We start from the raw sequence: 57,671 nt of genomic DNA, 5'->3' as shown, positions 1-57,671 counted from the left end.
GAAAGCGCGACATACCTGGGAAATCACTCCTTTCATACAGGAGGAAACCATTGGCGAAGAATACAACGGCGTCAGTGAAGGCCGTCACATCCAATCGATTCGCATCGCCCACAATTTTTCCGATAAATGGACGGGGAACGCTATGTTCACCTACAATGATTTCGATGGCTATCACGACGGATTGCAGGGCCGCAACCATTATCTAAACGATTCGTTACGCGGGTACAGATGGCTTCCGAAACAACAACTGCACGCCAAGGCTTTTGTAGGTTATAATCCGAACGAAAAGCACCGGTTCTTCTACCGTTTCGAATATTTCAACGAACTCACGCATTGGTATAATCCGATAGTCGATCCGCGTTACGATGCGCCGACAGATACGTACGATGAACTGGCCCAGGATCGTGATTTCGAAACCAACCGCATGGTGCACCTGATCAACGCAAGCGGGACTTTTTCTTCAGGCCTGACCTATGATTTCTATGCGTCTTACCAACAACAGGAACGCAACGCACGTATTTATAACTATTACTTCCGGCGCGATACAGAGGAAGATTTGTCCGACGACGTCTACGAATCACGCAAAGTCTATTATTCCAAAGCGACCGTAAGCAATTTCCTCGATTCGGAATGGATCGATTTCCAGCTGGGGTATGAAGTCAATACCATAAGAGGTTATGCGTCGATGTTCGCTTATGAATTCATTGGCGAGCCGATAGAACGCAACCTCGGAACGTATGATTTCTTCGGGTCGACCGAAATGAAATTCGGTAAAAAGTTCACCGTTCGTCCCGGAGTACGCGGCTTGTTTTCTTCCCAATTCAATACGCAGGTCGCCGTTTCTCTCAGCGGATTGTATGATGTAGGAAACGGATATGAACTGCGCGCCATAATCGGAACCTGTCCACGATTGCCGGATTATGAAGAATTGTACTCTTATTTTGTCGATGTCAACCACAACGTCCAGGGAAATCCGGATTTGAAGCCAGAACAAGGCGTATCGGCTTTCCTCCACCTCAATAAAGTCTTCAAAAAAGAAAAAGGCTTCGAGCTTGAAACCAAATTATCTGCGTGGTATATCGATGTACAGGATCGTATCGAATTGATCCAGACGCAGTTTTCACCGCCCACATTCCGTTTTGCGAACATCGATTTGTACCGGACCATCGGTTCCAGCCTGACCGGATCTGCCAAAACCGGCAACTGGCTGCTAAACGCCGGAGTGACTTACGGCGGGATTGCCAAAGTGCTCAATTCATCTGAAATCAAGAACGACGATTTCCTGTATTCGGTCAATGTCAACGGAAACCTTTCGTACACTATTCCAAAATGGAAAACCACTTTCTCCGCATTTGGGAAGTACAATGGGCCGCAGTATCAGTTTGTCCAGCAATACGACGAAAACCAGCAAGTAATCCTTGTCCGTGGAAAACTCAGCGATTATACCATGATCGACGCTACCGTACGCAAGACGTTCGCAAAAGACAAACTCGAAGTGACTCTGGGTGCGCGGAACCTTGCAGATGTCACAACCCTGAACACAACGGCAGTCAACGGCAGTGCACATACGGCGGCTCCATCAAGCCAGTTGCTTGGATACGGCCGGTCTTATTTTCTAAAGATTCTTTACAGATTCAATTTCGGGTAAGCTATGAAACAGAAATTACATCTACTTTTTACGACGGTTGTTTTTGCACTGGTTATTCTGGGCTGTGCAAGCGAAGATCCGGTTCCGGCCCAGCCTTTTGTCGCCGCGTTTGAAAAGACATCGTACAAATACAGCGACATTCCCGATTCTCAGGAAATGTTCGTTGTTTTTTCTGAGACGGCAACGGCAAACGGAACGGTGACCATTGGAATCACATCCGAAGAAGCCAGCTACGGAGTCGATTTTAAAACCACGCCGGAAGCACCGTCATTGACATTTACCTTACCCATAATCGCCGGACAGGATAAAACATCGTTCCTGTTCCAAAACCTTATTTTCCCGTTCGATTCAGACCAGAAAGTCGTCACATTCCAGATTCTTTCCATCGATTATGCCCGTGAAACGAATATCCAGGGTTATACGACCTCTGTCGTTTCATTCGAGGAATCTCTTGGTGGCGTATCCGAACCACATATCGGCGGGCCCAATCAGGGCAACCAGATTTATGTGGATTTAAGTTCAGAAACCACTACCGAAGTGTTCCGCGAATCGTGGGATTTAGGATTCTATTGCGGAGATGATTTCCGTGTCGGGCTCAACGGTTCGCTCTACATGGCAGCCAAAAAACTGGATGCGACAAATATCGATGCGGTCACTCAGGCCAGCGTTTCACAATATTTCAATCAGGTTGCCATCGGGACTTTCGATCCGGCGAATATGGATTATGTAGACGATCCGACGGGTGCTATTTCCGGAACTGCGATCGATGCGATATCGGTCAACGATGCAGACAACCATGTATACCTCGTCAATCTCGGATACACCGTAGGGACAACGACGCCCGTTCCCGGATCGGTCGCTATTGCAGGAAATCCAAGAGGGTGGAAAAAAATACGCGTGCTGCGCCAGGGCGACCAATACATTTTGCAATATGCCAACCTGAACAGCACGTCGCATCAGGAAGTGGTCATTGAAAAGGATGCCGCTTACAATTTCAGGTTCTTCAGCTTCAATACCAACAATACGGTCAGCGTCGAGCCGATGAAAGACCAATGGGATTTGAACTTTACTGTTTTCACGAATGAGATTGCGGGTTCGGGATCTTACGGGTATTCAGATTTCGTGCTCAACAACCTCAAAGGCGGTGCAAAAGCCTATGAAGTCAGTACGTCGTTCAGTTCATATGCCGATTTCAGTGTCGCCAACATCGATGAAAGCCTGTTCCAAAACGACCAGCGCGTCATTGGTGCCGACTGGCGCGACGTTTTCTCCGGAACCGTGTACACCAACAGATTCTACGTCCTCAAAGACCCTAACGGAATCTATTACAAAATCAGGATGCTCGGCTTTTTGAATACCGACGGCGTGCGCGGCTATCCGAAGTTTGAGTATGCGTTGTTGCAGTGAGATCGGGAGTTCAAGAGATCGGGAGAGTCGGGAGAGTCGGGAAAGACGGGAAAGTCGGGAAAGACGGAAGATCGGGGGTTCAAAAGATCGGGAGATCGAGAGAGTCAGGAAAGTCAGGAAAGTCGGGAAAGACGGAAGATCGGGAGTTCAAGAGATCGGGAGAGTCGGAAAAGTCGGGAAAGTCGGGAAAGACGGAAGATTGGGGGTTCAAAAGATCGGGGGTTCAAAAGATCGGGAGATCGGGAGAGTCGGGAAAGTCGGAAGATCGGGAGTTCAAGAGATCGGGAGATCGGGAGAGTCAGGAAAGTCGGGAAAGTCGGGAAAGTCGGGAAAGACCGAAAGAATGAAGATCGGGAGTCTGGCTGGAATACTAAATAATTAAAATAATAATAAGCAATAACTACAAATACCTCTAATCATGAAAAAAAGAATACTTCTTTCCGCAATGGGTCTTTTGGGCCTTACAATGAGTGCACAGTCCGTTCCCGGATCTGTAGCCATGGGCGCTGGATATGCCAATCAGGTGTATTACAAGCTGTCTAACCAGGCGACCAATTCGTATCCGTCATCTTCCTGGGATATCGCTTTCAACCGCCAGAGTGCCTTTGATATCGGCATCCGTTCAAACGACCACAAAGGAATTTCCGTGTTCGAAGCGTCGGCAGACCTTAACGACTGGGCAACCATCGATGTAACCCAGGAAGCCACATGGACGCATTTGTACAACAGCGAAACGGCTTGGGAAACAGGCTCATTCGATTCAGGTTCTGCAACATACGGTTGGGGCGAGTACAATTCCGTGACCCACCATGTTTATGGAACCGTGATTTTCGTTTTGAAATATGCCGATGCCACGTATAAAAAACTTAGAATCGATGATTTCTGGGGCGGATACACGTTCACGTATTCAAGCTGGGACGGAACTGCGTGGAGTGCCGATACGACTACAACCGTAGCGAATTCAACCAACACCACCCAATTGTACAACTATTTTTCATTACAGGATAATGCCGCTGTTGTTGCAGAACCGGCTTCTACCGATTGGGATTTCGTATTCACCAAATACCTTACGGACATTATGGGCGACGGTTCCATGATGTACTCAGTTACCGGAGCTTTGCACCACAAAGACATTCAGGTAGCCCAGAATGACGAGGCAAACGGAACAGATACATCTGCTTTGGAATATTCCGCCGATATCAACACTATTGGTTACGACTGGAAAACATTCAACATGGGAACATTCACATATGATGTCAACAGCGATATGGCATTCTACGTAAAATACCTTAACGGAACCGTTTACCGTTTGGTCTTCAATACGTTCGAAGGATCGTCAACCGGTGTCATCACCTTCAATTCGGAAGACGTAACCGACCAACTTTCAACAGTTGACCAGACAGCGGTGACTTTTGGAGTTTTCCCGAACCCGTCACGCGACAAAAAAATCAATATCGTTTATGATGCCGCTTCTTCAACCGCAAAAAACAGCATCAATATCTATAACCTGAACGGTTCAAAAGTATATGCTTCTGAACTCGCCTCGGCCGGCTTCAACAACACAAGCGTTGACTTGACGTCGCTTTCTTCAGGTGTTTACGTTCTTGAGTTCGTTTCCGGCGACTTCAAGGAAGTTAAGAAGATCGTGTTGCAATAAGTTGCTTCATTGTGTTAAGTCTGATTTGAAAGCCTCCTTTTGGGAGGTTTTCTTTTTTAGATAGTGTTGCACCCAGGCTTTGAAGTAAATAACGTGAGTTTGATATAAGGACAAAGCCTGGATTCCAGAAAATACATGGATTCAAGACGGATTTTTGGGTGATAGTGGTGCTATCAGCTAAAAATCCAACGCAGAAGACGTGTGTTTTGTGGAATTAGCTCACGATTTCCTTTTCAGAAGTTACTATTTCAAGCGTCAGGGGAAGTTCTTATGTCGAACTCACGTTAATTAAAAACAAAGTGTTACGTTATTTCCTGTTACGCAATTTTACGTAACACGAAATCGCGTAACACTTTTTGCTGTCGCTATTCAAAAACCATACATCCCGCCCGAAACCGAAAGCTGCTCTCCCGTAATCCACGCGGCCTCATCCGAGGCAAGGAAAACGACAGCTTTGGCAATGTCTTCGGGTTGTCCCCTTCGGCCCAGAGGCGTTTTGGCGATGAACATTTTTTCATGCTCGCTGCCTTTGGTGACGCCGGCACTTGTTGCGCCTTCTGTTTCCGTAGCGCCCGGCAGGATGGAATTGATGCGGACGTTTTTCGCGCCGAGTTCCTTCGATAAAGAAATAGTGATGGCATCGAGTGCCGCTTTCGTAGCCGAGTATAATGCCGCCGTCGGAAGCGGGTATTTACTGGCACCCGAACTGATATTGATGATGTTGCCGCCCTTGTCCCCAAATTGTTTCAATGCTTGCCGGATCGTAAGGACGGGTCCCAGAACATTGACGTTGAAATGTTGGTGGAAAGCATCCGTCGTTACATTTTCAATTGGTAAGTATTGCTGGAAGACGGCGTTGTTTACCAGAATATCAAGCGTGCCGAAAGCCTTTTCTGTTTCTGCGAACAATCGGATCACATCGGCTTCGTCAGATACATCGGCCTGAATTGAAATGGCTGTGCCACCGTTATCGGTTATGGCTTTGACCACAGTATCTGCCGCTTCTTTGCTCGAGGCATAGTTCACGACGACTTTTGCACCTTCGTTGGCAAAGTGTTTCGCGACGGATGCACCTATTCCTTTTGAAGCCCCGGTAACTATAGCTACTTTGTTTTTTAGTTTACTCATGATTTCCGTTGTCTTTATTTAAGGGCATAATTTGTCATTCCGCCATCGACCAAAAACTCGTTTCCGGTGATGAATCCGGCGCTGTCGGAAGTCAGGAACAGTACCATGTTCGCGATTTCTTCGGGTTGCCCCATTCGTTTTACCGCTGTCGATGCTATGATGTTTTCGGTAACCTGGATTTCCACCTCTTTCGGCATTCCTACTTTAGACAAAACTCCGGTATCTGTCGGGCCGGGCGTAACGATGTTGACGCGGATTTTTCGGTCTGCGAGTTCGTTTGCCGCAATCCGGGCAATGGTATTTACGGCAGCTTTTGTGGCCGAATAGACACTCACGTTTATGTTCGACAGATGGGCTGCGTTTGAAGAAGTGAATACTACCGAAGCTCGGTCTGCCAAATGCGGTAACATTTTTTGGAGCGTAAAGAAATATCCTTTCACATTGGTGTTGAACTGGGCATCGAAGTCTGCTTCTGTAGCGTGTTCGATTGGTGCGAATACGGCAATACCTGCATTCAGGAACAGCATGTCCACTTTGTTCCCGCTTTGGGCGACTGCATTTTCCAAAACGGTTATTCCGGCTAAATTGGAAGTGTCCGAAACTACCGTCTTTAATTTCGGGCTGTCGATCTGTGTTGCGGCTTTTTGCAGGTTGTCGGAACTTCTTCCCGTAATCAAAACATTCGCCCCTGCATTGATGAACGCTTTTGCGGTCGCCAATCCAATTCCGGTGCTTCCGCCTGTAATGACAACATTTTTGTTTATAAAATCCATTTTAAAAAAATATTGAGATTATTTAATGGGACAAAGCTAGAATGCTAAAGTTACTTTTCGTAACCTTGTGCCGGAAAATAACAGTTACACAGAGATAACCAAGTAACAATGGGCTGTAAAATAGAAGAGTTCAAACAGGAACAGAAGAAGCGCATGAGGGCGGTCCAGGATGCGATGGACGTGCTGAACGGGAAGTGGAAGATTGCCATTATCACCTCTATTTGCTGCTACGGCAAAAGAAGATTTTCCGATATTCTCAAAGACATTGACGGAATTTCCAACAGAATGCTGAGCAAAGAATTAAAGGAGCTGGAAATAAACGAGTTGGTCAAGCGGACTATCCTGGATACACAGCCTGTATCTGTTCAATATGAACTTACGGAACACGGCGATACGCTGCAGACCATCATAAGTAATTTAACCGATTGGGGAATGGTGCACCGGAAGAAGATTGTTGGGGGATAGTGCTTCAAAACAGGTCATCTGATATGGAATCATCAAAAGCAAAACGAATAAAATAGTTACATCCAAGTCCAGGCTTTGGCTGTTACGTTATTTTCTGTTACGTTATTTTCCGTTACTCAAAATAACGTAACAGAAAATAACGTAACAGAAATACATTGTTTACTTATTCTCGTATTTCAAAAACACAACTCCGGTCGGATAATTCCTGACTTCAACCAGTTTAAGGTTTGTGTACTGATCTGAAGTTGGAAATAACTTTTTTCCCTCACCTAGTACGGTCGGGCAAATCTGGATATGGTATTCGTCTATGAGGTTTTCCTGAATAAGTGCCCGGGCAATCGAGATGCTTCCCCAAAGTACGATGTCTTTGCCGTTTTGTGCTTTTAGTTTTTTGATTTCGGGAATCAGGTCGCCCGAAAGGACTTCGGCTTTTTTCCATTTTCCCCAAGGGGCATCTTTGAGCGTTTGGGAGACAATGACCTTTGGCAAAAGGTTGAGTTTGTCCGCAATGATTTCTTTATCGATAGTGGCTTGTGGCCAGAAATCCACAAACAACTCATACGTTTTTCGTCCCAGCAATATCAAATCGACCGATTCGAGAAACTTCAATTGATCTTCGTCTGAAAATTTATTTGCCTCTGTTGATGGGAAAAAATCGAGTGCATTATTCTTATCTGCCGCAAACCCGTCAAGCGACAGCCATTCTTCGAGGATAATCTTTCTCATGGAATAGTAATTACAAAAGAAAGTTACATAAAAATAACGGTTCAATATTTTAAAAAAGGCACCACAAGAAGGCAAAGGCCGATACGGCGCTCTAAAACAAATACGCCTTGATAATACTCACCACAGCACTTACTATGTACTGAATTCCAATGGCCACCACAATAAACCCGACGATACGCGAAATAGCTACAATACCGGAAGCTCCAAGTATACGAGACAAATAATGCGCTGACCTGAGGATAATGAAAATGACGAATGAAACCGCGAGGATGGCAAGTGATGAAACGCCCATTTCCCAATATTGGTGATGTTCCTGATAGAAGGCGATAAGCAGTGAAATGGAACCTGGGCCTGCGAGCATGGGTATGGCAAGAGGTGTGAGCGCGATGTCGTTGCGGTTTTGGGCTTCGTTCTCGACGCGTTTGTTGATGCCTCGTTTTTTGCTGAAGTTGCCTGAAAGTAAATTGAATCCTGAATTGCAAATGATGATTCCGCCCGCAATACGCAACGCATCTATCGAAATCCCAAAAAACGACAATACATATTGACCCACGAAATACGAAATCAATAAAATGATAGCCACGTTGATTCCGGTCCAGAGTGAAATTCGCGAGCGTTCGGCTTTGGGGTCGTCCTGGGTAAGCCCTACGAAAATAGGGACGGTTCCAATGGGATTGAGGACAGAAAACAGGGCAGCGAAGAGGTAAATGAAAAGTTCCATATTCGGGGCAAAAGTACATCAGGCAATTACGTGAAGCGTGAACTTTGGGTAAATTGCCAGTTATGTTTTGTGTTTATTTTAATATTGGGTGTCATATAAAGATAGTAACTTTAAGGGAGTCGGGAAAATTGGAAAGTCAGGAAAGTCAGGAAAGTCAGGAAAGTCAGAAAGACAGAAAAACAAGAACTTCAATTTTAAAATAGGGTTTCTATTCCGATTCAAATCCAAAAATCCATCCCGATAGCTATCGGGACCAAAAATCCAACAATCTAACAGTCCAACAATCTAATGATCATGTCAAAAAAGACCTTAGTCCTCGGAGCCTCGGAAAACCCAATGCGATATTCAAACCTCGCCATCAATTCACTTGTCCATCGCGGACATGAAGTGGCAGCAGTCGGGTTGAGGAAAGGTGAAGTTGCCGGAATCGAAATACATAATTCCAAACAGGATTTCGACGGAATCGATACGGTGACCCTTTACATGAACCCTAAAAACCAGGAGCCGTATTACGATTATATCATCGGGTTGGCACCCAATCGCGTCATCTTTAATCCGGGAACCGAAAATCCGGAATTGATACGCAGGCTTCGGGAAAATAACATTGAGATTGAAGTGGCTTGTACCCTGGTGATGTTATCGACGAATCAGTATTGATCCTGCGGCCTTTGATTCGAGGGTTTGTAAAACTTAAGTCCGAAAAAACCGGTATTGACGCACAGTTCAATCGAATCACCTGCTTTATGCGATGCGTTGAAGCTTTTTCCAAAACTCAATCGCTCTTCGCCATTCTCGCCAGTGACAAATACAAAATAGGCCGGTCTTCCTGAGTTGCTTTCGGCAAGGCTTTGTATCATATATGTTTTGCATTTGCTTTCCGTAACAGCATGCTCGTTAATGAGGCGCAATGTCCCGAAGGAAATCGCCACGAAAGAAAAAACCAACAAGTGGATGATTTTAAAACCGTTTGCATTTTTATAGGTTTTTATCTCCGGCGTAACAAGTGCGGCTAGTCCATAAACCAGTATTCCCGCGGTTATTCCCACGCAAACGCCTGTTACTATCAATGCCAGCCAGTTGATGTAATTCTCGATGTTTTTGATTCCGATAACCACGAAAAGCAATGAAAGGATTCCTAAACCGACTGGAAGCACCTCAGATTTATACCACGTTTTTCGCTTCACAGATGTACTTCATTTGATTTGTGGCTGATGGCAAACAACCCCAGAAAAGTCAATCCGCCATTTAAAATAATCAATTCCTCGGCAAACTGATACTGGCCGAATAATTCCACCGAATAACTTTTGACGATACCACAAATAATAGGCGCGGCCACACAAACCACAGGAACCAAAATGCCTTTGACGTTCCTGCCTTTGACAAACAACCCGAACGAATACAATCCGAGTAAAGGCCCATAGGTAAACGCCGCGATAGTGAAAATAAGGCTTACGACGGCATCGCTGTTCACCAGGTAAATAATCAGGATCACCAAAAACATCAGAAGGGAAAACCCAATGTGTACCCAATGGCGCGTGCGGACCAATGTTTTCTCGTTGGTCGTCACATTTTTGTCCATGCCGAGAAAATCGACGCAAAACGATGTGGTCAAAGCCGTCAAAGCCGAATCGGTCGTGGCGAAAGTGGCCGCCGTCAATCCCAGTAAAAATACGATTCCCGGAATGAGCGCGAGGTAATTGAAAGCGATATTCGGGAACAATAAGTCCGTCCTCGGTTTTCCGGTCACGGCATCGATCGGTATTGAGATTCCGTTCTTTTCGGCATACATGTAAAGCAACGCGCCAACACTTAAAAAGAACAGGTTGATGATGATGAAAACACCCGTAAACGTATACATATTCTTTTGTGCTTCGCCGATTGTGGCACAACTGAGGTTTTTCTGCATCAAATCCTGATCGAGACCGACCATGGCAATCGTGACGAAAATGCCTCCGAGGATCTGCTTGATGAAAAAGTTGCTTTTGAGCCAGTCTTCGTAAAAGAAAATTTTCGAGTAATTGCTTTGTTTGACCGCTTCGAATGCCTGGGGCAGATTGTAATCGAGGCTGTTGCAGATGAAGATTATCGTGAGGATTACAGATGACACGAGGAATAGCGTCTGGAGTGTATCGGTGATGATAATGGTTTTGAGGCCGCCTTTGTAGGTGTAGGCGAAAATCAGGGCAAGCGACAAAAGTACCGTCAGCCAGAACGGAACACCGAATGCATCGAACACGAACCGCTGCAATACGATCACAACCAGATACAGTCGTGCCGCAGAACCGATGGTGCGCGAAATCAGGAAAATCAATGCCGCCGTTTTGTAAGCGATAGTTCCCAGGCGCTGCTCGATATAGCCGTAAATCGAGGTCAGGTTGAGTCGATAATATAAGGGGAGCAGAACGCGGGCAATAAGTAAAAAGCCAATCGCGTTGCCAATGACAAACTGGAAATATTTGAACTGTACGTCTGGCGAACCAACCTGTCCCGGAACCGAGATGAACGTAACTCCGGACAAAGCCGTCCCAATCATCCCGAACGCTACTAGATACCATTTGGAATTTTTATTGGCCTTGAAAAACGCTTCGTTCCCGCTGTTTTCGCGGCTCACTACAAACGATATTAAGAAAAGCAGGCCGAAATAAACGGCCATGAGGCAAAGGATCAGCGTTGGAGTCATTACTATAAAATATGCTGCAAAATAGTCTTTAATCCCTAAAACCCAAATCAACAAATAAACGAATCAACCATTCCATTACCTTTGCCCAATGGAATTTCCTTCAAAACTTCTCGAGCGCGCCGTAGCAGAAATGTCCCAATTGCCCGGAATAGGTAAACGCACGGCGTTACGATTGGTGCTCCATCTGCTCAAACAACCGCCGGAACGCACGGTTTATTTATCGGAAGCTTTGTCCGATATGCGTGACAAGCTGCGCTATTGTTCGGAATGCCACAATATAAGTGATAATGAAATTTGTGAGATTTGTGCCGATGGAAGACGCGACCGCTCGCTGATTTGTGTAGTGGAAGACATACGAGACGTCATGGCCATTGAAAACACCGGACAGTATCGGGGCCTGTATCATGTTTTAGGCGGAAAGATTTCTCCTATAGATGGAATCGGACCGTCTCAATTGACTATTTCTGCCTTGGTGGAACGTGTTAAAAACGGAACTGTAATGGAGCTTATCTTCGCCCTTAGCCCAACCATGGAAGGCGATACGACGAACTTTTACATTTATCGTCAACTTGGCGACACGGGTATTTCCACGTCGGCCATCGCAAGAGGGATATCGGTAGGCGATGAACTCGAATATGCAGATGAAGTCACTTTGGGGCGCAGTATTCTGCAGCGCGTTCCGTTTGAAAATTCACTTCGTGGCAATTAACGCTAATTAGCTGGGTTTTTAAAAATGAAAAACTATATTTGTCTGCTAAAAAATTTGCCCTCGGCATGAACAAGAACGCCCTGATTGTATTGCTTTTCGCTTCGTTGTTTTTCACTTCCTGCATTCCGACCAAAGACCTGATTTATCTTCAGGGTGAAGAGTCGGCTCAGGTCCAGGCCATGAACCCGGTGGCGCAAAAGCCATACAGGCTTCAGATTAATGACGTCCTTTCCATCACAATAAAGGCTTCTGATGTAAAACTCGTTGAAGTATTTAAGCAGACGAATGTTGAAGGTAGCAGCATGCGTGATGAAAAAAGCCTCTATTTTGATGGTTTTATAATTGATGACCATGGAAATATCCGGGTTCCGGTTCTAAACGAAGTGAACGTTTTGGGTTACACGCTTGATGAGGTACGCCAAACCATAGAAAAAAAATTACTCGACGAATATTTTACCGAAGAAGCAAACCTTTTTGTAACCGTAAAACTTGCCGGATTCAGATATACTACCAATGGTGAAGTAGGAAAACCCGGAACACAGACGTTGTATCAGGAAAGGGTCAATGTCATGGAAGCCATTGCCAATTCTGGCGATATTACAATTACGGGCGACCGGAAAAGCGTCGTGATCATCAGGCAATTGCCTCAGGGGACAGAAATGCATACACTCGATCTTACAAATCGCGATGTGATGCAGTCTCCGTATTATTATCTGCAGCCCAATGACTACATTTACGTAAAACCGTTGCCTCAAAAATCGTTAGGTACAGGAACTACTGCAATGCAATCGCTTACTGCAATCATAACAGTATTGTCTCTTCTTGGAACCATTACTGTATTATTAACACGTTAACCGTAGCAGACAGATGATCGATACTAAAGATTTTTCGTTACTTGAGGTTAGCGACAGGTTTGATTTTAAAGGGTTTCTCATCAAGACCGCAAGCTATTGGAAATGGTTTCTGGTGAGTCTTTCCGTTTGTAGTTTTATTGCGTATCAGGTCAATATCAGAAAGGAGAAAATCTACAGCATGGATGGAATCATTTCTGTAAAAGAAGAGAACAATCCGTTTTTTACAAGCAATACCAGTCTTATTTTTAACTGGGGCGGAACATCTGATAAAGTCCAGGGAATTGCTTATGATTTCAAATCGCGCTCACATAATGAAAAGGTTGTATCCAAACTAAAGTTTTACATAGACTATCTCGTACAGGAAAAATATTACACCCGTGATGTGTATGGACAGGTGCCTTTTGTAATTGAACCAGATACATCCAAAGCTCAATTGTTTTCTTCAATTCTGCACATCAAGTTTGTAAATGCTACGCAATATCTATTAGAAACTGAATTTGCCTCTTCGTCCGCTCCTGTTGTTTATTATTCAGATAATTCGTTGGACAATGCATCTGTAACGCCGGGTAAGTTTTCGAGGAAGTTTACTGTAGGTCAGCCGGTAAGTTTGCCGTTTTTGAATGGTGTGGTCAATCTTAAACCAGATGCGGGAGATTATATTGGTAAAGAGTACATGATCCGATTCAATAAATTTGATGATGTCGTTTCTCTGTATCGGGGTATAAGAACAGACGTGAACGATCGAACAACATCGGTCATCACGCTGGGACTTCAGGGAACGAACAAGGCCAAAATGGTTGAATATATAAACCAATCGGTAGAGATGATGATCCGGAATGAACTGGATTATAAAAATCTATTTGCCGATAACACGATTGCCTTTATAGACAAACAATTAGCCGATCTCGATAAAGATCTCGACGCTTCCCAAAAGGAAATGCGGGAATTTTCCAGTGGCCGGAATCTACTCAATATAGAAAGCACAGACAATCCCTTTGCGGAACGTTTAAAGGAACTTGACCTGCAACGCGATGGCATATCAAGGAAGTTGGCTTATCTGGCCACACTCAAGACTTATCTTACACGCAGTACAGATTTTTCCAAACTTCCGGCTCCGGCAGTTGCAGGTATAGAAGATCCGAACATTACTGCGAATGTGACGCGGCTCATTACGCTTTCTACTGAACGGGCCGAATTGTCTTACAACGTAAAATACCAAAAGCGTTTTCGTGATTTTGACAGTAAAATGGATGCGTTGAAACAGGTATTGCTTCAAAATATCGCTACGGCTAAAACCGTGATCGATTACGATATGAATGTTGTGGTTGGCAAAATCAATGAAATTGAGGTCGATATCAAAAAATTACCACAGGATAAGCAGGAATACCTCAAAATAGAACGCAAGCGAGATTTGAGCGAAGAGATCATCATGTCTTTCCTTGCAAAACGCAATGAAGCCAAGATTGTCAGGGCGGCCAATTTAAGTGATATAAAATTCATAGATCCGGCTAAAGATGTCGGCGGCGGCCTGATAGGGCCAAACAACACGGTAAATTACATCATGGCCGTTTTCCTTGGTTTTATGATTCCGCTTGCACTCGTATTGGTTATTTTCTTTATGGAGAATGCCATCCTGAATACAGATGACATTACGCGGCTTACCCAGATTCCCTTAATTGGCGTCATTGGGCTGAAACATACGAATTCAAATCTGTCGGTATTTGAAAAGCCAAAATCGGCTTTGGCTGAATCGTTCCGGGGAATACGTTCTTCGCTTCAGTTTCTCTACAAGCGAAAGGCAGATAACAGCGAGGCTAAAACCCTTATGCTTACTTCATCCATCAGTGGTGAAGGAAAGACATTCTGTTCCATAAACATCGCCACTGTATTTGCACTAAGTGAGAAAAAGACACTTATAGTAGGTCTTGATTTACGTAAGCCAAAGATTTTTGACGATTTCAGAATCAAAAATGACATTGGTGCCGTAAACTACCTCATTGGCCAGAAAACCCTCGACGAGGTTACCCAGCCAACACACATTCCGTATCTGGACGTCATAACGTCGGGGCCAATCCCTCCCAATCCCTCTGAGCTGATCATGGGGCAGACCATGAGGGATTTTGTTTCAGAAATCAAGGCTAAATACGATTATATCATTTTCGATACACCGCCTATAGGATTGGTTTCAGATGCCATGGAGCTTTCGCAATATGCCGATGTCACACTTTACATCATGCGTCAGAATTTCACCAAGAAAGAAATGGTCACGTTGCTTAATAACCGCTTCAAACGAGGCGAACTTGCCAATGTGAGCATTATTTTCAACGGTTTCGAAAACAAAGCGAAGTACGGTTACGGTTACGGCTACGGTTATGGTTACGGCTACACGTATGCCACTTATGGCAGTGGTTATCTGGAAGAAGAAAAGCCGAAAGGATTTTTCAGTCGCGTATTCGGATCGTTGTGGCGTAGTTCATAAATCAAAAACAGATGGAGCAAAAAGCTGCTATACTAATCACGGGAGGTGCCGGATTCATTGGTTCCAACTTATGTGATTATTTTCTCTCCAAAGGTTACAAGGTAGTTTGTCTGGATAATTTCTCAACCGGACATCGTTCTAATGTGGAACCTTTTTTGACAAATCCCAATTTTACATTAGTCGAAGGCGATATCAGGAATCTTTCCGATTGCAAAAAAGCGGTAGAAAATTGCCAATATGTTTTACATGAAGCGGCACTGGGCTCTGTTCCAAGATCTATCAATGATCCCATTACCAGTAACGATGTGAACGTATCCGGATTTCTCAATATGCTTACGGCTTCGCGTGATGCCGGCGTGAAACGTTTTGTATATGCCGCGAGCAGTTCCACCTATGGAGATTCCGAATCGCTTCCAAAAGTAGAAGATGTCATCGGACGACCACTTTCACCTTACGCGGTCACTAAATACGTCAATGAATTATACGCCGATGTTTTTGCCCGGACCTATGGAATGGAATGCATCGGATTGCGCTATTTCAATGTTTTTGGCCGACGTCAGGATCCGAATGGTGCTTATGCCGCAGTCATTCCCAAATTCGTGATGCAGTTCATGAAGCATGAAAGTCCTGTAATCAATGGAGACGGCATGTACTCGCGCGATTTTACTTACATTGATAATGTGATCCAGATGAACGAACTGGCGCTGTTCACCCAAAATCCGAAAGCTGTAAACCAAATTTACAACACAGCTGCAGGCGACAGGAATACGCTTAACGATATGGTGCTTTTGCTGCGTGAATATCTGTCCCGATTCGATCCCGCCATAAAAAATGTTGAAGTAATATACGGGCCTCAGCGACTCGGAGACATTCCGCACTCGCTTGCCAGCGTTGATAAAGCACACGCATTATTGGGATATGATCCCAAATTCCGGTTTGCTGAAGGATTGTCACTTGCCGTCGAGTGGTACTGGACGAACCTCAAAACGTAACCCAGAGGTAACAAAATACCCCTATATTTGCAATTCCTGAAAAATAAACATGAAAATAACAAAGATTTGTTGCATCGGAGCCGGATATGTTGGCGGACCAACCATGGCTGTAATTGCACAAAAATGTCCTGATATACAAGTTACCGTAGTTGACTTGAACACAGATAGAATTGCCTTGTGGAACCACGAAGATCTCAATAACCTTCCCGTATATGAACCCGGCCTTGATGCTGTGGTAGCCGAAGCACGCGGCCGCAACCTGTTCTTTTCTACAGATGTTGATAAAGCGATAGACGAAGCACAATTGATCTTCATATCGGTAAACACACCTACAAAAACATACGGATCTGGCAAAGGAATGGCCGCCGATTTAAAATACATCGAACTTTGTGCACGTCAAATCGCAAGAGTGGCAAAGACCGATAAAATCGTGGTAGAAAAATCTACGTTGCCTGTCCGCACAGCCGAAGCCATCAAAAGCATCCTCGACCACACCGGAAACGGTGTGCAGTTCCAGATTCTTTCCAACCCGGAATTCCTAGCAGAAGGTACAGCCGTACAGGATTTGCTCAACCCGGATCGTGTCCTGATCGGTGGTGATCAATCCCCTGAAGGCCAGAAAGCGATAGATGCTTTAGCCGAAGTATATATGAATTGGGTCGCTCCGGCAAACATCATCCGCAGTAATGTATGGTCGTCTGAATTGTCAAAACTAACGGCGAACGCATTTCTTGCCCAACGCGTTTCTTCCATCAATGCCATTTCCGAACTATGCGAAAAAACGGGCGCCAATGTAAGTGAAGTGGCGCGTGCCATTGGAATGGACAGCCGAATCGGTTCCAAATTCCTCAAAGCATCGGTAGGTTTTGGCGGAAGCTGTTTCCAGAAAGACATACTGAACCTTGTCTATATCTCAAAATCGTTCGGGCTTGTTGAAGTTGCCGATTACTGGGAACAGGTCATCATTATGAACGACCACCAGAAACGTCGTTTTGCAAACCGCATCGTACAGACCTTATACAATACAGTCGCCGACAAGAAAATCTGCTTTTTAGGCTGGGCGTTTAAGAAAGACACGAATGATACACGTGAATCGGCAGCTATCTATGTTGCCGGACATTTGGTTGCGGAACAAGCCAATATTGGTGTTTTCGATCCCAAAGTGGAACAGCCCCAAATAATTTTTGACCTGGAAGAATCGGGTGTTTCCCAAAATTCACGAAAAAGGGTAACATCTTATGAAGACGCTTATCAGGCAAGTGAAGGGGCGCATGCCATTGCTGTCTTAACTGAATGGGATGAATTCCGCCATTACGACTGGCAACGCATTTACAACAATATGCAAAAACCGGCTTTTGTTTTTGACGGAAGGAATTTGCTCGATGGAAAAAAACTCACTGAAATTGGCTTTGTCTATCAAGCCATCGGTTCCTGAACCAAAACAAACAAACACTAAAAAATGAGCATCAGGATTGGCGTTATAGGATTAGGTTACGTAGGACTGCCGTTGGCGCGATTGTTTGCAACGAAATATCCGGTGATTGGTTTCGATATCAATCAAAAGAGAGTTGACGAATTAAGATTGGGTTCAGATTCGACGTTGGAAATAGACGACGAAATGCTTCGGAGCGTGCTTTCAGGTTCTGCCGATGCAGAGACAGGATTGTTCTGTTCGACGTCTGTCCACGATCTTTCAGATTGTAATTACTTCATAGTTACTGTTCCAACGCCAGTCGATAAAAACAACAGGCCAGACCTGACGCCACTTTACAAATCGAGCGAGACCGTTGGTAAAGTGCTTAAAAAAGGGGACATCGTTATCTATGAATCCACGGTTTATCCGGGGGTGACAGAAGAAGAGTGCATTCCCGTTCTAGAAAAGGTCAGCGGCCTGAAATTCAACGAAGATTTCTTTGCCGGTTATTCCCCGGAGCGCATCAACCCGGGCGATAAGGAACATACGGTCGAGAAAATCCTCAAAGTTACATCTGGCTCAACACCTGAAATCGGACAAAAAGTCAACGATTTATATAAATCTGTCATCACGGCCGGAACCTATCTGGCTCCATCCATAAAAGTCGCCGAAGCCGCCAAAGTCATCGAGAATTCACAACGCGACATCAACATTGCCTTCGTAAACGAGCTCGCCAAGATTTTCAACATCATGGGAATCAATACCAAAGACGTGTTGGAAGCAGCGGGTACCAAATGGAATTTCCTTCCGTTCAAACCCGGACTCGTTGGCGGTCACTGTATTGGGGTCGATCCGTATTACCTGGCGCAAAAAGCCCAGGAATTGGGTTATCATCCGGAAATTATTTTGGCCGGACGCCGCCTCAACGACAGCATGGGTGAATATGTGGCATCGTGCGTCGTAAAGCTCATGATCCGCAAAAACATAAAGGTCAACGGAGCCAAAGTACTGCTTATGGGCTTTACGTTCAAGGAAAATTGCCCGGACGTTCGCAACACCAGAATCGTGGATGTCGTCCATGCGTTGAACAGCTACAAACTTGACGTAACCATTTTTGATCCGTGGGCCAATCCCGCCGAAGTCAAAAAAGAGTACGGTCTTACCACAGTAGAAGAATTGCCGCAGGATACATTCGATACGGTGATTTTGGGAGTCGCCCATAAGGAATTCCTTGGGCTCGATCTGGCAAAAGTCCGCAAAGAAACATCGGTATTGTATGATGTGAAAGGCGTGCTGACAGAAGAAGTTGACGGACATCTGTAAATAAAACACATGAAAAATATTCTCATTACCGGAGGTGCAGGATTCATTGGGTCACATGTAGTGCGCCGATTTGTACAAAATTATCCTCAGTATCAAATCTTCAATCTCGATGCACTCACGTATGCGGGCAACCTCGAGAATATTTCAGATATCGAGAACGAACCGAATTATACCTTCGTCAAAGGAGATATCACCAATGAGGTTTTTATAAACGATTTATTCGACAAGCATCAATTCGACGGCGTTTTGCATCTGGCCGCCGAATCACATGTGGACCGTTCCATTACAGATCCGCTGGCATTTTTGAAGACGAATATCTTCGGGACCGTCAACCTGCTCAATGCAGCCAAAAGGATTTGGAAGGATGCTTCAGATAACAAAAGATTCTACCATATTTCCACCGACGAAGTTTACGGAAGCCTTGGAGCCGAAGGACTTTTCACCGAAACCACGGCCTACGACCCGAATTCTCCGTATTCCGCTTCTAAAGCCGGCTCGGATCATTTCGTGCGCGCTTACGGGGAAACCTACGGATTGCCTTATGTGCTGACCAATTGTTCGAACAATTACGGTCCGAACCATTTTCCGGAAAAACTGATTCCGCTGTTCATCAACAACATCATCAATAACAAACCACTTCCTGTTTACGGAGACGGAAAATATACACGCGACTGGCTGTTCGTAGAAGACCACGCACGTGCCATCGACCTGGTTTTCCATGAAGGAAAGAATCACGAGACGTACAACATTGGCGGTTTCAACGAATGGCAGAACATCGACCTCGTCAAATTGCTTTGTTCCATTATGGACGATAAGCTCGGACGTCCAACAGGCACATCGGAACAACTGATCGCTTACGTAAAAGACCGTCCGGGACATGATTTGCGGTATGCCATCGATGCAACCAAAATCAACAAAGAACTCGGTTGGAGCCCGTCGGTTACCTTCGAACAGGGACTTGAAAAAACCATCGATTGGTATCTGTCGAATGAGGAATGGCTCAGGAATGTAACTTCCGGACAATACCAACAATACTACGAAAAACAGTACCAACACTAAATGAATCCGTACGTCTACATATTCTCGACGATCGCCTTTACGGTTTACGGACAAATCATTCTCAAATGGCGGCTCAGCCAACTTGGAAGCCTGCCCGACGGAATGATGCAAAAAATCACGTTCCTGTTCAAGGCGGTATTCGACCCGTATATTTTTTCGGGATTTGCATCGGCGTTCGCGGCATCGTTTTGCTGGATGGCGGCCATGACGCATTTCGAGATCACAAAAGCGTATCCGTTCATGAGCCTTGCGCCTGCACTTGTTTTTATAATCGGAGTCCTCTTTCTGGGCGAGACGTTTACCATCGGCAAAGTCATCGGGCTTGGGCTGATCATACTCGGAACCATCGTAACCGTAAAATGGTAATATGAAGATCCGGACAGCGATAGCAGGAATTTTCAACACCAAAGTCGATGCTGTCGGGCTGTCGGTTTTTCGAATGCTTTACAGCGTGATGCTGATGGGTGAAATCACCGGATTGTATCGCTTTCGCCACATCATCTTTGACCGCGATCCGTTCGTTAACGCTGGGGAAATCGACTTTGGTTTCATCTATTTGTTCTGGATGATTTCGCTCCTTGCATTGTTTTTTGGTTTTAAGACACGGCTTGCGGCATTGATCAATTTTATTTTCGGCGTCATTATTTTTGGATCGGCGCTAAAGTTCGAATACCATATTTACTATTCCTACCTCGGTGTCAATTTCCTGTTGCCGTTCCTTCCGTTATCGCGTGTTTTTTCTATCGACAGCCTCATTGAAAAAGTTCGGTATACCTACATCGGCCGACACTTCAAACCGGACAGGACCGTTTTGGAAGTCAATTACCTCCTTCCTGTGTTTGCCGGAATCGGTTTGGTATACTTCGATTCGATTTTCCTCAAGCTCGACAACAACCTGTGGACATCGGGAATGGGCGTATGGCTTCCTACGAGCATTCCGCCTGTTGCATGGCACGACATGACTTTTTTGCTGAACCAGGAATGGCTCATGTATTTCCTCGGTTACTTTGTCCTCGCATTTGAAACCGTATTTATTTTCCTGTTCTGGTTCAGGAAATGGCGTATTCCATTGATGCTGATCGGGATATTTTTCCACATCGGAATCTTCGTTTGCTATCCGATACCGTATTTTGCCCTGACGTATGTGGTGCTTTATTTATTGTTGCTGCCGCCGTCGTTCTGGCTCTGGATTTCCAAATCGGTCAAATCCCAAAAACAGGTTTACACGTTTTACTATGATGCTGAATGCCCGCTTTGCAACAAAGTGGTCGTCGTCATCAGGCATCTCGATGTTTTCAACAGAGTCAAATGTCTGACGGTACAGGGAAATTACCAAAATGATCCCGCTGTAAAACACCTCGATGAAGAAACCCTGTTCATCAATATCCACGGTGTAACCGAATCCGGAAAAGTACGTGTCGGTTTCTGGGCTTATGTGGAATTGTTCAAGGCGATTGGTTACACGTTTCCGCTTGGGTTGCTGATCTCACTTCCGGGAATATCGGCCATCGGCAAAAAAGTCTACGCTTACATTGCAGGTGAACGATTGACGGTTAGATGCACTTCTGAGAATTGTTCCATTCCGGTTATCTCTGAACCTGTTTCAGAAACGACCGATATTTTAGTGTCAGGCTGGAATCGGTTGGCCATTACCCAAAAATTCTGGAAATGGCTCATTGCGTTGTTCTTTATTTTCCAATGTTTGCTGATTGCACGGGTCGTTCCATCCGTGATTTCAGATATCACCACAAAATATTTAGGGCTGACACGACACACCGTATTTCTCGATTTTCATTTTGAAGGATACAACCACGAAATAAAAGTGATGTATGTAAGCCAGGACGGCAAAGAAATCCTGGTTCCGGTAATCAATGAAGACGGAACGCCTGGCGATTATTCCATGGGGCCGACGTGGCGCAACATTTCATTCGACGTGATTTCCCAAGTCCTTAAACCGGCCAAATTCGAAACCCGTATAAAGCCGTATCTGTTGTATTTTCTTGACGAACATGGCATCAACGCAGATGGTGCGAAATTCAGGTACTACATCAAGGAACTGGACACCCCTAAACTTTGGGAAAAGGATTTTCTGCACAAGCAGATGGAGAAACCATGGGTTCCGGCCGGTGAAAGCACGTTTGAAAAAAAGACGGCCGTTTTCACTTGGAATGCCCACATGCAACAGGTTTTTGAAAACGAAGCCAGATGAAAGTCCTGATTACGGGAATATCCGGTTTTCTCGGAAGTCATCTGGAGACGGCTCTTTCAAATGAGTTTGATGTCGTCGGATTATATCATTCAAAACCTGCATCCGGATTTGGAATTCCAATGTTTTCTAATCTGTCGGAAATCCCAACTGATGTAGATGCCGTCGTGATGTGCCACGCAGCGGTTTCATCAGGCACACATAAGGCAGATTCCAAATTTCTTTTTGAGGCGAATGTGGAACGGACACAGGAAATCGTATCTGCATTTCCCGATGCTTTTTTGGTGTATGTTTCCACGGTCGGTGTTTTTGGAAATACTGATTTCGTGATCGATGAAGCATCTGCCGTGAATCCGCAATCTGAATATACCGCTTCAAAATTAGAAGGGGAAACTAGTGTCCGGTCGGCAAAACAACAAGTAATCCTAAGGCTTTCGTCACTTTACGGACAACGGATGAAAGAAAATACGCTGATTCCGAATTACATCAACCAGGCACTTCAAAACGGTAAAATAGAAGTCTGGGGAAATGGTTCGCGTTTGCAGAATTATATTTTTGTGGACGATGTGTGCGCGTTGATCCGGCAAATGCTTATTTCACGTCCGGTTTCATCGATTCCTTTCCTGGGTGTTTCTGACAGAGAATATTCCAATCTGGAAATCGCCCAAAAAATTGCGGAACTGACCCATGCGAAAATTGAATTTGTGAACACCGATTCGTCACCATCCATACGATTTGATAATGCCTTAACGCGGAAAGCCGTAAATTGGCAGCCGGAAACCACCATAGAACAAGGCCTTCGGGCATATATTGCATGGAAGAAAAAACAGTCTTAGTTACCGGAACCGGAGGAAATGTGGGGCAGGGCGTGTTGCGCAACATCAGGTCTCTGGGCCGGAATATCCGGATCGTAGGCACCGATATCTCTGCATTCACGGCCGGAAATCATTTGTGCGATGTCACTTACGCCGTTCCGTATTCGTATGATCCCGATTATATTCCGGTGGTTGCGGAAATCGCCGAAAAGGAAAATGTCGACCTCATTATCCCAACTACAGATTATGAAGTTTTCTATCTATCTGAGAACAAAAATCATTTTAAGGCACAAGTCGCCGCGAGTGAAGCAACGACAGCAAAAAAATACCTCGATAAATACCTGACATACGAGTATCACGCACAACACGGAATTCCGTTCGCCAAATCGTGGTTGCCCAAAGATTACGACGGTTCGCAGCAAGATATCATACTCAAGCCGCGTGAAGGAAGAGGATCGAGGGGAATTGTCATCAATCCGTTTCACCCAAAAGAATTCGGGGACGGTTACATGGTACAGCCACTCCACAAAGGGCGCGAAATCACGACGGCTTTTTATGTGACTAAAGACGGTGAGCTTCATGGCTTGTTTACCATGGAACGCGAGCTTTCGAACGGTGCGACCCAAAAATCAAAAGTGGTGACTGAATTCGATGCAGAAGTCAGGGAAATCCTGCTTAAAATGATCGCTGTCGGCGGATTATACGGAAGTTTAAACTTGCAAAGCATCGTCACCGAACAAGGTGAAATTGTGCCCTTTGAAGTCAATTGCCGTATTTCCGGAACCAATTCCATACGGCACAACCTTGGTTTCCAGGACGTGAAATATACCATTCAGGAATATCTGTACGACGAAAAACCAGATACGCCGAACCCACAAAACGGCATAGCGATCCGCCTGCTTTACGACATCATTTACCCGGGTGCCACAAGCGAATCCGATCTCAATAACAACCAATCCGGCCACGTGGTCTATTAGCATGAAATATCTGTTGCTCGATGTAGCCGGAACGCTGTTGCACAAGCCGGTTTTTTATGAAAAGGTCCACGAGGTATTGAACGGATTCGGATATGAAGTTCCTTTGGAAACGCTCAAATTACGCCACAAGACGTTGTCCGAAGCCATATTTTTCCCAGACAGGACAAGCGCCGATTTTTACCGGACGTTCAATGCGGAGTTCATGTATTCGCTCGGGATCGTGCCGTCTGACCTGATGCTCGAAACACTTTTTACGAGCTGTTCGTATTTGCCTTGGGAGAAATTCGAAGACACTAAAATCCTTGAAACGCTTAATTGTCCAATCGGCATCATTTCCAATTTCAATTCGACGCTCAAAGACAAATTGAAGTCTTTTTTTCATGTGGAATTCAAAGACATCCTGGTGTCTGAAGAACTTGGTGTGGCAAAACCAAAAGCTGCTTTTTATCAGGCAGCAATCGACAGGATCGGTCTAGAGCCTAAAGATATACTCTATGTGGGCGATTCGGTCAAACTCGATCTGGAACCCGCACACAAACTCGGGATCAATGCTTTTTTGATTGACCGTGACAATTATTTTCCAGCCCAGCCGTCGCGTTTGGGCTCGCTGTCGGAACTAAAAAAATTCGTGTGATGCGCAAAAAACTATCGCTTGCCGTACCGGTTTATTATGAGCAGGAAGTCATACTTCAGTTTCTAAAGGAGACAAAAGAAGTCCTCGATACGCTTCCGGTTGATTACGAATATGTTTTTGTGGACGATGGCAGCAAAGACAAAACCGTCGAAATCATAAAGGAACAGGCGAAGACCAACGACAAAATCAAAATGGTCGTACTGTCTTACAATCACGGAAAAGCATTTGCGGCTACTGCGGCTTTTACCCATGCTTCAGGCGATTATATTTTGTATATGGACCCGGATTTACAGGATCCGCCTCATGAAATTCCTGTATTTTTTGAAAAGATCCAGCAAGGCTATGACTTGGTTTGGGGCATCCGGCGCGAAAAGAAAGACAAGTTCATCAACAGATTGTACTCGCGAGTTTTTTGGGGAACGCTGAACAAATACACGGGCCTCGAAATACCGAAGGGCATTGCCGTGATGCGCATGTTCACCCGTGAATTCGCCGATAATCTACTGTCGTATAAAGAGACCAACCGTTTCGTAGAAGGCCTTTTCATGAAGGTCGGGATGAACTACACCACCATAGAAATCGACCAACGCGAACGTTTCGCCGGTGTTTCCAAATTCAATTTCAAACGCAAGATGCAATTGGCTTTCGACGCTATTTTCGATTTTTCGGAATTACCGCTCAAATTTGCAGTAAGATTGGGCTTTTTCCTGATTCTGGGCGGGCTGGTCGGTTTGGTTGCGCTTGTCATCGCGAGGCTTTTCTTTATCGATTACCAGGCAGGCTGGCCGTCTCTCGTGGCTTTGATCGTAATGGGTTTCGGGCTTCAGTTGTTCTTTCTCGGCATCGTCTCGATTTACATTGGGCGTATGTACCGCGAAACCAAAAACCGTCCGTTGTTTTCGGTCAAGGAATATGTGAACCTTGGTAAAAAGGAATCATGAAAACGCTGGCTATTATTGGCGCAGGTCATTTGGGTCAGCAAATCGCCCATTATGCCATAAGCGATAAACACTACGATTCCGTTGTTTTTTTTGACGATGTGACTACCGAAAAAATGGTTTCGGGTTATCCTGTTTTAGGAAATACAGATACCGTTTCCGAAGCTTTTTCCGATGGCCTTTTCGATGAAATCCTGATTGGGATCGGTTACAAACACCTCGACGCCCGAAAAGCTGTTTTTGAAAAGTTCGATGGCAAAGTGCCGTTTGGCAAAATCATCCATTCCTCTGTGATTCTTGATGTTGATGCGACAGTAAATCCGGGCTGTGTGATTTATCCGGGTTGCCTTATCGATGCAAAAGCTGTCATTTCAGAAAATACGGTGCTTAATGTCAGTTGTACCATCGCACACGATACGGTCATCGGGAATCATTGCTTTTTATCGCCCCGTGTTGCCATTGCCGGTTTCGTAAACGTTGGGGAAAGATGCGTCATTGGTATAAATGCAACCCTGATCGACAATATTTCCATTGTTGAAAAAACGCAGATCGGAGCCGGAACCGTCGTCATAAAATCTATAGAAACAGCCGGATTGTACGTTGGCAATCCGCATCGTCTGGTCAGATAACCGAGTTACGCTTTAAAGGTTGTACTTTTAACCGCAAATGAACAAAACCACTAAACAATACCTGATTACATTCGCGGTGACAGCGGTGGTCCATGCGTTTTGTTTCGGTTTTTTCAACATCTTCTACAATACCAACGACGATGTCGGCATGGCGCTTATCGCCAAAGGGTATTTCACCGGATCGCCCGAAGAGCACCTGGTTTTTATCAATACGGTCTGGGGTTATCTGTTGAAATTCCTGTATCAGACTTTCCCGAAATGGGAATGGTATAGCCTTTTGCTCACAGGCGTACAATTTTTTTCCATCGCGGCCATTGCACGTATCCTCCATGGACGTGCAACGTTACTTTCACGGGCCGCTTTTTGGATGGCGGCTGTGTTTTTTATCGTCAACCTTCAGTTTACGCATGTGGCTTATTTGGCGTTATCGGCTGGATTGCTCATTTTGTTTACACGGACAAAACAAGCTCCGTGGTGGCAATTCGGAGTTGGTGTCGGCTTTGTTTTCATCGCTTTTTTATTGCGGATCGATGCCATTGCGACGGGTATTTTCATCAGCCTACCTTTCTTGCTACGCAAAGACAAACGGTATATTTTAGCTGCGGCAAGTCTTTTTGTGTTGTGCGCCGTTTCGTTTTGGATACACCTGAAATCTTACGACAGTCCTTCATGGCGGTATTTCCAGGAATACAATCTGGTCCGGGGCGCGCTCAACGACAATCCGAACATAGCTGATTTCTCCAACGATGCAAAAGCCCTCAAAAGAGCAGGAGTGACGTCTGACGAACTTGAGATTTTCAACAATTCAACGCCGCCGCGGCATTTTGATCTGGAACTTCTGAAGAAAATATACAGTGAGGTAAAACTTCCGACTGCCGCAAGATATATCAAGACCTTATTTTTGTCATACAACGCCTTGTTGGTTTTTATCGCCTTGGCATTGGTCGCGTTTTACAATCGGAGCCAGTACAATAAAGTCAAGATCGCGTTGATTCTTTTCAGTTTGATCGTTCTGGCCATTTGCCTCAATCATTATCCCAAAGACCGCGTCCTGATTGATTTATTGTTCTTGGTTTTTTTATTCTCATTAGTGTCTTCACGAGGGTTTTCTAAGAAGCCGTTGCAGCTATCGTCCATATTGTTGTTATTGTTCTTTGGCGTGTCTTCTGTGCTTTTTCTGGCCAAAGTGAATCCGAAGCTCGAATTTACGCAGCCACCCCAAAATAACACTATACCTTTGTATTCGAATTACCGCACGTATTTTGGCCGTGTGAAACCTTTCGATATGCCACAGAATTCAGATAATAAAATAATGGCCGCATCATGGCTGGTGGATTCCCAGGTTCAAATCGATCAATATGAAAAGGCTGGCGTCCAGGTGAAGCAACATTTTTCGCCTATGGAAAATCCGGAAATATATGGGAAGTTCCTGTTTTTGGCCGATACGACTTCCGGCAGCAGGAATTTTGTCGATGGCCCGATGAAACGCTATCTGCAGACCCAAAAATTACAAGTACACAAGCTCACAACCAAAGACGCATTTATCTTATACCACATCACCGCAAATGATACCGTTCAATAAACCGCACCTCACCGGAAAAGAAACCCATTACATCTACGATGCCGTAAGCACAGGGAAAATTTCGGGCAATGGCAAATACACCAAATTGTGTCAGGAATTTTTCGAGAAAAAATACGGTTTCCTCAAATGCCTTATGACCACTTCGTGTACCGATGCATTGGAAATGGCCGCAATCCTTATCAACATTGAGCCCGGAGATGAGGTCATCATGCCGTCTTACACGTTTGTAAGTACATCGAATGCCTTTATACTTCGCGGGGCTGTGATAAAATTCGCCGATTCCGAAGTTGGAAACCCAAACCTCGACGTTTCCAAAATCCAAAGGTTGATCACCGATAAGACCAAGGCCATCGTTCCGGTACATTACGCCGGCGTGGCTTGTGACATGGACGCAATCATGGATCTGGCGACCAAATACAACCTATTCGTGGTCGAAGATGCAGCCCAGGCCATCGACAGTTTTTACACCGGACGCGACGGAAAGAAACGCGCGTTGGGATCAATCGGTCATTTGGCGGCGTTTTCGTTCCATGAAACCAAAAATATCATTGCGGGCGAAGGTGGAATGCTGGCCATAAACGATCCGCAATTTGTACAGCGGGCCGAGATTATCTGGGAAAAAGGCACCAACAGATCGTCGTTCTTTCGTGGTGAAGTCGATAAATACGGTTGGGTCGATATGGGAAGCTCGTTCCTTCCGAGTGAAATCATCAGCGCTTTTTTGTGGGCGCAGTTGGAAGAACTCGATGATATTCAGGCGCGTCGTAAAGCTATCTGGAACCAATATCAGCAAGGACTTTCAGATTGGGGCAATGCAAATGGAATCCGTCTTCCGGAAATTCCGTCTTATGCCACCAATAATGCGCATATGTTTTATCTGGTCTGCAACAATCCCGAAGTGAGATCGGAACTGATCCAAAAAATGAAAAATCAGGACATTCATCCGGTATTCCATTACCTGAGCCTGCACAAAAGCCCATTTTATGCAGAAAAGCACCATGGAGCTGAACTCGCGCAATCAGATCGATACAGCGATTGCCTGGTACGCCTTCCGTTTTATTATGATTTGACCGATGCCGAACTGGAAGGCATCATCAAAGCGCTACGGTCTTAATCTACAGCAAATGAGCCAACTCAAAAAAGGCGCAATCCTTTCTTATGTCACCATTATCCTGACCAACGGGATTGGGATTGTCCTGACGCCTTTCATGATTTCGCGACTGGGCGACTCGGAATATGGCTTGTATACGCTTATCGGAGCTACGGTAGGTTACATCAGCGTGCTCGACCTAGGGCTCAACAACACCATAATACGGTTTACGGCGAAATACCGGGCACTTGACGATAAGGCGGGAGAGGAGAATTTCCTGGCGACCACCATGCTTATTTATTTGGCCATATCGGCCATATCAGTCATCTTGGGAATTTGCCTGTACTTCAACCTTGAATCGGTTTTTGACAAACTGACGCAGGTCGAATTGGAAAAGGCACGCATCATGTTCGTGATCCTGATATTCAATCTGGCCATAACGTTGCCCGGAAACGCATTCCAGGCTATTTGTTCGGCTTATGAACATTTTGTGTTTCCACGTGCGCTCAATATTGTCCGGTATGTTGTGCGATCCATAATGCTGGTAGCCATACTGTTGCTTCATGGTGATTCCGTTTCTATCGTAATTCTCGATACAATCGTGAACATTTCCGTTATCGGGCTTACGGCTTTTTACGTTTTCAGCAAACTGAAGGCACGGTTCCGATTGCATTCGTTTGAAAGACAGCTCATCCGGCAAATATTCAGTTACTCCATCTGGATTTTTATTTTCGCCATGGTCGCCCAGTTCCAGTGGAAGGCGGGACAGATCATAGTCGGGTCTATTTCAGGTACGCTTCCGGTTGCGGTATATGGGAACGGAATTTTGCTCGGTACCTACTACGGTGCTTTTTCGACGGCCATTTCAAGTGTTTTCCTTCCGAGGGCGACTTCCATGACCGTCAAGAATGCCACATCGGAAGAACTGACGACCATGATGATCCGGATTGGCCGTTTCTCTCTTTTATCGCTTTTGCTGATCCTTGGCGGCTTTTTGCTTTACGGCCAGCAATTCATACTGCTTTGGGTGGGGCCGGTGTATCATGAAGCCTGGGCGATCGCGCTCATCGTTATGTTTTCGTACACGATGCCGCTGGTACAGTCGTTCGCGAATTCCATGCTTGAGGCGAGAGGTAAATTTTCGTTTAAAGCCATCACATATATTTCGTTGATTGGTCTCGGAACCGTTTTCGGAACCTGGCTGTATTATCGCATGGGACTTATCGGCCTGATTCTGGGATCGACTTCCGGATGGGTTTTGAGCCAGGTCATCATGAACTTTTATTTCGACCGCGTACTCAAACTCGATATTTTACGATTTTTTAAAGAACTGCTTCAAGGCTTGCTGCCAGTGTTCCTCGTGGTGTTATTACTCGGATATCTGGTCAATATGATTCCGGGCAATGGGTGGCTCAACCTGTGTTTGAAGATTTTTGTGTTTCTTTGCATCTTCATAATCATGATGGGGCGTTTGGGCCTCCATGCATCGGAAAGGCAAACCTTGACAGGCATGTTGCCGGGTTTCCTGAGAAAGCGCTAAAATGGTCACAGTAAAAGGCATCAATTATTCTTCTGACGGTAAAACAATAACGTATGATTACGACGTTTCTGCCGCTGTTTCCAAATATTTCACATCTGAAAAACTATTTGTTTCTTTTGATGCAGATGTGTCTCAGGTTCCCCAAAGCATTGCCATAGTCCCATTGCTTTCCAACCTGATGCCCATTGCGTGGTTTGCAGGTTTTGACGTGGTTGTGGATGAAGTCGATGCTGATTTCTCTGACGCCCTGAAACAGTTGAAGCTCGAATGGCAAAAGCATTATCCGTTTGTTGCCGATAAAAAATCAAAACTCATCGCTTCCAATATCGTCCCGAATAAAATTGACGGTACTAAATCGGCCATGTTGTTCAGCGGCGGTGTTGATGCTTTTGCGACGTATTTCAGGCATTATGACGAAACGCCGGATTTGATTACGATTCAAGGCGCCGACATCGAACTCACCGACACAAAGCAGTGGAACGACGTAAAAAGCTTCAACCAAAACGAACCGATTCTAAAGCGGAATTCAAAGCATTACATCCAGACCAATTTTCAAAAGTTCTATACCTACAAGGTCGATTACTTATTGCCGAACCTGGGTTGGTGGGCAAACGTCCAGCACGGAATGGCGCTTATCGGTATTACGGCTCCACTCAGTTGGGTGGAAAAATACAACACGGTCTATATCGCTTCGACGCGTTCCGAACACATGGAATTCAACGCCTGGGGTTCGATGCCGGAAATCGACAACGAAATCAAATGGGCCGGCCTTAAAGTAATCCACGATGGTTTTGAACTCAGGCGGCAGGATAAGGTCGATGCCATTGTGGAAGCGGTACAGAAAATAGGTACAGAAACCACAATCCGCGTCTGTTATTCGGAATTCAAGGCCGATGCGCTCAATTGTTCGGAATGCGAGAAATGCATCCGGACGATTTTCGGGGTCATGGTTTCGGGCGATAATCCAAACCGTTACGGATTCAAGGCGGACGGTTCTGTTTACGATAAAATAGTCACGACGCTGAACCGAGGGTTCAAATCGCGAGGTAACCAGTTTTTTTGGGAGGAGATTTCAGATAAGGCGAAAGTTGCCGATACGATATTTTCTTTCACAGAAGATGCATCGGAACAAACCAAACGGCAAAAAGCGCTTGAGGTCATCGGCTTTGCCATAAAACAACCGTTACTTAAACCATCGCGCATCAAAAAATTAAAATACGCATTCATCCAAAGTTACCCTGGCTTATTCAGAACCTACCTCAATTTGAGACGAAAAATATAATGGACGACAACATGAAATTCGGATTGCTTAGTTACGACGAGAACAAACGTTTTTTTAACGTAGGAGACAACGTTCAGAGTCTTGCCGCCAAACAGTATTTGCCAAAAGTGGATACGTATATCAACCGCGAGAAAATGGCCGATTACCACGGCGGGCCTACCAAGGTCATCATGAACGGCTGGTTTACGCACAACATCCACAATTGGGTTCCGACCGAAGACATCGATCCGTTGTTCGTTTCGTTCCACATCAACAATACGGCGGCTCCGGCCATGCTCAGTGAAAAGGGAATTGCCTATTTAAAGAAGCATGAGCCAATAGGTTGCCGCGACCAGTTTTCTGCCGATACGCTTAAAGCAAAAGGAATCGACGCGTATTTTTCAGGCTGCCTGACGTTGACGCTCGATACCTATAAAGTCGATGATTCCGAAAGAGGAAACGACATTTACGTTGTAGATCCACTATACAGTTACCCGACGTTTGAAAAAGTGACGTATGACTACAAACGTTTCCTTCGTGCCGTGCAGAATGGTGATGTTTTCAAACTCGGAAAACAGAAAAAACACATCCGTAATTTCATTGATGACGCTTTACTCAAAGAAGCCAAATTCGTCAATCAGGAACCGCCTGCGGGCAAATATTCCGATGACGAGAAATTCGCGATGGCCGAGGATCTTCTGAATAAATATGCGCGTGCCAAACTGGTCATCACTTCCCGCATCCATTGCGCTTTGCCTTGTCTTGCCATGGGAACGCCGGTGATTTTCGTGAACGGATTCGATAAATTCGTCGATTCGTGCCGTTTCGATGGAATCCTGGAATTGTTCAACCGTATCGATTTCAATGTCGAAACGGGCGAATACACCTCCAACTTTGGGCTCGAAGGCAAAATCACCAAAGATACGATGGTCAAGAACCTTGGAAAGCACCACGCACTTGCCGAGCCTATGAAAGCTACGTGCCGCCAATTCATATCGAATGGATAAGCGGCTCAGCATAAAGCTGTCTGCACTCACGTTTTTTTTCCTGTGCATCGTCGTGCTAAGCCACGCCCAGAACATCTTTGCCGGAAAGCCGGGTTTACACGACCAGGTTTGGTTCGTCGAATCGTTTCTGTCGAACAAACTGGTCAAGATTTCGGTGCCGATGTTTGCCTTTATTTCAGGTTATCTGTTTTTCTTCGGATGGAATGCAGAACAAACCTTCGATACGGCAGCGTTTAAGAAAAAGATAGGCAAGCGTATGCGAACCGTATTGCTTCCATACGTTTTCTGGTGCACGTTCTGGTTTTTGTTTATATACGTCTTACAGATGCTTCCCGGAACGTCCAAATTCTTTTCGAGCCCGTTGTATAAAATGAGCGTGTTCGACCAGATAAAGAACTGGATCATCGAACCCGTCAATTATCCATTCTGGTATATGCGCGAATTGGTTTTTATGATTTTGATTTCGCCTTTGGTTTTCGTTTGGGTCAAATATCTCAAGGTTTTCGGTCTGATTATAATCTACATCATCGCGCTGTTTTCTAAAAACATCATTACGGTTTGGGACATCGATATGTTTAGATGGCATATGATTTTTTGTTTCACTTTCGGAACCTACTGCGCCGTAAACCGAAAGAATATGGTGTTACATTGGAGCGTCGCTGTCCAATATCTGCTGATTGTATTGACCGTGGCCGCATTTGTGTTGCTCACCTATCTCGAATATGCCCAGCCGCAGACAAGCCATACGTTTCCGGTGCGTACACTAGCCATTCTTTCGGCTCTTTTTGGCAGTCTTGCAGTTTGGACTGTTTACGACCGCATCGATTCCAAAAAACCGTTTACCTATCACAAATGGTACGATTACTCCTTTATTTTGTATGCCTGCCACGGTGTTCCGCTGGTTCTGCTCAATAAAGGGTTTGGTATTTTTACAGGCCAGAATCCGATACTGCTTCTCGTTTTTTATTTTGTATCGGCCATTTTGACTATTTTGGGCTGTATTGCATTCGGTTCGATCCTCAAAAAATATATTCCTACGTTTTACGCCATTGTTACGGGTAACCGATAAGCTATGAAAAGAATCCTCGTCTGTTTTGGAACCAGGCCCGAAGCCATAAAAATGTGTTCGCTTGTCCATGCTTTAAAATTGACCGATTTTGATGTCAAAGTCTGCGTCACGGCCCAACATCGCGAAATGCTCGACCAGGTTCTTGATTTTTTTGAGATCGTGCCCGATTATGATCTCAACATCATGAAACAGAACCAGTCGCTCAACGAACTCAGCGGCAGGATTTTCATTGCGATGGATGAAGTGCTTGTGGATTTTCAGCCAGATTTGGTTCTGGTTCACGGCGATACGACTACATCATCAGTTTGTGCCTGGGCTGCTTTCCACCGTGGGGTCAAATCAGGCCATGTCGAAGCGGGCTTACGGACGTACGACAAATACGCTCCGTTTCCGGAAGAAATCAACAGGCAGGTCACGGCAAGAGTCGCCGAATATCATTTTTCTCCGACAGATACGTCAAAGAACAATCTGCTGTCAGAACATATCAAGCCGGAAAATATCGTGGTTACCGGAAATACCGTCATCGATTCCTTAATCTGGACAGTCGGAAAACTCGATGCCGGATTTACGAATGATCGTATCGCGGAATTATCATCCAAAATAGATTCCGCCAAAAAAACAATACTCGTGACTGGTCACAGACGTGAGAATTTCGGCGATGGTTTTCTCAATATCTGTAAGGCGCTTGCCGAAATCGCGAAACGCCCTGATGTCGAGATCGTATTTCCAGTCCACCTCAATCCGAATGTACAGCAACCCGTGATGAGTCTTTTATCCGGTTACGACAATATCCATCTGACCGAACCGCTCGATTATCCGTCATTCGTATGGATGATGAAAAAAGCGCATATCATCATTACCGATTCCGGAGGCGTACAGGAAGAGGCACCATCGCTCGGAAAACCGGTACTCGTCATGCGCGAAACCACCGAAAGGCCGGAAGCTGTAGAAGCCGGAACCGTAAAACTAGTCGGCACCAATGCAGACGCTATCGCCAACGGCACTTTTGAATTGCTCGACAATCCGGCGGTTTATGATATTATGTCCAAAGCCTATAATCCGTATGGCGATGGAAAAGCCAATGAACGCATCGTTACCTTCATAAAACAACAGTTCGCATGATCCCGAAAATTATCCATTATTGCTGGTTCGGCCGAAATCCATTGCCAGCCCTGGCTGTGAAATGCCTCGATTCGTGGAAGAAATTCCTGCCGGAATATGAAATCCGTGAATGGAACGAAGATAATTTTCCGTTAGATGAATTCCGTTTCGCCAAAGAGGCACTCGAAAGCCGCAAGTTCGCTTTTGTAAGTGATGTGTGCAGATTGTGGGCGCTCAGGGAATTCGGGGGTGTCTACATGGATACCGATGTCGAAGTGCTCAAGCCGCTTGATGCATTCCTGCCGCTGGCCGCTTTTTCCGGTTTTGAAAACGATCATGTTGTCCCCACCGGAATTATGGCGAGTGAAAAAGGCGGGCAATGGGTCACGGAATTGCTGGCGTATTATAATGATCGGTCGTTTTTTTTAGCTGACGGATCTTTCGACGTCAAATCGAACACGCTTATCATTACAGACATGATGGTTGCCAAGGGTTTCGTGATGAACAATTCGTTCCAGGAAATCCCTGGCTATGTGACGTTTTACACCAACGATTATTTTTGCCCGAAGAGTTATAAAACGGGGCGCATCGAACGGACCAAAAATTCCCACACCATACATCATTTCGCCAAATCGTGGATCAAGCCTCATAAGAGGTGGCAGAATATTTTAAAGATGAAAGTCATGGCCGTCGTGGGATATGAAAATGTCCAGCCCATCATCGATTTCATAAAACGCCGCTGATGCGTATCGTGTATCTTACAGATCAGGTTTATCTGGCCGGTGGCGCCGAGAAAATACTTACCCAAAAGGTAAATTATTGGGCCGATGTGCTGGATTGCGACGTATTGCTCATCACCTCAGACCAACTCAAAAAGCTGCCTTTTTATAAGCTTAGTGAAAAGGTAAAGCACCACGATCTTGAAATGGGTTATCCGTCAGGGTCGTTGTATCATCCAAAGAACATTGGCAGGTTTAGGGAACAGTATCAGAAGCTTAAAGTTGCATTACAATCGTTTCAACCCGATGCTGTTTTTGTAGTCTCCCAACGCATCTTTCACAGCATCACGCCTTTCGCCGCAAAAGGATTTCCTACGTATTTTGAATACCACACCTCATGGTACGGATATAAGCTGACCAAAGAGCGATTGCCCCTGGCGTATCAAATAAAGGAAAAAGCAATACGCAAATGGTTGGATTTTGTCGAATCGAAATACACCCATATCGTTTACCTGAATCAATCGGAATTCGATTACTTCAAAAAGAAAAACGGGCTTATCATCCCGAATTTCTTCGACTATACCGAGCCACCTAAAAATGCAGTCCGTAAAAAAATCGCTGTTTCACTCGGTCGGCTGACTTTCCAGAAAGGATATGACCTGCTTATCGACACCTGGGCCGGGCTCGATGCTAAAGTGGAAGGTTGGGAAATGCATGTTTATGGAGAAGGAGAAGACAGGCAGAAGTTAGAGGCGCAACTGACACAGCATCAATTCCGGAATCCGTTCATATTCCAACCGGAGATAAGACACGTTGGGGAAAAGCTAGATGAAGCTGCTGTCTATGTGATGAGCTCGCGATTCGAGACATTTCCGATGGTATTGCTTGAAGCACTTTCACACGGATTGCCTGTGGTTTCATTCGATTGTCCTAGCGGGCCTTCGAGTATTTTGATTCCGGGCGAAGATTCAGTGCTGGCAGAACCAATGGATACAAAAGCGTTGGCATCGGCACTTATCACCGTGATGCAGGACGAAAACAAACGAGCCGTAATGAGTGAGAAAGCACTCGAAAACGTCAGGCGTTTCAGCCCGGAACACATCATGAAGCTTTGGTATGACCTGGTTCGGTCAAACAGTCGGGCAGTTTAAACTTTAATCCCTAATTTTGGCGCGGCTACAGCCTGACATAATCCTCAACACCATTTGATACCAGTAGAATTTTACAACGGGATTTACTACAACTTCATGTTGCTGATGGTGTTTATTACATTCGCCCAATCTGGTTCTACTCCAATAGAAAGCCCGCAGAATCTCAAGTCGAAACAAGGCTTTGGCGGATTTCTGGTTTTCTTTATCCTGATGTTCATGGGGACAAGGCCGGTCAGTGGCTATTTCATTGACATGCGCCGTTACTCGGTCATGTTTGAAGATTTCGAGAACGGAGGCCAGGTTGCGGAAGGAAAAGACGTGTTCTTTGATATGTTCATGCAATTCTGTTCCCAGATCATGTCCATGGAAATGTTCTTTTTCGTTTGTGCGGCCTTATTCATACTTCCCATTTACTTTGCGTGTAAGCGCATATTCAGTGAATATTGGTTTTACGCTTTTTTGATCACGGCTTCTTCGTATGTTTTCTGGTCGAGCGGGGTCAATGCAATCCGGACCGGAATAGGTCTGTCTTTTTGTATGTTAGGTATTGCCAACCACGACCGCAAGGGTAGAATGATTTTGGCGTTCATACTGGCTATGATGGGGCATAAGTCTATGATACTCCTCATATTGGCCTTTGTGATTTGTCAATACTACCGCAATACCAAAATGCTGCTTTACGGCTGGTTCGCTTCTATTTTGCTTTCATTGGCATTTGGTGGGTTGTTTGAAAACATATTTCTTGCCATAGGACTCGGCGGAGATGACAGGCTGGCCGTCTATTTTTCAGATGAAGTCGACGAAGCCACAGTCACCTACGTCATGGGCTTTCGCTGGGATTTCCTGCTGTATAGTGCCATTGCCGTTTTCGCTGGCTGGTATTTCATCATCAAACAGAAATTCTACGATGAATTTTACAATACACTTTTTGGGATGTTCCTTATGGCAAACGCATTTTGGGTGCTTGTGATCCGGGCGAATTTTTCCAATCGTTTCGCAGCGCTTTCGTGGTTTTTTATGGGTCTCATCGTGGTATATCCCATGCTCAAAAAGCGATTTTTCAAAAACCAGCATCGTATAGTAGGACTGGCTACTTTGCTGTTCTTCGGCTTCACATATATCATGCTTTTCATCATAGAATCGGGTAAAGACCAATGAAAACAATAACTGTATTTACACCAACGTATAACCGCGCCCATTGCCTTACTATTTTATATGATAGCTTGTTGCGGCAGACGAGTGACGATTTCGAATGGCTCGTTATAGACGATGGTTCGGTCGATGAAACGAAACAGTTGGTTCAGGGTTGGATTGATGAAGGACGGATTCCAATAACCTACAAATACAAGGAAAACGGTGGCATGCATACCGGCCATAATACGGCTTATGCCATGATTTCAACCGAACTCAATGTGTGTATTGATTCGGACGATTACCTGCCCGATGACGGAATCGAAAAAATGATCACACTCTGGAGACGCGACGGAAGTAACAAATACGCGGGAATGATTGGGCTCGACGTGACCATAAAAGGTGCCGTCATCGGAACCCAATTTCCCGAAGGCCTGAAAGAATGTACCTATTCTGAACTGGCACCGCGATACAAAGTGGTAGCCGATAAAAAACTGGTTTACAGAACCGAAGTCGTCAAAAAATACGAGCCGTATCCAGTGTTTCCGGATGAGCGTTTCGTGCCCCTGTATTTTCCCATCGTCATAGACCGCGATTACAAGGTGTTGTGTTACAACGAAGTGTTCTGTATTGTTGATTATCAGCCTGACGGATCCACAATCGGAATCTTTAAATCCTATTTCCGCAATCCCAAAGGTTTTGCCCATTCGCGCAAAATTGAAATGATTTATGATCCGTTTTGGAAGCGAAAAGTCAAAAGCGCCATGCATTACGTGGCGAACGCGATCATGACAAAAAATGCGAATTTCCTTTCGGAGTCACCAAAGAAATTGCTGACGTTTTTGTCCATTCCGGGCGGCGTCGCTTTGTATCTGTATTTAAACAGAAAGAAAAATCAGGATCGTGATATTTCTAAAGGGTACAAACGATGAACATACGTTTGGAACAACCTGCCGATGACGCCGCTTTTGAAACATTCAATGCAAAAGCATTTCCGGAAAGAGGAAATTCGGGTAAGAGACTTACAGATTTCCGTTACAAGAACCCGCTTCATCAGGAAGCAGACATATCGCATAATGTGCTGGCTTTTTCAGATTCAGGTGAATTGGTCGGCCAGGCGTTGTACCATCCCACAAAAGCGTATTACGAAGAAAAGATCATTGATGCCGAATGGGGCTTCGACTTTTTTGTAGATCCTGAGAAACGTGCCGATCTGGCCGGAGTACACATCCTGGAATTCGTCCGTGATCACAAGAAACCAGTATTTGCAGTCGGGTTGGGCGATAAAGCGCTCAAGATCCAGAAATATTTTGGCTATCATGTCATTGGCCACATCAAGAAATATGTAAAGATCAACCCGGTTTTGCTGCCTTTCGGTTTTGCGCGTCCGGCCCATATCAAAACATCGGATTATCCCAAATCTATAAAAACGGCTGACGGCATTTTTGAACGTATCGACACCCAAAAACTGCCTGATCCGTCGGAAGCTTACAACAAGGAATTACTTGAATTTTCGCGTGACAGCACCTTTCTTAACTGGCGTTTTTTCTCCGGATTGTTTCCATATGCAGTTTATGTATTGAAACCCAATTCTGAAAAACCGACCTATTTTGTCGTCCGTACAACCAAAATAAAACACGCGACGGCTTTGATCCTTGTGGATTATCGCTTTTCATCAGCAGCTGGTTTCAAGACGATGCTTTCGGCATTCCAAAAGTTATCCGTAAAAATGTTACTGCCGATAACGGTTTGTGGAAGTTCCTTGCAATCTGTCGATTCCGAGCTTGAAGCCGCCGGTTATAAAAGCCACGGGCGTGACAGGCCAATCGTTTCCAATCGTCCCGAATTCAAGATGCCGAAAGAAAAACTTGAAGCCCGCAATGCAGTTTTTGTCACGCTTGCCGACTCCGACGGTGAATACCTGATGTGATTCCGCCGCGGTTTCCTAACCATAATTTAAACACCCGGGTTGAATACCTGCCGCAAATTCACTACTTTCACGCTCGATTAAACCATACGAATGGGAGCTACAATTTCTGCCATAGAATATCATTTTCCGGAGCGTGCCTACACGAATGACGACCTCGGACTCGAATTCCCTGATTACGATTTCCAGCGGTTTGAAGAAAAAGTAGGTATTCGGGTGCGTTATCTGGCAGGTCCAAATGAGACCGCTCTCGATTTGGCGATTGCCGCCTGCGAAAAACTGTTTGCGCGTGTGGAACGCGACAGTATCGATTATGTATTGTATTGCACCCAAAGCCCCGAGTATATTCTTCCCACTACTGCCTGTATCCTTCAGGATAAATTAGGTTTGCGCAAGAATATAGGTGCTTTTGATTTCAATCTGGGCTGCTCGGGTTATACCTACGGTGTCAGTTTTGCCAAAGGGTTGATTGAAACCGGGCAGGCTGCGAATGTACTTTTAGTAACAGCCGAAACCTATTCCAAATTTTTACATCCGCTTGACCGATCGAACCGATCTATTTTTGGCGATGCGGCTTCGGCTACGTTGATCCAGCGATCGGAACAGGAAAGTATTGGGAAATTTTTATTCGGGACGGACGGATCCGGATACGACAAGCTCATCATCCGCAACGGAGGCGCTCGCAACCCGGTGGATTTTCATCCGGAAATGATTGTCTACGGAACAGAAAATACATACACCCACAACGATTTATACATGAACGGACCGGCAATCCTCGATTTTACGAACCACAAGATTCCCGGTTTTATCCAGGAAGTGCTTGCGGCCAATGGAATCGAATCTGGGCAGGCCGATCAGTTCATCCTGCACCAGGCAAATGCGTTCATGCTCAATTTTATCCGGAAGCGGCTCAAGGTAGATTCCGACCATTTCTACATCAATCTGGCCGATGGCGGAAATACGGTTTCATCTACCATTCCCATAGCGCTCAAAGATTACAGCCAGAACAACCAGAATAAACTCGAAAACATACTGCTCGTTGGGTTTGGCGTAGGCCTTTCCTGGTGCGGCGGACTTATTTCCATAGATCAAAAACTCTGACCATGACACGTACAGCTTTTCTTGAGGAACTTGCAGAAGAACTCGAACTCGACCAGCCGCTAATCGAAGCTACCAACCTCAAACAACTCGATTCCTGGGATTCCATGGCGGCGATGATTGTCATTGGATATGTATCATCAGGTTTCGGTGTTACGCTTACAGCAGATGATTTGAAGGGAATCGATACGGTGCATTCGTTGATCGCCCGCATCGGAACCGATAAATTCGAATAAATGTTGCAGCAGTTCCGCGGTATAGAAATCAAGGCATTGTCTGCCTGCATTCCCAAAAGGATTGTGGGGAACGATGCTTTTGAAGACCTTATTGCCGGAAAAGAACTGCGTATGTTTGAACGCACCGTCGGCATCACTTCACGTCGTTGGGCCGAAGATGGCGTCACGGCAACCGATTTGGGTTTTGAAGCCGCTTCCATTTTGTTTTCGGAACACCCGGAACTGAAGGAAAATATTTCAGCCTTGGTTTTCCTGAGCCAGACACCAGATTACAAGCTGCCGTTCAGTTCCAATATCTTACAGGACAAGCTCGGGCTCGGACGCGAATTGTTATGCCTTGACCTGAATGCCGGTTGCGCCGGTTTCGTGCAAGGTTTGGGAACAGCTTTTTCATTGGCCTCACCTGTTAAAAACGGTCGCGTCCTGTTGATCATTGCCGAAACCATGTCTCGTATGCTGTCGTATAAAGACCGTGGAACGACGTTGCTTTTTGGCGATGGTGCGGCTGCCATGATCATTGAAAATACAGGTGATGGATCTGTTGAATCAGCATTCGAATATTTTACCGATGGCGCTCATTTCGATGCCATCATGATCCCTGAAGGCGGTTATAGAAAACCCGCAACAGCCGAAAGTCTTATCGAAAAAGAAGACGCGGCCGGAAACAAACGGACCGGCCTGAATTTATATATGGACGGTGCGCGCGTATTTGATTTTACCTTACGCGAAATTGCGCCGTCAATCACTAAAATCCTTACTGACAGCGATACTTCAAAGGATGATGTCGATTATTTCCTCATGCATCAGTCGAATCGTTTCATAATCCAGCAGATTGCTGCACAATTGGGAATTCCTTCAGAAAAAGCATTGCTCAATATTGAGACTTCGGGCAATACGAGCGGTGTTTCGATTCCGTTGCTGATGTCCGAAAAACAGGAGCAGGTCTCGAAAGGCAAAACACTCGTTTGCAGCGGATACGGAGTCGGGCTTAATTGGGCCAACTGCATCCTCAAAAACCAGAAAATAAAATTTACACCGCTTCAGGAAGTATGAACCTCGAAGGAAAAACCATAGTCGTTACAGGTGCATCTTCGGGAATCGGACGTGCGATTGCCATTCATTTAAGCCGGCTCGGAGCAAAATGTGCCCTGATTGGGCGCGATGAAAAACGGCTTGAAGAAACAAAAGCGGCCTGTGCATCTGAAGCATTTTGTGTGCCTATGGATTTTACCGATTTTGCGGCACACGAACCGGCGCTTTCACAAATCGTGGAAAGACTCGGGCCTGTTTTCGGGTTCGTGCATTCGGCTGGAATCGAACAGACGGTATTGCTCCAATTCGTCAATCCGGAGCAATTGCGGCAGATTTTTGAACTCAATGTCTATTCGGCAATCCAGTTCTCGGGCTTGCTGACCAAGAAAAAATACCGCACCGAACAACAAAGCCTGGTTTTCATTTCATCGATAATGGGCATCGTTGGGAACAAAGGCTTGACGGCGTATTCGGCTACGAAAGGTGCTTTGATCGCTATGGTAAGATCGATGGCGTTGGAACTCGCTTCAAAGCAGGTTCGCGTGAATGCCATTTCTCCTGGGCATATTGCAGATTCTGGAATGACGGCACATATGGAGTCAACGCTATCTGCAGAAGCACTACAGAAAATAGAGGAAAACCATCCGCTTGGCTTGGGCAAATGTGAAGACGTGGCAGCTTCGGTTGCGTTTTTACTATCAGATGGCGCGCGATGGATCACAGGACAGAACCTTGTGGTAGATGGCGGCTATTCAATCAGGTAGCGCCTTCGGTTCCTTCTTCGCATTTCTTCTTCCGGAATAATTTCAGGATTTTTTTCGGCCATTGCGGATCCATGCAAGGGCGTTCTATCAGCACATAAAACAATAAGCAGATGGCACTCATCGGAATCATAATCAGTAGCGAATACATTCCAAGATTCAAAAGTTTTACGCCTGAAAACTCAACTTGCAGCACAAGATTTCCAAACGCGCTGATGAGGTAAAAATGCAACAGATAAATGCTGTAGCACATGCCGCCGATATTCGTGATCCAGCTTTTTGTAAGGATTGACAGGGATTTTTGGATCAGCACATAATAAAAGAACAGCGTCAGGCAAATCAGTTGAACCGCTTCCCATAAAAATTGAACGCCAAAAATCTGGAAATCCTGTTTTTTAAAGATCCATATGATGCCGAAAAACAACAGAGCCAATATGCTGTCAGCTTTTGTGGACGGAAGAAATTTTATCCCGCAAACATACCAATCGGCTATGAGGAAACCGATGAGGAAAAAGTGGAAATAGTCAAATATCGAAACAAAGCCGGGTGAGATGAAATACCTCAGAAGCAGGAAAACGAGGGCTGAAACGGCTAGCAAAAATCGTCTTGACAGTACATTTTTGATTCGGAAAACCAAAGCCAGGATTGGAGCGATGAGGTAAAACTGTACTTCAATCTCAAGGCTCCACGCCACACCATTCACATGTGCCCGTGGATAAACGAAATTGCTGATGTAGGCGAGCGAACTCAGGTATTTGGGCAATTGCTCTTCAAAAGTTGCGATTTTCGCGACATGGATAATCCCGAAAAAAAGCAGTGTAATTGAAATGAAATACGGGGGTTCGATTCTGGTAATGCGTCTGAAAAAATACTTTTTTATTGAAAATCCAGATGTGTTTCCAGCAAACAGAATTCCGAGGACGCATGCGCTGATAACAAAGAAAAAAGGGACGCCAAAGTCGCCGTGGGAAAGCAATGTGTCAAGTATTGGATAATTTTTTTTGCCTTGATACGAATGAAAATCCTTTTCGAGGAAAAAATGCCACAAATGATAAAAGACAACACTTGAAATGGCAAGAAACCGTAATCCGTCAATCTCCGGGATGAAATTTCGGGAACTCGTGATGCGTCGAAGCGAGAAAATCATACGGGAAATTAGCGAATTAATAAACAGCAACAGATAATCCTGCGGTATCGATTGACTACATTTGCGTCAAATAAAAAGAATGCCCAACGGAAACTTCATTATTTCACTCGACTTTGAACTGCATTGGGGTGCTCCTGAGGAATGGGACCTGAGCCAGCGCAAACCGTATTTTGATGCCACCCGCTTAAGTATTCCAAAAGTCCTCTCGTTATTTTCCCAATACCATATCCGCGCTACCTGGGCGACCGTTGGTTTTCTGTTCGCGAAGAATAAAGAACAGTTGCTTCAATTTTTACCTAAAGAGCGTCCGTCATATCTAAATCAGGAATTGTCGTATTACCGGTTGATCGATTCAGGTGAAGCAGGGAACGATGAATCAGATGACCCGTATCATTTTGCGTCATCACTTATCGAAAAGATTCTGGAAACAGAAGGACAGGAACTCGGAACACACACTTTCGCCCATTATTATTGTCTTGAAAACGGGCAGAATGTAACCCAGTTTGATCTTGACCTGAAGGCGGCACAGGCTATTTCCAGAGAAAATTTCAATACCACATTGCGATCGCTGGTTTTTCCGAGAAATCAGTTTAATCCCGAATATCTCGAAGTCGCGGCCCAAAACGGAATCAAAGTGGTTCGCACGAATCCGGATTTGTGGTTCTGGAAAAGCACTTCGAGATTCATTCCGCTTGCAAGAGCTGTTGACACGTTGATGCCGATAAGCGGGAGCACCGTTTTCCATGACATGAAAATGGAAAAAGGCGTTCAGTTGCACAAAGCCAGCCGTTTTTTACGACCGTATGCCGAAAAGGAAAAAGTCATTCGTGAACTGCGCCTCAAACGCATTTTTTCAGAGATGACGCACGCGGCCAAAACACGCGGAAATTATCATTTGTGGTGGCATCCGCATAATTTCGGGTATTTCACCAAGGAGAATCTGGTTGATCTGGAAAGAATCCTCAATCATTTCAAAATGCTGAATGAGAACTATGGCTTTTCGTCTAAAAACATGATCGACCTCAATGGCTGATAAAATACTTGTCCGTATCACGACCGTTCCGCTATCGCTTGACAAATTACTGCACGGCCAGCTCAAATTCATGCGCCGGTTCTATAAGGTCATTGGTATTTCCTCTGAACCGGAATATCTCAAACGGGTCGGGAAACGCGAAGGTGTCGAAGTACATTGCGTTGAAATGACACGACAGATCACGCCGTTGAAAGATCTGGTTTCCGTTTGGAATTTGTACAACTATTTCCGTAAAATCAAGCCGCAGATTGTCCATTCGCACACGCCAAAAGCCGGAATCGTCGCCATGTTGGCAGCTAAACTGGCAGGCGTTCCAAACAGATTGCATACGGTTGCGGGCTTGCCATTATTGGAAGCGACGGGAACGAAACGCAAAATCCTGAATGTGGTCGAAAAGGCGACGTATGGTTTTGCGACAAAGGTGTATCCGAATTCGTTCGGGCTGTATAACATCATCCTCGAAAATAAATTCTGTGATAAAAGCAAGCTCAAAGTTTTAGGAAACGGCAGTTCTAACGGAATCGACACGACACATTTCAGTCGTGAAAATTTCAGCCGGGAACAAATCGATTCACTAAAATCAGGACTTGGGATTTCAGCCGATGATTTCACTTTTGTATTCGTCGGAAGATTGGTTGCAGATAAAGGCCTGAATGAATTGGTTGCCGCTTTTTCAAATCTTTCGACACAAAATCCTAGGCTCAAATTACTGCTTGTCGGCGATTATGAAACCGAACTCGATCCATTGTCTGCTGATACGTTGCAGATAATCAATACAAACAACAAGATTATTTCGACAGGTTTCCAGCCAGATGTGCGTCCGTATTTAGCCATTTCAAACGCACTGGCTTTCCCGAGTTACCGCGAAGGTTTCCCGAATGTCGTGATGCAGGCTGCGTCCATGGATTTACCGTGCATTGTATCTGATATAAACGGCTGCAATGAAATCATCCGCGAAGGCGAAAACGGCCTTATCATCAAGGTTAAAGATATCTTGACATTGGAACAAGCCATGCATCGCGTGTCAACCGATGAAAATTTATACCTTTCGCTGCAAAAACAAGCGCGCTTATCAATAACTTCGCGCTTTGAACAGCAGTTGCTCTGGCAGGCTGTTCTTGACGAATATGGCAGTCTCGACTAACCTATACACTGCATTTTTCAAACGGCTCATCGATTTTGTGGCTTCACTTATCGTATTGCTGGTTTTGCTGCCCGTGCTTATCATCATCACTGTTTTTCTTTGGTTTGCAAATGATGGCAAGCCGTTTTTCATTCAGCCTCGTCCCGGAAAAAATACAAAGATTTTCAAAATCGTCAAGTTTAAGACGATGAACGACAGACGTGATGCCGACGGGAATTTATTGCCGGATTCCGAACGACTGACGTCAATAGGCGCTTTTATCAGAAAAACGTCACTCGACGAATTGCCCCAGCTTTTCAATGTGCTTAGAGGCGATATGAGCCTGATAGGGCCGCGTCCGTTACTCACGCATTACGTCCATTTATACAATGATTTCCAGAACCGGCGCCATGAAGTAAGGCCCGGAATTACAGGGTGGGCGCAGGTAAACGGACGCAATGCAATTTCGTGGGACCAGAAATTCGCCTATGACGTATGGTATGTAAACCACGTGAGTTTTACCACCGATTGCAAAATTGTGTTGAAGACCATAAAAAAAGTAATCGTAAGCGAAGGAATAAACGCTGCGGACCACAGTACAATCGAACCTTTCAATGGAGCAAACTAAAACCTGTCTATACGGAGCCGGCGGACACGGCAAGGTCATACTCGATATTTTTGAGGCAAACAATATTCAGATACAGGCTGTCATTGATGACAATGCATCGATTTCTGAAGTATTGGGCGTTCCGGTGATCCATAAGATTCCGGATGAAAACTGCCCGGTTCTGATTTCGATAGGCAATAACAAAACACGAAAAAATATAGCGGAAGTTCTGGGCTGCGACTTTTCTACCGCGATCCATCCGTCGGCAATCATTTCCAAACACGTGACCATTGGCGAAGGAACGGCTGTAATGGCCGGTGTCATCATCAACCCGGATTCGGTGATCGGCAAACATTGCATCATCAATACGGGCGCGATCCTCGAACATGACAATACCATTGGCGACTTTGCACATATTTCACCCGGAGCTGTCCTTGCCGGAAATGTTTCAATAGGACAAGGGACACATATAGGTACGAACGTATCGGTTATCCCGAATGTCAAAATAGGCAAATGGGCCACGATTGGCGCGGGTTCGGTAATCATTTCAGATGTTCCGGATCATGCTGTCGTTGTGGGAAATCCAGGCAGAATCATAAAATACAATTCACATGAGTAATCCAAAAATCTGGCTTTCATCCCCACACATGGGCGGAAGCGAACAAAAATTCGTCAACGAGGCATTCGATACCAACTGGGTCGCACCATTGGGCCCGAACGTCACCGGATTTGAATCAGATCTTGAAAATTATTTAGGCGGAACACATCATGTGGCGGCATTGAGTTCAGGGACGTCGGCGCTGCATCTGGCCTTAATTCTGGCAGGCGTAAAGGCAGGCGATAGTGTAATCTGCCAGAGTTTTACGTTCTCGGCATCAGCAAACCCAATTGTATATCTTGGAGCTGAACCTGTTTTTGTGGACAGCGAGGAAACAACCTGGAATATGTGTCCCGATACGTTGGAAGAGGCGATAAAAGCTGAAATAAAAACAGGCAAAAAACCCAAAGCGATTGTTGCGGTGCATTTATACGGAATGCCTTTCCAGGCTGACAGTATCCGGAAAATTGCAGATTCGTATGAAATTACATTGATAGAAGACAGTGCCGAAGCACTCGGAAGTTCGTTCAACGGGCAGCCTTGCGGAACGTTTGGCGATATCGGGATTTTGTCTTTCAACGGAAATAAGATTATCACCACATCAGGTGGCGGAGCTTTGGTTTCTAAAGATAAATCGGTCAAGGACAAAGCCGTGTTCCTCGCAACCCAGGCGCGCGATGCTGCCCCGCATTACCAACACAGTGAAATTGGCTATAATTACAGGTTGAGCAATATTTGTGCTGGGATAGGTCGCGGACAGATGGAAGTACTTGATAAGCATGTGGCCAATCGTCGCGAAATGAATGCGTTTTACAAGGAATTGTTCAAGCCGTTCGATTTTATAAAGGTATTTGCAGAAGCGGATGACCGTTTTGAATCGAACCATTGGCTCAGTTGCATCACGATTGATCCGTCAAGCGGAAAAAACCGCGAAGGAATGCGACTGGCGCTGGAGGCAGATAACATAGAATGTCGTCCGCTTTGGAAACCGATGCATTTACAGCCTGTTTTTGAAAATTGCCGTAATTACACTACCGGAGTTTCTGAAAAATTGTTTGAAAACGGGCTGTGTCTTCCATCCGGATCGAACCTTACCAATGAGGATAAAGACAGGCTTAAAACCAATCTTCTTAATTATATTCAGTATTGATTGCATTTTTTAACACAGAATCGCGCCGTTTTTGTTAAAATCATCTTAATTTTATAGCCCCGTTTAAATTTTTATGATGCCAGGCCTGTTTAATGGAATTTTTAGCGAGATGCTTGGAAAGCGTTTTCGCAACTTAGGATATCTTCCCAGATGGATCATATTTCTTATTGACGTATTCATTGTAAGCATTGCCAACGCAATAACTTATACCATTGTATCAAACCTGATTGAGCTTCAGCCCAATTACCACATACTCAACCTTCCGGTCAGGTATGCAACCATCATTGCCGTCAATGCGATTTTCTTTGTGTTTTACCGTACCTATTCGGGTATCATCAGGCACTCCACTTTTATAGACGGGGTCAAGTTGCTCGTTTCGACATTTTCGTCATTCGTAGTGTTGTTGCTTCTCAATTATGCGTGGAGTTTTTACTTCGGATATAAACTTTACCTGAGTACAGGGCTTTTCATCAGCTATGTCATCTCGTTCCTTTTGCTTTTCCTTTTCCGGATCATGGTGAAGTACGTTTTTGAAAAGTACATGAATATCGAAGACAGGAAGAAGCTCATTGGCGCCGTGATTTATGGTGCCGATGCCAATGCCATATCAGTCGCCAACGCACTCAACACAGAAAGCCCTAAACGATTCCATGTAATGGGCTTCATCGATAAATTCAACCAGACAAGCAATTATAAGCGGATATTGAATTTGCCGATTCTCAATCAGACCAAAAGCATACATGTCATTCTCAGGGCTATGAAAGCCGATGCGTTGATCATTGCAGAAAAGAGCATGACCAAGGCCGAAACGATCGCATTGGTAGAAGAATGCCTCGAATACAATTTCAAGGTGTATACGGTGCCGCTTATAACAGACTGGGAAGACGATCAGCAGATTTCCAATAAGGTAAAGCGTTTTGAGATTGAGGATCTTTTGGAGCGCAAGCCAATCGAGCTCGATATGAATACCATATCCAATCAGCTTAACGACAAGACGATACTTATTACCGGTGCTGCAGGTTCAATCGGAAGCGAGATTACGCGTCAGGTGCTTAATTTCAGCCCGAAGCGTATGATTTTACTCGATCAGGCAGAGACGCCGCTGCACACGCTGAGCCTTGAAATTGCCGAAATGAAGACCAGCGGCATTGAAATAGTGAATGTTCTTGCCGATATCCGAAACCGTGATTTCATTGAAAAAATCTTCGACCAATACAGGCCTGACGTAGTTTATCATGCCGCTGCCTACAAGCACGTGCCGCTCATGGAAGAAAATCCTATCCAGGCCATACACACCAATGTTTCGGGGACTAAAAACCTGGCTGATGCCGCGACTAAATTCCGTGTCGAAAGGTTCGTGATGGTTTCTACAGATAAGGCCGTGAACCCGAGCAGCGTAATGGGCGCGAGCAAACGCATTGCCGAAAAGTATGTACAGGCGTTGCATTTCAGTCCGCAGAATGCCAAGCGTGGTGTGACCAAATTCATTACCACGAGATTCGGGAATGTGTTGGGTTCCAACGGATCCATAGTTCCGTTATTCACGCGTCAGATAGAAGAAGGCGGTCCCATAACCATAACACATCCGGACATCATACGTTACTTCATGACCATTCCGGAGGCTTGCCAGTTGGTTCTTGAGGCAGGCGCAATGGGTAACGGAGGCGAGATTTTTATATTCGATATGGGCAAGCCGGTCAAGATTCTCGATTTGGCCAACAAGATGATACGACTTGCAGGTTATACGCCCGGAAAAGAAATCGAAATCAAAGTAATCGGACTAAGGCCAGGTGAAAAACTATATGAGGAATTGCTTAACAACAGCTCCAAAAATTTACCGACACATAATGAAAAGATAATGATTGCGGTTGATATTTGGGATGATTTCGAGTCCATACATACATCTGTTGATGAGCTCGGAACGAATTCATGTAACTGGACCAGTGAGGAAATAGTTACCCATATGAAAAAACTCGTTCCTGAGTTCAAGAGTATGAATTCCATTTTCGAGACACTGGACAAATAATCATGGATTAATATAAAATGTGCCGATGTCTGGCCAGAAACAGTATATTTGCAGACCAATAAATTGACTATGTCCATTTCGTTTCAGAAGTGCGTGGCAATAGCTGCCGTTACTTTCTTACTGGGTTCCTGTGCTTCCCCTAAAAAAATTGTTTACGTACAAGATATTGAAGGCAACGCCAGCTATGAAGCTTCAAAGCGATATGAAGCCGTCTTACAGCCTGACGATATTTTGGGTATATTGGTTACTTCGATCAGTCCGGAAGTGGCCGCTCCATTTAATATGGGGCCATCCGGATCAGGAGCTGGTTCCGCAGGTTCATCCGGAGTCTCGAGCTCTTCATCTTCCAGCGGATCTGATTCTTCGCCGAATCAGTCGGGTGGATTAAGGTCTTACCTGATCGATAATTCCGGATATATCGACTTTCCGGTTCTCGGGAAAATAAAGCTTGGCGGACTTACGAAAAGCGAGGCAAATGCGTTGATGGTCAAGAAAATATCGGAATATATCACAGATCCGATCGTCACCATGCGTATCCTCAATTATAAAATTTCCGTTCTTGGAGAGGTCAAATCCCCGGGAGTCGTAGAAAGCAGGGGCGAACGGATTACGTTACTCGACGCACTTTCTGCAGTTGGCGACCTTACGATATACGGACGCAGGCACAACATACTCATCATACGTGAAGTAGAAGGGAAAAAGACATACAATCGCATAGACATTACCAAGTCCGATTTCCTGAATTCCCCATTTTATTACCTTGCCCAGAACGACGTGGTTTACGTTGAGCCTAACCGGACAAAGGTAAATTCATCCGTGATAGGTGCCGATATCGGTACGTTTATATCGTTGACTTCACTTGCCATTACGATTTTTCTTCTAATAACACGCTAAGCCCCCGAATATGGAGGATCACAAGTCACCAGTTTCCACTTCCGAAATTCCCAAAGCCAAAGCATTTGATGGAGGTTTCAATATCAAGGAAGAAGTAATGAAATACCTTTTCCACTGGAAATGGATTGTGTTCAGCATTTTGGTTTGCATGTTGGCGGCAATCATGTATTTGCGTTATACAACGCCATTATTCAGTGCGTCTACGACTATTCTGGTCAAAGATGAGCGCAAAGGCGGATTGGATTCGGAATTGTCGGCATTCGAGGATTTGGGGTTGGGCAAGGGCGTAAAAAGCAACGTAGACAACGAAACCCAAATCATGACCTCGCGTACCATTGTCGAAAATGCAATACGGAGGCTGAACCTAAATATATCCTACTACACGCAAGGGCGCGTCCGCGTTACGGAAATGTACAATACGAGCCCTGTGATATGCACGGCTTACGATACTGACGGTCTTTTCTACGAGCGCTCAAGTGCCGTATCTGTGAATGGAATAGATGCGAATACGTACGAATTATTCAACGCCGGAGGTACTTCACTCGGAAAGTTCCGTTATGGTCAGTTGATTGGGATGAAGCATTGTAAAATTGCGATACAAAAGAATCCAAACAAAGGTTATTTTGTCAGTGATTATTCGGTTCGGATTGTTTTTTCAAAGCTGACGAATGTTGTCGCGAAATATAAAAACGGCCTTGATGTGGTTTCAAAAGTCCGTAATTCATCTGTCATCGAAATTACCCTTGCAGATCCTGTGCGTGAAAAAGCAGAAGATTTGCTAGATGCATTGATCCAGATCTATAATGAGGATGCCATTGCAGATAAAAACCTCGTAGCCCAAAAGACCGAAGAGTTCATCGAGCAGCGAATCGACTTGATTTCCAAGCAGCTTGGCGATGTGGAAAAAGATGCCGAATCCTACAAAAAATCCAACAGGGTCACAGATATCACCTCGCAGGCCGGCATGTATATGCAAAATGCCGTGCTTTACGAAAAGGCATTGATAGATGTCGGGACTCAAATAAGCGTGACCAAGTCGATGCTCGATTACATGAAAAAAATCGGGAAAGACGACCTGGCTCCAATCAACGTGATTCCTATTGAGAATATGGCTTCGACGCTTCTTGGGGAATACAACAAATCTGTGATCGATAAGATCAAACTGGCCAAGGCCGGGACAGAAAAAAACAGTACGATAATCAATCTGGAGAAGAAGATTGCCGAGATGCGTACCAACATCATCGAAAGTCTTGAAACCCAGATAGGTGTCCTGGAAATCCGCCAGCGCGACCTTCAGTACCAGAACAGTCTCATGACGGGGAAAATTTCCGAGATACCTACACAGGAGCGTGAATTCCGCATCATAGACCGTCAGCGCAACATCAAGGAATCGCTGTATTTGTACCTGTTGCAAAAGCGCGAAGAGATTGCCATTTCCCTAAAAGTCACGCCGCCGAACGCAAAAGTGATCGATCTGGCAAAGGCATCGGAATCGCCAATTTCCCCTAAAAGCAATATGATTTACCTGATTGCTTTTGGAATTGGGCTCGTGGTTCCGTTAGGCATCATTTACCTGATCCAGATGCTCGATACCAAGGTGCGTCGCAGACAGGATGTCGAAGCAGTTACCGATATTCCTTTTCTCGGAAATATCCCAAGGCTGGCCAATCCGGAAAATATCATCAACAATTCAGAGCGTTCCGGAGCAGCGGAAGCTATTCGTATCGTTCGTACCAATCTTGAATTCATGCTTGCCGGCAAAGGCGGTAACGGTAAAGCCAAGACCTTGCTGGTGACTTCTACGTTGCCAAAAGAAGGTAAAACTTCCATTGCTGTAAATCTTGCCGTGACCATTGCCATGGGTGGAAAAAGAGTATTGCTTATGGGACTTGACGTCCGCAATCCTAAAATCCAGAATTACATCAAGGTTCCGCCTGCAGGTTTTACGAATTTCATATCACAGGAAGGCGGTTCTATTTCTGATTACATCAATAAGGTTCCGGAATATGATAATCTTTATGTGCTTCCTTCCGGTGTCATTCCGCCAAACCCGGTTGAGTTATTGATGAACGATAAAGTAGACGCTGCTTTTTCTTTGCTCAAAGAACAGTTCGATTACCTCATAGTCGATACGGCTCCGGTATCATTGGTTACAGATACATTGCTTATTGCCAAACACGCCGATGTTTCGATATTCGTCATCCGCGCCAATTACTTCGAAAAACGATTGCTGCAGCTTGCCCAGACATTCTATGAAGAACACAAATTGCCTAATATGGCTGTGGTCCTCAATGATACCGTAAAAGGCAAGACCCATGGTTACGGCGGTTATGGATATGGCGACTACGGATATGGCTATGGTGCCACGGAAGTGGTGGCAAAGCCTTGGTGGAAGCAGATTTTTGAGAAAAAAGCTTAAAACAGGAACTGACGCGTATTCTCCAGGCTTTGGGAAAGTGCGTCGCTGTTTTTTATAAGAATCCGGGAATCAAGTGCCTGTGCGTGATTCAAATGGTGTAAATCGGAACCGGCAAAATCTATGAATCCGTTCCCGAGTAGTAAATCGGCTGTGCGCATTGCGGAACTTCCGTAATAACCCATAGTCGATAAAATATTTACCTGGAAAAAACACCCGGCATTTTTTAATTTTTCATATTCAGGCATGGTGTTGTTTAAAAAACCGTAGCGTTCCGGATGGGCAAGTACGGGTACATATCCGGCAAGTTGCAATTCGAACAGTATTTCGTACAGATTTATCGGCGGATTGATATAAGACATCTCGACCAATACCAGGTTGTCCTTTAAAGTCAGTAGTTCCTTTTTCTTTGCCAGATCAAGAAATCCGGTATCCATTAAATATTCTGCCGCTGCTTTGACTTTGAGTGTTATGTTGTTGTCGGCAAATAATTTTCTCGTGTCTTCAAGTCGGTCCAATATGCCTTGAGCCGTATTTTCCCAAATCGTATTCATGATATGAGGTGTCGCGATACAGTGTGTATAGCCGTTTTCGAGGAATTTGGCGGCCAGTGCCAGAGTGTCTTCAGGTGTTTTTGCGCCATCGTCAAGTCCGTAAAGCAAATGGGAGTGAATGTCTACCTGGCCTTCTGCAATTAAGGATGAAAGTTTTGGACGTGATTTGAATATTCCGAACACCTTTTATTTTTTCGGCAAAATTATCATATTTCCTGTGTATTCAAATCCAGATGACAACAATTTACAATATGGAAATCTTAACTTGCCCAAAGCGGTAAAAGTGTGGGTAAAACTGCAGCAAAAGACTTTAAATTCTCAGGTTAAAATACCTTAAATCATTTATATTTGCCGACAAAGTCACAAAAGCACATTACATGACCAAAAACGGGGAGCAAAACTGGGATCTTGTTATAACCGGACGCACATCCCTCTTCGACCTGAAATTTGCAGATGTGTGGAATTACCGCGATTTGCTGGTTCTTTTTGTCCGAAGAGACTTTGTCAGTTTCTACAAGCAAACCGTCCTCGGTCCGCTGTGGTTCTTTATCCAGCCTGTTTTTACCATGCTGGTTTACACATTTGTGTTTGGAAACCTGGCCAATATACCAACTGACGGTCTCCCAAAACCACTGTTCTACCTCTGCGGAATTACCGCCTGGAATTATTTTGCAGATTGCCTCACCAAGACCAGTACGGTTTTCAGGGACAATGCGAATATTTTTGGGAAGGTTTATTTTCCGAGGCTCATCATGCCCTTGAGCATTGTAGTGAGTAATCTGGCCCGTTTTGGGGTCCAGCTGATATTGCTTATCGGAATGATGGGTTACTATGCTGTTCAGGGAGTTCATTTACATATTTCGGCAGCTTTGGCATTGTTTCCATTTCTGGTTCTGCTTATGGCTGTTTTAGGATTAAGCTGCGGATTGCTAATTACTGCACTTACAACAAAATACAGAGATCTTGCCTTTTTGGTCACCTTTGGCGTCCAGTTGCTTATGTATGCCACAACGGTGATTTATCCGCTTAGCGAAGCCAAAGAAAAATACCCGGCTTATGCGTGGATCATCGAACTGAACCCAATGACCGGAATTATTGAAACGTTCCGCTACGCATTTCTTGGGGAAGGATCGTTCACGATTCCGGGACTTATGTATTCTACGGTGATAAGCTTGGTTTTGTTGTTTTTCAGCATTATCGTTTTCAATAGAACCGAAAAAAACTTCGTCGATACCATCTAATGAAAGAAACTGTAATTAAAGTAGAAAATCTTTCAAAGGCTTATCAGATTGGCCAGATTGGAACCGGTACGATTTCAAGAGATATCGAACGTTTTGTTCGTACGAAGGTACTGGGCAAAGAAGATACATTTTATAAAATAGGAGAGGCTAATGACAGGTCTGTAAAAGGATCAAGCGATATCGTGTGGTCATTGCGCGACATAAACTTCGAGATACAGCAGGGCGATGCGGTAGGTATCATCGGGAAAAACGGAGCCGGGAAAAGCACCTTATTGAAAGTCCTTTCCCGCGTAACCGGACCGACCGAAGGAAATATAAAAGTTAAAGGACGCATTGCCAGCCTGCTTGAAGTGGGTACTGGCTTTCATCCGGAACTTACCGGAAGGGAAAATATCTTTCTAAACGGAGCTATCCTGGGGATGCGAAAAAAAGAAATCCGGGCAAAGTTAGATGAGATTATCGATTTTTCAGGGGTGGAAAGATACATCGATACCCCTGTTAAACGATACAGCAGCGGAATGTACGTAAGACTTGCATTTGCTGTTGCGGCCCATCTGGATAGCGAGATTCTAATTGTGGATGAGGTTTTGGCAGTAGGCGATGCGGAATTCCAGAAAAAGTGCCTTGGTAAAATGGGCGAAATAAGCAAAGGAGAGGGCAGGACCGTACTTTTTGTAAGTCATAATATGTCTGCTGTGAGTCGATTATGTACCAAGGGTATCCTTATCTCTAACGGAAAAATTTTGCAAACCGGAAATGTAGAGGAAGTAGTCGAAACATATCTAAAAGTCGCTGTAGGGAATAAATCCGCAGATTCGTGGGATGATCTCTCAAAAGCTCCCGGATCTGAATTCTTTAAATTGCGCGATGTTCGCATGATTGGCCCAGCCGGTCAGGTTACCGGTTTTTTTGATGTAACCGAACCCGTACGGGCGGAATTTACGTATGAGGTACTCAAAGACGGAGAACGCTACACACATGGGCTGAATGTATTTAACGATCAGGGCGTCCACATTCTGAGTTCTCATCACAGTAATTCCGAATCTTTGGAAATTCCTTCAAAGAAAGGTGTCTATCGTACTTCAGTGGAAATTCCTGCCAATCTCCTGGCAGAAGGAGGCTACGAATTGAGTTTTGCAATAATGAAATACAAGCCGTTTGAGGTAATTTTCCATAAGATGGATATTCTGGGTTTCTCTGTGGTAGACGAATTACAAAGTGAAGACGGGCGCGGAAGCTATTCGGGTAAATTACCTGGTTTGGTGCGTTCTCATTTAAAATGGACTAATATATAAAGAATAGGATGGGTAAAAAAAATCAGTGGACCGGAGAACGTCTTGAAACGTTTATTTATGCGGACACGGCCGTCGACCATTTGCACCGATACGCCATGGCATTGATGCTTTCCGAAGGTAAAACAGTCGTTGACATCGCTTCCGGTGAAGGTTACGGTTCAGCTATTCTTGCCACTAAGGCTGCCACGGTAATTGGCGTGGATATCGACGCCCAGGCGGTTGCCCAGGCATCGAAGAAATACCGTAGGAACAATCTGGAATACCGCACCGGCAGTGCTGCAGCCATGCCTATTGATGATCAGAGTGTAGATGTTTTGGTAAGTTTTGAAACAATCGAACATCACGACCAACATGAAGAAATGTTTCGCGAAATCAGGCGGGTGCTCAAGCCCGGCGGCTTATTAATCATGTCTTCACCTGACAAAAAATACTATACAGACATTCCAAAACGGAACAACCCTTTTCATATCAAAGAATTGTACCTGGAAGAATTCGAGGCCTTGTCGCGTCAATATTTTCCACATGCCGATATTTATCTGCAACGCGGTTTCAATGGGAGCTCGATAATTGCTGCGACACAGGAATTTTTGTCGACACAGGTCTTTACAGGGGATTTTGATGCCATAGGAAAAAAGGAATTGCTCCCTT

54 protein-coding genes (2 of these 54 cut by a window edge) are annotated in these 57,671 nt (G+C 45.0%); 46 read left to right on the top strand and 8 right to left on the bottom strand.

What is annotated here, in order from left to right:
- The 3 genes from G6047_RS15990 to G6047_RS15980 all read left to right on the top strand — a co-directional run.
- A protein-coding gene (locus G6047_RS15990) for a TonB-dependent receptor plug domain-containing protein (protein WP_169528628.1) crosses the window boundary here: on the top strand, window positions 1–1,648 show its 3' portion. 518 nt of this gene lie to the left of the window's left edge; 1,648 of the gene's 2,166 nt are visible here — the last part of the coding sequence; its start codon lies beyond the left edge, outside the window; its stop codon occupies window positions 1,646–1,648.
- A gap of 3 nt (window positions 1,649–1,651) precedes the next feature.
- The gene (locus tag G6047_RS15985) at window positions 1,652–3,055 is read left to right on the top strand and encodes an HmuY family protein (RefSeq protein WP_235946574.1); all 1,404 of its coding nucleotides are present in this window, start codon (window positions 1,652–1,654) and stop codon (window positions 3,053–3,055) included.
- 418 nt (window positions 3,056–3,473) lie between these two features.
- Complete coding sequence (locus tag G6047_RS15980; protein WP_169528627.1) at window positions 3,474–4,712, top strand: T9SS type A sorting domain-containing protein; 1,239 nt, start codon at window positions 3,474–3,476, stop codon at window positions 4,710–4,712.
- Between the two features lie 369 nt (window positions 4,713–5,081).
- Here G6047_RS15980 and G6047_RS15975 read toward each other — a convergent pair whose 3' ends face one another.
- Window positions 5,082–5,840: an SDR family NAD(P)-dependent oxidoreductase gene (locus G6047_RS15975; RefSeq protein ID WP_169528626.1), complete on the bottom strand. Its 759-nt coding sequence runs from the start codon at window positions 5,838–5,840 to the stop codon at window positions 5,082–5,084.
- A 14-nt stretch (window positions 5,841–5,854) separates the two neighbouring features.
- Entirely contained in the window at window positions 5,855–6,613 is a 759-nt protein-coding gene (locus tag G6047_RS15970; protein ID WP_169528625.1) for an SDR family oxidoreductase, read from the bottom strand.
- A 108-nt stretch (window positions 6,614–6,721) separates the two neighbouring features.
- On the opposite strand from G6047_RS15970, the gene G6047_RS15965 reads away from it, so the two are divergent.
- Entirely contained in the window at window positions 6,722–7,078 is a 357-nt protein-coding gene (locus G6047_RS15965) for a winged helix-turn-helix transcriptional regulator (RefSeq protein WP_169528624.1), read from the top strand.
- A 159-nt stretch (window positions 7,079–7,237) separates the two neighbouring features.
- On the opposite strand, the gene G6047_RS15960 is transcribed toward G6047_RS15965, so the two are convergent.
- Together G6047_RS15960 and G6047_RS15955 are read right to left on the bottom strand one after the other, a co-directional pair.
- A complete protein-coding gene (locus G6047_RS15960) occupies window positions 7,238–7,804 on the bottom strand; it encodes a dihydrofolate reductase family protein (RefSeq protein ID WP_169528623.1) in 567 nt (188 codons plus the stop codon).
- Between the two features lie 91 nt (window positions 7,805–7,895).
- Entirely contained in the window at window positions 7,896–8,525 is a 630-nt protein-coding gene (locus G6047_RS15955) for a MarC family NAAT transporter (protein WP_169528622.1), read from the bottom strand.
- A gap of 294 nt (window positions 8,526–8,819) precedes the next feature.
- On the opposite strand from G6047_RS15955, the gene G6047_RS15950 reads away from it, so the two are divergent.
- A complete protein-coding gene (locus G6047_RS15950; RefSeq protein ID WP_169528621.1) occupies window positions 8,820–9,182 on the top strand; it encodes a CoA-binding protein in 363 nt (120 codons plus the stop codon).
- Here the strand turns inward: G6047_RS15950 and G6047_RS15945 are convergent.
- Window positions 9,173–9,709 (bottom strand): hypothetical protein, encoded by a 537-nt coding sequence (locus G6047_RS15945; protein ID WP_169528620.1) that lies wholly within the window; start codon window positions 9,707–9,709, stop codon window positions 9,173–9,175. The genes G6047_RS15950 and G6047_RS15945 overlap by 10 nt on opposite strands.
- Window positions 9,706–11,205: a sodium:solute symporter gene (locus G6047_RS15940; RefSeq protein WP_169528619.1), complete on the bottom strand. Its 1,500-nt coding sequence runs from the start codon at window positions 11,203–11,205 to the stop codon at window positions 9,706–9,708. Before G6047_RS15940 ends, G6047_RS15945 begins: the two co-directional genes overlap by 4 nt.
- 88 nt (window positions 11,206–11,293) lie before the next feature.
- On the opposite strand from G6047_RS15940, the gene recR reads away from it, so the two are divergent.
- From recR to G6047_RS15790, 30 genes are all read left to right on the top strand, one after another.
- Window positions 11,294–11,914: a recombination mediator RecR gene (recR, locus tag G6047_RS15935; RefSeq protein ID WP_169528618.1), complete on the top strand. Its 621-nt coding sequence runs from the start codon at window positions 11,294–11,296 to the stop codon at window positions 11,912–11,914.
- Window positions 11,915–11,979: 65 nt separating this feature from the next.
- A complete protein-coding gene (locus G6047_RS15930) occupies window positions 11,980–12,768 on the top strand; it encodes a polysaccharide biosynthesis/export family protein (protein ID WP_169528617.1) in 789 nt (262 codons plus the stop codon).
- Window positions 12,769–12,781: 13 nt separating this feature from the next.
- On the top strand, window positions 12,782–15,247 hold the full coding sequence (locus G6047_RS15925) for an exopolysaccharide transport family protein (protein ID WP_169528616.1): 2,466 nt from the start codon (window positions 12,782–12,784) through the stop codon (window positions 15,245–15,247).
- An 11-nt stretch (window positions 15,248–15,258) separates the two neighbouring features.
- Window positions 15,259–16,239 carry an SDR family oxidoreductase gene (locus tag G6047_RS15920; protein WP_169528615.1) on the top strand — a complete coding sequence of 327 codons (981 nt, stop codon included), beginning with the start codon at window positions 15,259–15,261 and terminating at the stop codon, window positions 16,237–16,239.
- Window positions 16,240–16,288: 49 nt separating this feature from the next.
- Complete coding sequence (locus tag G6047_RS15915; protein WP_169528614.1) at window positions 16,289–17,674, top strand: UDP-glucose 6-dehydrogenase; 1,386 nt, start codon at window positions 16,289–16,291, stop codon at window positions 17,672–17,674.
- 24 nt (window positions 17,675–17,698) lie between these two features.
- Window positions 17,699–18,976, top strand: coding sequence for a nucleotide sugar dehydrogenase (locus G6047_RS15910; RefSeq protein WP_169528613.1), 1,278 nt, complete (start codon window positions 17,699–17,701; stop codon window positions 18,974–18,976).
- A gap of 9 nt (window positions 18,977–18,985) precedes the next feature.
- Window positions 18,986–20,035 (top strand): dTDP-glucose 4,6-dehydratase, encoded by a 1,050-nt coding sequence (rfbB, locus tag G6047_RS15905; RefSeq protein ID WP_169528612.1) that lies wholly within the window; start codon window positions 18,986–18,988, stop codon window positions 20,033–20,035.
- Window positions 20,036–20,401 (top strand): EamA family transporter, encoded by a 366-nt coding sequence (locus tag G6047_RS15900; protein WP_169528611.1) that lies wholly within the window; start codon window positions 20,036–20,038, stop codon window positions 20,399–20,401.
- Between the two features lies 1 nt (window position 20,402).
- The gene (locus tag G6047_RS15895; protein WP_169528610.1) at window positions 20,403–22,244 is read left to right on the top strand and encodes a DCC1-like thiol-disulfide oxidoreductase family protein; all 1,842 of its coding nucleotides are present in this window, start codon (window positions 20,403–20,405) and stop codon (window positions 22,242–22,244) included.
- Window positions 22,241–23,077: an NAD-dependent epimerase/dehydratase family protein gene (locus tag G6047_RS15890; protein WP_169528609.1), complete on the top strand. Its 837-nt coding sequence runs from the start codon at window positions 22,241–22,243 to the stop codon at window positions 23,075–23,077. The genes G6047_RS15895 and G6047_RS15890 overlap by 4 nt, the downstream gene beginning before the upstream one ends.
- Window positions 23,056–24,033, top strand: coding sequence for an ATP-grasp domain-containing protein (locus tag G6047_RS15885; RefSeq protein ID WP_169528608.1), 978 nt, complete (start codon window positions 23,056–23,058; stop codon window positions 24,031–24,033). The genes G6047_RS15890 and G6047_RS15885 overlap by 22 nt, the downstream gene beginning before the upstream one ends.
- Before the next feature lies 1 nt (window position 24,034).
- A complete protein-coding gene (locus G6047_RS15880) occupies window positions 24,035–24,667 on the top strand; it encodes an HAD family hydrolase (RefSeq protein WP_169528607.1) in 633 nt (210 codons plus the stop codon).
- Window positions 24,667–25,608 (top strand): glycosyltransferase family 2 protein, encoded by a 942-nt coding sequence (locus G6047_RS15875; protein ID WP_169528606.1) that lies wholly within the window; start codon window positions 24,667–24,669, stop codon window positions 25,606–25,608. Before G6047_RS15880 ends, G6047_RS15875 begins: the two co-directional genes overlap by 1 nt.
- A complete protein-coding gene (locus tag G6047_RS15870) occupies window positions 25,605–26,234 on the top strand; it encodes an acetyltransferase (RefSeq protein WP_169528605.1) in 630 nt (209 codons plus the stop codon). Before G6047_RS15875 ends, G6047_RS15870 begins: the two co-directional genes overlap by 4 nt.
- 37 nt (window positions 26,235–26,271) lie before the next feature.
- The gene (locus tag G6047_RS15865; RefSeq protein WP_169528604.1) at window positions 26,272–27,816 is read left to right on the top strand and encodes a glycosyltransferase family protein; all 1,545 of its coding nucleotides are present in this window, start codon (window positions 26,272–26,274) and stop codon (window positions 27,814–27,816) included.
- The gene (rffA, locus tag G6047_RS15860) at window positions 27,800–28,930 is read left to right on the top strand and encodes a dTDP-4-amino-4,6-dideoxygalactose transaminase (RefSeq protein WP_169528603.1); all 1,131 of its coding nucleotides are present in this window, start codon (window positions 27,800–27,802) and stop codon (window positions 28,928–28,930) included. The genes G6047_RS15865 and rffA overlap by 17 nt, the downstream gene beginning before the upstream one ends.
- Before the next feature lie 10 nt (window positions 28,931–28,940).
- Window positions 28,941–30,446, top strand: a complete 1,506-nt coding sequence (locus G6047_RS15855; RefSeq protein WP_169528602.1) for a lipopolysaccharide biosynthesis protein — start codon at window positions 28,941–28,943, stop codon at window positions 30,444–30,446.
- Window position 30,447: 1 nt separating this feature from the next.
- The gene (locus tag G6047_RS15850) at window positions 30,448–31,728 is read left to right on the top strand and encodes a hypothetical protein (protein ID WP_169528601.1); all 1,281 of its coding nucleotides are present in this window, start codon (window positions 30,448–30,450) and stop codon (window positions 31,726–31,728) included.
- Window positions 31,728–32,714: a polysaccharide pyruvyl transferase family protein gene (locus G6047_RS15845; protein ID WP_169528600.1), complete on the top strand. Its 987-nt coding sequence runs from the start codon at window positions 31,728–31,730 to the stop codon at window positions 32,712–32,714. Before G6047_RS15850 ends, G6047_RS15845 begins: the two co-directional genes overlap by 1 nt.
- A complete protein-coding gene (locus G6047_RS15840; protein WP_169528599.1) occupies window positions 32,707–33,783 on the top strand; it encodes an acyltransferase family protein in 1,077 nt (358 codons plus the stop codon). Before G6047_RS15845 ends, G6047_RS15840 begins: the two co-directional genes overlap by 8 nt.
- 3 nt (window positions 33,784–33,786) lie before the next feature.
- Window positions 33,787–34,905 carry a non-hydrolyzing UDP-N-acetylglucosamine 2-epimerase gene (gene wecB / locus G6047_RS15835; RefSeq protein WP_169528598.1) on the top strand — a complete coding sequence of 373 codons (1,119 nt, stop codon included), beginning with the start codon at window positions 33,787–33,789 and terminating at the stop codon, window positions 34,903–34,905.
- Complete coding sequence (locus tag G6047_RS15830) at window positions 34,902–35,627, top strand: glycosyltransferase family 32 protein (protein ID WP_169528597.1); 726 nt, start codon at window positions 34,902–34,904, stop codon at window positions 35,625–35,627. Before wecB ends, G6047_RS15830 begins: the two co-directional genes overlap by 4 nt.
- A complete protein-coding gene (locus G6047_RS15825) occupies window positions 35,627–36,754 on the top strand; it encodes a glycosyltransferase family 4 protein (RefSeq protein WP_169528596.1) in 1,128 nt (375 codons plus the stop codon). Before G6047_RS15830 ends, G6047_RS15825 begins: the two co-directional genes overlap by 1 nt.
- 54 nt (window positions 36,755–36,808) lie before the next feature.
- Entirely contained in the window at window positions 36,809–37,912 is a 1,104-nt protein-coding gene (locus G6047_RS15820; protein ID WP_169528595.1) for an EpsG family protein, read from the top strand.
- On the top strand, window positions 37,909–38,817 hold the full coding sequence (locus G6047_RS15815) for a glycosyltransferase family 2 protein (RefSeq protein ID WP_169528594.1): 909 nt from the start codon (window positions 37,909–37,911) through the stop codon (window positions 38,815–38,817). The genes G6047_RS15820 and G6047_RS15815 overlap by 4 nt, the downstream gene beginning before the upstream one ends.
- The gene (locus tag G6047_RS15810; protein ID WP_169528593.1) at window positions 38,814–39,815 is read left to right on the top strand and encodes a hypothetical protein; all 1,002 of its coding nucleotides are present in this window, start codon (window positions 38,814–38,816) and stop codon (window positions 39,813–39,815) included. The genes G6047_RS15815 and G6047_RS15810 overlap by 4 nt, the downstream gene beginning before the upstream one ends.
- Window positions 39,816–39,905: 90 nt before the next feature.
- The gene (locus G6047_RS15805) at window positions 39,906–40,913 is read left to right on the top strand and encodes a 3-oxoacyl-ACP synthase III family protein (protein WP_169528592.1); all 1,008 of its coding nucleotides are present in this window, start codon (window positions 39,906–39,908) and stop codon (window positions 40,911–40,913) included.
- Window positions 40,914–40,915: 2 nt separating this feature from the next.
- Window positions 40,916–41,146, top strand: coding sequence for a phosphopantetheine-binding protein (locus G6047_RS15800; protein WP_169528591.1), 231 nt, complete (start codon window positions 40,916–40,918; stop codon window positions 41,144–41,146).
- The gene (locus tag G6047_RS15795; protein ID WP_169528590.1) at window positions 41,147–42,199 is read left to right on the top strand and encodes a ketoacyl-ACP synthase III; all 1,053 of its coding nucleotides are present in this window, start codon (window positions 41,147–41,149) and stop codon (window positions 42,197–42,199) included.
- Complete coding sequence (locus G6047_RS15790) at window positions 42,196–42,942, top strand: SDR family NAD(P)-dependent oxidoreductase (protein WP_169528589.1); 747 nt, start codon at window positions 42,196–42,198, stop codon at window positions 42,940–42,942. The genes G6047_RS15795 and G6047_RS15790 overlap by 4 nt, the downstream gene beginning before the upstream one ends.
- Here G6047_RS15790 and G6047_RS15785 read toward each other — a convergent pair.
- Window positions 42,935–44,086, bottom strand: a complete 1,152-nt coding sequence (locus G6047_RS15785; RefSeq protein ID WP_169528588.1) for an acyltransferase family protein — start codon at window positions 44,084–44,086, stop codon at window positions 42,935–42,937. The two genes, G6047_RS15790 and G6047_RS15785, sit on opposite strands and share 8 nt — an antisense overlap.
- A 79-nt stretch (window positions 44,087–44,165) precedes the next feature.
- Here G6047_RS15785 and G6047_RS15780 point away from each other — a divergent pair, with 79 nt between their 5' ends.
- The 8 genes from G6047_RS15780 (at window position 44,166) to G6047_RS15745 (ending at window position 53,936) form a co-directional block, all read left to right on the top strand.
- Window positions 44,166–45,119, top strand: a complete 954-nt coding sequence (locus tag G6047_RS15780; protein ID WP_169528587.1) for a polysaccharide deacetylase family protein — start codon at window positions 44,166–44,168, stop codon at window positions 45,117–45,119.
- On the top strand, window positions 45,112–46,263 hold the full coding sequence (locus tag G6047_RS15775) for a glycosyltransferase family 4 protein (protein ID WP_169528586.1): 1,152 nt from the start codon (window positions 45,112–45,114) through the stop codon (window positions 46,261–46,263). The genes G6047_RS15780 and G6047_RS15775 overlap by 8 nt, the downstream gene beginning before the upstream one ends.
- On the top strand, window positions 46,247–46,870 hold the full coding sequence (locus tag G6047_RS15770) for a sugar transferase (RefSeq protein WP_169528585.1): 624 nt from the start codon (window positions 46,247–46,249) through the stop codon (window positions 46,868–46,870). The genes G6047_RS15775 and G6047_RS15770 overlap by 17 nt, the downstream gene beginning before the upstream one ends.
- The gene (locus G6047_RS15765; protein ID WP_169528584.1) at window positions 46,857–47,468 is read left to right on the top strand and encodes an acetyltransferase; all 612 of its coding nucleotides are present in this window, start codon (window positions 46,857–46,859) and stop codon (window positions 47,466–47,468) included. Before G6047_RS15770 ends, G6047_RS15765 begins: the two co-directional genes overlap by 14 nt.
- Complete coding sequence (locus G6047_RS15760; protein ID WP_169528583.1) at window positions 47,461–48,597, top strand: DegT/DnrJ/EryC1/StrS family aminotransferase; 1,137 nt, start codon at window positions 47,461–47,463, stop codon at window positions 48,595–48,597. Before G6047_RS15765 ends, G6047_RS15760 begins: the two co-directional genes overlap by 8 nt.
- 73 nt (window positions 48,598–48,670) lie before the next feature.
- Window positions 48,671–50,623, top strand: a complete 1,953-nt coding sequence (locus tag G6047_RS15755; RefSeq protein WP_169528582.1) for a polysaccharide biosynthesis protein — start codon at window positions 48,671–48,673, stop codon at window positions 50,621–50,623.
- Between the two features lie 69 nt (window positions 50,624–50,692).
- Window positions 50,693–51,517 carry a polysaccharide biosynthesis/export family protein gene (locus G6047_RS15750; protein WP_169528581.1) on the top strand — a complete coding sequence of 275 codons (825 nt, stop codon included), beginning with the start codon at window positions 50,693–50,695 and terminating at the stop codon, window positions 51,515–51,517.
- Window positions 51,518–51,527: 10 nt separating this feature from the next.
- On the top strand, window positions 51,528–53,936 hold the full coding sequence (locus G6047_RS15745; protein WP_169528580.1) for a GumC family protein: 2,409 nt from the start codon (window positions 51,528–51,530) through the stop codon (window positions 53,934–53,936).
- On the opposite strand, the gene G6047_RS15740 is transcribed toward G6047_RS15745, so the two are convergent.
- Window positions 53,933–54,670, bottom strand: coding sequence for a tyrosine-protein phosphatase (locus G6047_RS15740; RefSeq protein WP_169528579.1), 738 nt, complete (start codon window positions 54,668–54,670; stop codon window positions 53,933–53,935). The genes G6047_RS15745 and G6047_RS15740 overlap by 4 nt on opposite strands.
- A 194-nt stretch (window positions 54,671–54,864) precedes the next feature.
- Between G6047_RS15740 and G6047_RS15735 the strand changes: the two genes are divergently transcribed.
- The 3 genes in view from G6047_RS15735 to G6047_RS15725 are tightly spaced (at most 8 nt apart) and all read left to right on the top strand, a layout consistent with a single transcriptional unit that may run on beyond the window.
- Complete coding sequence (locus G6047_RS15735; RefSeq protein WP_169528578.1) at window positions 54,865–55,728, top strand: ABC transporter permease; 864 nt, start codon at window positions 54,865–54,867, stop codon at window positions 55,726–55,728.
- A complete protein-coding gene (locus G6047_RS15730; protein ID WP_169528577.1) occupies window positions 55,728–57,023 on the top strand; it encodes an ABC transporter ATP-binding protein in 1,296 nt (431 codons plus the stop codon). The genes G6047_RS15735 and G6047_RS15730 overlap by 1 nt, the downstream gene beginning before the upstream one ends.
- Window positions 57,024–57,031: 8 nt before the next feature.
- Window positions 57,032–57,671, top strand: partial view of a class I SAM-dependent methyltransferase gene (locus G6047_RS15725; protein ID WP_169528576.1) — the 5' portion only. It continues 188 nt past the right edge of the window; 640 of the gene's 828 nt are visible here — the first part of the coding sequence; the start codon lies at window positions 57,032–57,034; its stop codon lies off the right edge, out of view.

The organism is Flavobacterium silvaticum, from assembly GCF_012911565.1.
Classification (GTDB): domain Bacteria; phylum Bacteroidota; class Bacteroidia; order Flavobacteriales; family Flavobacteriaceae; genus Flavobacterium; species Flavobacterium silvaticum.
Note: the sequence above shows the minus strand (reverse complement) of the source record. Positions and strands in the feature narration are given on the sequence as shown.

Excerpts from the sequence above, each read along its gene's own strand:
- G6047_RS15780 (WP_169528587.1), top strand. The coding sequence starts at position 44,166 with ATGCCCAACGGAAACTTCATTATTTCACTCGACTTTGAACTGCATTGG.
- G6047_RS15785 (WP_169528588.1), bottom strand. The coding sequence starts at position 44,086 with ATGATTTTCTCGCTTCGACGCATCACGAGTTCCCGAAATTTCATCCCG.
- G6047_RS15755 (WP_169528582.1), top strand. The coding sequence starts at position 48,671 with ATGATGCCAGGCCTGTTTAATGGAATTTTTAGCGAGATGCTTGGAAAG.
- G6047_RS15825 (WP_169528596.1), top strand. The coding sequence starts at position 35,627 with ATGCGTATCGTGTATCTTACAGATCAGGTTTATCTGGCCGGTGGCGCC.
- G6047_RS15970 (WP_169528625.1), bottom strand. The coding sequence starts at position 6,613 with ATGGATTTTATAAACAAAAATGTTGTCATTACAGGCGGAAGCACCGGA.
- G6047_RS15985 (WP_235946574.1), top strand. The coding sequence starts at position 1,652 with ATGAAACAGAAATTACATCTACTTTTTACGACGGTTGTTTTTGCACTG.
- G6047_RS15880 (WP_169528607.1), top strand. The coding sequence starts at position 24,035 with ATGAAATATCTGTTGCTCGATGTAGCCGGAACGCTGTTGCACAAGCCG.
- G6047_RS15735 (WP_169528578.1), top strand. The coding sequence starts at position 54,865 with ATGACCAAAAACGGGGAGCAAAACTGGGATCTTGTTATAACCGGACGC.
- G6047_RS15865 (WP_169528604.1), top strand. The coding sequence starts at position 26,272 with ATGAACAAAACCACTAAACAATACCTGATTACATTCGCGGTGACAGCG.
- G6047_RS15805 (WP_169528592.1), top strand. The coding sequence starts at position 39,906 with ATGGGAGCTACAATTTCTGCCATAGAATATCATTTTCCGGAGCGTGCC.
- rfbB (WP_169528612.1), top strand. The coding sequence starts at position 18,986 with ATGAAAAATATTCTCATTACCGGAGGTGCAGGATTCATTGGGTCACAT.
- wecB (WP_169528598.1), top strand. The coding sequence starts at position 33,787 with ATGAAAAGAATCCTCGTCTGTTTTGGAACCAGGCCCGAAGCCATAAAA.
- G6047_RS15900 (WP_169528611.1), top strand. The coding sequence starts at position 20,036 with ATGAATCCGTACGTCTACATATTCTCGACGATCGCCTTTACGGTTTAC.
- G6047_RS15920 (WP_169528615.1), top strand. The coding sequence starts at position 15,259 with ATGGAGCAAAAAGCTGCTATACTAATCACGGGAGGTGCCGGATTCATT.
- G6047_RS15745 (WP_169528580.1), top strand. The coding sequence starts at position 51,528 with ATGGAGGATCACAAGTCACCAGTTTCCACTTCCGAAATTCCCAAAGCC.
- G6047_RS15975 (WP_169528626.1), bottom strand. The coding sequence starts at position 5,840 with ATGAGTAAACTAAAAAACAAAGTAGCTATAGTTACCGGGGCTTCAAAA.
- rffA (WP_169528603.1), top strand. The coding sequence starts at position 27,800 with ATGATACCGTTCAATAAACCGCACCTCACCGGAAAAGAAACCCATTAC.
- G6047_RS15840 (WP_169528599.1), top strand. The coding sequence starts at position 32,707 with ATGGATAAGCGGCTCAGCATAAAGCTGTCTGCACTCACGTTTTTTTTC.
- G6047_RS15855 (WP_169528602.1), top strand. The coding sequence starts at position 28,941 with ATGAGCCAACTCAAAAAAGGCGCAATCCTTTCTTATGTCACCATTATC.
- G6047_RS15965 (WP_169528624.1), top strand. The coding sequence starts at position 6,722 with ATGGGCTGTAAAATAGAAGAGTTCAAACAGGAACAGAAGAAGCGCATG.
- G6047_RS15790 (WP_169528589.1), top strand. The coding sequence starts at position 42,196 with ATGAACCTCGAAGGAAAAACCATAGTCGTTACAGGTGCATCTTCGGGA.
- G6047_RS15955 (WP_169528622.1), bottom strand. The coding sequence starts at position 8,525 with ATGGAACTTTTCATTTACCTCTTCGCTGCCCTGTTTTCTGTCCTCAAT.
- G6047_RS15810 (WP_169528593.1), top strand. The coding sequence starts at position 38,814 with ATGAACATACGTTTGGAACAACCTGCCGATGACGCCGCTTTTGAAACA.
- G6047_RS15960 (WP_169528623.1), bottom strand. The coding sequence starts at position 7,804 with ATGAGAAAGATTATCCTCGAAGAATGGCTGTCGCTTGACGGGTTTGCG.
- G6047_RS15890 (WP_169528609.1), top strand. The coding sequence starts at position 22,241 with ATGAAAGTCCTGATTACGGGAATATCCGGTTTTCTCGGAAGTCATCTG.
- G6047_RS15980 (WP_169528627.1), top strand. The coding sequence starts at position 3,474 with ATGAAAAAAAGAATACTTCTTTCCGCAATGGGTCTTTTGGGCCTTACA.
- G6047_RS15775 (WP_169528586.1), top strand. The coding sequence starts at position 45,112 with ATGGCTGATAAAATACTTGTCCGTATCACGACCGTTCCGCTATCGCTT.
- G6047_RS15800 (WP_169528591.1), top strand. The coding sequence starts at position 40,916 with ATGACACGTACAGCTTTTCTTGAGGAACTTGCAGAAGAACTCGAACTC.
- G6047_RS15940 (WP_169528619.1), bottom strand. The coding sequence starts at position 11,205 with ATGACTCCAACGCTGATCCTTTGCCTCATGGCCGTTTATTTCGGCCTG.
- G6047_RS15760 (WP_169528583.1), top strand. The coding sequence starts at position 47,461 with ATGAGTAATCCAAAAATCTGGCTTTCATCCCCACACATGGGCGGAAGC.
- G6047_RS15795 (WP_169528590.1), top strand. The coding sequence starts at position 41,147 with ATGTTGCAGCAGTTCCGCGGTATAGAAATCAAGGCATTGTCTGCCTGC.
- G6047_RS15845 (WP_169528600.1), top strand. The coding sequence starts at position 31,728 with ATGGACGACAACATGAAATTCGGATTGCTTAGTTACGACGAGAACAAA.
- G6047_RS15870 (WP_169528605.1), top strand. The coding sequence starts at position 25,605 with ATGAAAACGCTGGCTATTATTGGCGCAGGTCATTTGGGTCAGCAAATC.
- G6047_RS15830 (WP_169528597.1), top strand. The coding sequence starts at position 34,902 with ATGATCCCGAAAATTATCCATTATTGCTGGTTCGGCCGAAATCCATTG.
- G6047_RS15895 (WP_169528610.1), top strand. The coding sequence starts at position 20,403 with ATGAAGATCCGGACAGCGATAGCAGGAATTTTCAACACCAAAGTCGAT.
- G6047_RS15925 (WP_169528616.1), top strand. The coding sequence starts at position 12,782 with ATGATCGATACTAAAGATTTTTCGTTACTTGAGGTTAGCGACAGGTTT.
- G6047_RS15875 (WP_169528606.1), top strand. The coding sequence starts at position 24,667 with ATGCGCAAAAAACTATCGCTTGCCGTACCGGTTTATTATGAGCAGGAA.
- recR (WP_169528618.1), top strand. The coding sequence starts at position 11,294 with ATGGAATTTCCTTCAAAACTTCTCGAGCGCGCCGTAGCAGAAATGTCC.
- G6047_RS15770 (WP_169528585.1), top strand. The coding sequence starts at position 46,247 with ATGGCAGTCTCGACTAACCTATACACTGCATTTTTCAAACGGCTCATC.
- G6047_RS15915 (WP_169528614.1), top strand. The coding sequence starts at position 16,289 with ATGAAAATAACAAAGATTTGTTGCATCGGAGCCGGATATGTTGGCGGA.
- G6047_RS15930 (WP_169528617.1), top strand. The coding sequence starts at position 11,980 with ATGAACAAGAACGCCCTGATTGTATTGCTTTTCGCTTCGTTGTTTTTC.
- G6047_RS15815 (WP_169528594.1), top strand. The coding sequence starts at position 37,909 with ATGAAAACAATAACTGTATTTACACCAACGTATAACCGCGCCCATTGC.
- G6047_RS15910 (WP_169528613.1), top strand. The coding sequence starts at position 17,699 with ATGAGCATCAGGATTGGCGTTATAGGATTAGGTTACGTAGGACTGCCG.
- G6047_RS15750 (WP_169528581.1), top strand. The coding sequence starts at position 50,693 with ATGTCCATTTCGTTTCAGAAGTGCGTGGCAATAGCTGCCGTTACTTTC.
- G6047_RS15765 (WP_169528584.1), top strand. The coding sequence starts at position 46,857 with ATGGAGCAAACTAAAACCTGTCTATACGGAGCCGGCGGACACGGCAAG.
- G6047_RS15850 (WP_169528601.1), top strand. The coding sequence starts at position 30,448 with ATGGTCACAGTAAAAGGCATCAATTATTCTTCTGACGGTAAAACAATA.
- G6047_RS15950 (WP_169528621.1), top strand. The coding sequence starts at position 8,820 with ATGTCAAAAAAGACCTTAGTCCTCGGAGCCTCGGAAAACCCAATGCGA.
- G6047_RS15730 (WP_169528577.1), top strand. The coding sequence starts at position 55,728 with ATGAAAGAAACTGTAATTAAAGTAGAAAATCTTTCAAAGGCTTATCAG.
- G6047_RS15885 (WP_169528608.1), top strand. The coding sequence starts at position 23,056 with ATGGAAGAAAAAACAGTCTTAGTTACCGGAACCGGAGGAAATGTGGGG.